A 54,886-nucleotide genomic window follows, 5' to 3' on the forward strand; every position below is an offset into this window, starting at 1 on the left:
GGGCAGAACTACAAGAGGCAGAATACGGCAGCGGTATGCGCCGGTAAGGATGGAAAGAAAAAGATGCGGAACTGGTTGGCTCCGCATCTTTTTTGCAGTTTATTTCCCCAACAAACCGTCTATCATAGACTGTAAATTTGCTATGTCGCAATACTGGTTACATCCCCCTCGGTAGTCCTTTCCATTTTGAGCTGTCCGTATCAGAAACGAATCGAGTTCAATTCTTACGCCGCTGCCCATTCGTGACAGACCGGAAGAGTGGCTGATGTAAACGAACTTGCCGTTGCGCTCAATGAAGCAGGAGGTGTCATAATGCCCTTTTGAATTGGAAGCCACCTTTGCACCAACGGCTGCGGCATATTTGGAAATCTCACGCACCAATGCTGTCTGGAAACTGCGGTACTCTTTTGAAACATAGTCTCCTGCATCTGCAAGTATAGCGTCCTGCCATTTGGTATAAAAATTCTGTGCCATATTGATATTTATTATTATTCGTTCCGCAAATAACTTTTCCATTTCTCGCCGTCAATGGTCAGTTTGCCCATTTCCCAATCGTATTCCACTTCCGGTATATTGGTATAAGGGAAATGAACGGTGTAGCCTATCTGTCCGTAAGAGCAATGCAGAGGGGTAACGCAAATCTCCCAACCGAAGTAAGATTGCGGCGTGCAGTATTTTCGCCAGTTGAAACGACCTGCGGCAATATTGCCGCAAAGTCGTTTGAGTATGTCGTTTGTTGTCATTCTGTACCTCCTTTGCTGAGTATGGTGAGTTGTTCGGGACGGTCTGGAAACCAATAAGCATCACTGTCGATATATACGCATCTATAGCCATTCCAAGGTTTTCTGAAAGCTAATACTTCTTTGGGGCCAAATACCACCCCGTAGTCGTTTGTAAACGCCACCATATCGCCTACAGCCAAATCACTGTCTGTTTCCATGACTTCGGACAACCGGCTGAAAAACTCCATGCCCTCGGCTTCACGCTCTTTCTTCCAGCGCATAAACTCCTCTTTGTGGCTTCTTGATGAGCCAATAGGTAATAACTCCGATGCCAAAACCTCTGTCTCGGAAGAGCTTGTTGAGATTAAGATGATGCTGTCACTATCCACTTTTTCGGGAGTTGAGATAATTCGACATTCTATATCATTATCGGCAGTGTGCCAAAAAAGGAGGTTGCCTTGCTTGATGAAATCGTACTTGCTCATTGTCTTTTGATTTATTGTTTTTTTTATTTCCCTTTTCTTGAAGCCTTTTGACTTCGCCCAAAGGGGTTGTTTTCATGTGCGTCACAAACGGGGGGATGCAAGAACGATGAGCAAGGAACCTGCAATGAAATTTTATGAAATACCGTCATCTCCGATTACGGAAAGTTGTCGTCAAATTTTATTTCAGGTAGCGATAGCGGTACTTGGGCAATGTTCGTCCACCGTACCTTTGCACACGAAAACAGACCTGCGGCGTATGTCGGGGCTGTGAAGGGATTATACCCTTAAAACAGGAATATACCGGCTGTGAAACCGGTGGCGGAAGCTCTGCAGAGCATATTTATAAAAGTAACCGGGGAGCCTGTGCAAAAAAGAGAGCAACCACCCACTTTTGAGGCGGGTGGTTGCCAATGTTTCGGACAAACATCAGAAGTGGTAATCAACAACTCCTCCGATGTAGAGTATCGTTCCCGGTTCAAGCCTACAAACAAACTCCATAAACGTAAAGGACTGTTCGGCAAAAGACTGCAGCCATCGCCATCCAAATAGAAATGATAGGCGACATCCAACGGATTTTCCACTGCCTGTTTGAGATAATAGGTCGAACCCCATTCCAACATATTATCTGCCGTAAGAGCATTCGCTCTTTTTTTGATATTGGCGACATACTCCTCTTTCCATTGCTCTATTCCACCATTATAGCGCATGGTGTCATCGGATATAAGCTCGAACATTCCTTTGGGCAAGGCATGATTGACCAAATTGGCAATATCCTCTTTACGGTCTTCCTCGTCTATTTCTGAACAATAGTCATAGAAGCTCCCGTCTCCTTGCTGGAGTGTGTCCTCATTCAGATAGTTTTCTTTGTCTATCGGCTCCGTTGAAATTTGAAAAATCCTGCTGTGCATAATTGTAAATTTTAGATTGTCAAATATTTTCTTTTTTTCCTTTTCTTGAAACTCTTTTGGCTTCTCGTCGGGGAATGATTTTTATGCAGGACTGACAGCGGGAAAAGGACGGATAAGGCAAGTAAACAGTGTACGGGATGAAACGGAATACCCAACCGCCCAATGTAAGAGCACAGTCAGGCTCGTCCGACTATGCCCTGCAACGAGGTGGGGAGTGAAAGTCAATCTTCGATTTGTGGAAGGCTGCCGTGAAGAATATCCGGGAACCGTTAGTGAAAGCGATACTTGACGACCAGACGCACGCTGTACCTTTGCATATAAAATCTCTCCGAAGAGAATTGCCGACGTGAGATGAAAAGAGACCATAATTGAGAAACGCTATTATTCATAAGGGGAAAAGACTATTCGTGGTTGTTATAAATGCTTGATTAACATGAAAATACAATTCGCGCCATAAAATAATCCTTTCTTGAAATAAAAATCACAGAAAAAGAAACAAGATTAAAAAATAACCATTAACTTTGCACCAGTCAAGTTTCCAATCGAAGCGTCGAACGGAATTAAAAGGGAATCCCGGTGAAAATCCGGAGCTGTACTCGCAGCTGTAAGTCCTATTAAAGTTTATCGCACTCTTTGCCACTGGTGAAAGCTGGGAAGGCGCGATAAGCGGGATGAGCCAGAAGACCTGCTTGATGAGATAGATTTAGTGACCACGGGATAATTGGCATTAGATTAAAATGAACAGAGGCTCGTCCACAGGCACCTATATTCTTTTTGATAACCGATTTCTCATTCGTTGCAAATCTGTCGCAATAAAAACGAATGTGTGTTTAAACTTTTTGTTTAACTTTTAATAATTAAGTTATGAAAAAGAATTTTAGATTCTTGGCAATGGCTGTTGTAGCAATGGCCGCCGCAGTGTTCACGGGATGTTCATCCGACGATGACTTCCTTGCTCCGTATGAGGAGAGTGCGATTCAAACCCGCGCGATAAGTTCTACCAATGCGCTTATCGATTTTGATAACGTACCTTCCAGCGTAATGGCTTCTGACCAGTATGGAAACAATCTCTATTCTGCCACGGCCAACGGCAAGCAGGTAACGACCGGCTACATCACTCAAATCGGGCAAACCGGTACGTACATTCAGTTCCCGATTAACTATTTGGAACAAGAATGGGTAAGCGGACAGCCTTGGGAATATGAATTTTGGAATGGTGGTTTTGCCATCTCTAATTTCCATAATCTGACACAGGGGGATTATCAAAACCAATGTAGCGTGTACTGGCCCAACGGCGGTCATAGCGGTAAAAATTTTGCTGTAGCTTTCGGTTATAGCGATTCATACAATGATTCACAAGCAACCTATGACAAATGTGCGAAGATTTACCTGACCGATGCAACCGGCTACAGAGTCGTTACCACAAACACTCCTGTCAAGGGTACACCGAAATATGGTAAATTCAACAGCGTATGGGTTTGTAATACGACTTATACCTACTTAGTCATGAAGGATGGCAACTCGTTTACACAAGGCTCTTTGTCGGCACAAAAAGGATGGTTTAAGGTGGTATTTGTTGCGTTGGATGCGACGGGTAAACCTACAGGTAAGGAAGTAGAATACTATTTGGCAAACTTCGATTCCAGTAAAGATGCAGAATCAGGTTTGACCAATAAAATCCGTACCGGATGGAATCAAGTGGATTTAAGCGGTTTAGGTGACAGCGTATGTACTGTAGCTATCAATTTCGAAGGAAGCGATTCAAGCGCATACGGATTGAACACTCCTGCTTACGTTGCTATAGACGATATTGATGTAACCGTAAACGAATAACATGAATTTGGGGCAAATGCTTTTTAACGGCAAGTGCAAAGTATTTGCCCCTTTTTATTATATCCCAATGGAGATTGGAATCAAATACTTTCTTCAAGGGAATTTCAGCATTAAAATTATAAATATAATGAAGAAGAATTTGCTTTTATTCTCCTTGACGATATTTCTATTTGCATGCAACAAAGACGAAGAAATATCGCAGGACGTGACCGTGCCTCCTGTCATTGAATTGGACAGCGAAGACGGAATCTATGTTGTAAAGATAGGAAAAGAGGTCGTTATTGAGCCGACCTATCAGAATGTCGATTACGCCGTTTATTCATGGAAATGCAACGGTCGTATCATTTCCGACGAGCCTCAATTGAAATACATTTTCAACGAATGCGGTTCGTATTACGTTACCCTGCGTGTGGATACGAGGGATGCCAGCACAGAGGAAGAAATTCGTGTGGATGTCAATGAATTGGCTCCGCCCGTTATTTCATTGGTAACCCCCTCTATAGGGCTTAAAGTTGTCGCAGGACGTGAGTATATCCTTACACCCGACATTCAAAATGCAGAAGGAGCTACTTATTTGTGGACTCTTAACGGAAACGAAGTCGGAACGGAAAATACTTATACATTCAAGCAAGATGAGTTGGGAACTTATGAACTGACCTTAACCGTAACAAATGAAGACGGACAATCAAAGAAGACAGTTTCTATTGAGGTTGTCGATAAACTTCCGATTGAAATCGTAGTTCCGTCATCTTTATATTTTACCGAGAATAATACCAAATACGTAGAATTAGGACGTACTTTGTTTGTCCGCCCCTTTGTATCAATAAGTGCCGAGCCTTCTTATCAATGGAGTTTGGACGGGCAACCGATTGAGGGAGCCAATTCTTTGGTTTACGGTTTCAAACCCGCTAAAACCGGAGAACACACGCTTACCTTTACTGTGAAATACGACAATCAAGATACAAAAGCAGTGCTCACCCGTAATATTTCGGTCTCCGGTGTCGATGAAGTCAGTGTCAATATTCCGGTGAAATGTTGTGAAGCGGCCGGAAAAAGACCTTTTGCTGCCGGAAATTCCATTTACAGCAATAAAGTATATGAATTTGTTCCGGCTCCGGGACAATTTGTAAACGAAACGAATACAGCAGGTTTCAATGGGGAAAACACGCACGAAGCAGCCTGTGCTTACGCACAAAAACGTCTTGATAATGAACAATATGTTTCTCTCGGAGGTTGGGGAGGATATATCGTAGTAGGATTCGACCACAGTATCGAAAACAAAGGCGGTTATGATTTTTCCATCAAAGGAAATGCCTTTGATTCGTCAAATGAACCGGGCATTGTATGGGTAATGCAAGATGTCAATGGAGACGGCTTGCCCAACGATGAATGGTATGAACTGAAGGGTTCTGAATATGGAAAACCCGAAACCATTCAGGACTATGCCGTAACTTATTTCCGTCCCGGTCCCAACATGGACACCCAATGGCAAGACAACAAGGGAAATAAAGGGGCGATTGACCGTCTCGGCAACTATCACCCGCAAGAGTTTTATTATCCTTTGTGGATTGAAGAGGATTCCTATACGTTATACGGCACATGCCTGAAAGCACGTACCGAACAAAGCCCGTCGACAGGCATGTGGTCCAATAATCCGTTCGGGTGGGGATATGCCGATAATATTGGTGATGATATGCCCAATAAAGACAATCCTAACGCGGGAGCACTTGGAAACTATTTTAAGATTTCCGATGCGCTCAATATCGACGGCACGTCTGCAAACCTTTCCCATATCGACTTTATCAAGGTGCAGACCGGAGTCAATGTAAAAGCCGGATGGTTAGGGGAAAATTCCACGGAAGTTTTCAAGTTCTGTGATGAAAACAACAATAACGACAAATAAAATTCATTATGAACAAAATATATCATTTCATCCTATTCTGTTTCGCTACGCTCTGCCTTGCTGCATGTAGTGATGACGACCCTGAAGTAAGCGGAATAGACGGCAAGGATCACTTCATCTCCGAGTTTGCTCTAACTGTAGATGGCATTACCTATCAAGCCATGATAGTCGGGGACAAGATTACAGTTGAGATACCTTATAATACCAGTCTGAAAGGGGCTACCGTAGAGTATGCCCTTTGCGAGGGAGCCTCTATTAACCCGAATCCATCGACCATAGAGGATTGGGAGAATGAATGGAAATTCGTAGTTACCTCCAAAATGCAGGATAGCAAAGTATATTCCTATACTTATCAATATACAGACATCGAACAGAGCGGCAGCGTAGTACTTGCCACGCAAGCCGAGGTTGATAATTTTGCAAAGACAGGAATAAACAAAATCGAAGGCAGCCTGACCATCGGAACGGCAGACGGAGAAGAAATCACCAATCTGGACGGACTTGCCAACCTGAAACAAATCAGTAACTCCCTTGTCATCAATCCGTCTTACAAAGGAACGGATTTGACCGGGTTGGATAATCTGGAACAACTCGGAAGTTTCAAATTAGGTTCGACAACTTCTGCCAGTAAAAACATAATGCTCAAAACGGTTAATCTGCCCTCTTTGCTTGGAGTGACCGGTGATTTTGTCGTTAACAGTTCTGTCATTGAAAAAATATCTATACCCAAAGTCGAGTTCATTGGTGAGGATATGTATATAACTTCCGATGCTTTACTTGATTTGGATGCAAATGCCGTTGAATCTGTCGGAGCTTCCTTAATTGTCAAAGGTTCGGTAGCGCAAAAAGAATCAGCGACAACCGAAGCCATTGTTTTCTCAGCACTAAAACAGATCGGGAATGAACTTACAATCCAATATTTTCCCAAACTGCAAGGAATTTATCTACCGGCATTGGAAAGCGTGGTCGGTACTGCTTCATTCTCCGATATGTCCTCCATCGGAAGTCTTGCAATGACCGAATTACATTCGGTTGGAGGACTGACTATAAAAAATTGCAAAGAGATTTCCATTGTTGAACTTCCCGGTCTTATTTCCTGCGGAGAGACCAGTGTGGATGCGAATAAAGTCAATAAACTCAATATAGCTTCTTTGAAAGATGTACTCGGTGATATGACATTAAGTAATCTGCTCATAGAAGAGCTGGATTTGTCCCAGATAAATTTTAACGGAAATACACTTACCCTACAATGTGCCCGACTAAATAAAATAGTAGGACCGGAAACATTTAACGGTAGCCTTCTTCTACTTCCTAAATCCTGTCGATTGACAGAATTTACGTTGGAAGGAATCTCAAATATACAGGGTGACTTCCAATGCAAAGATTATTCTTATGTAAAAGAATTTGTCATGCCATTTATTCGTGTGGCAGGAGATATGACTATTGCATTGAATTCGGGAAGTGTTAATACGGCGGCGGAAATCGAATTTCCTAAATTGCAGGAAATTGGAGGGACCTTAACCTTAGGAAGTAATTCAAATGCCAATAATATTGCATTCCCGTCATTGAAAAAGATTCTCGGTTCATGTTCAGTTACGACTACTTATCTTAAGAATGATATTGAGTTTACCAATCTGGAAAGCATTGGAACGGATGGAGCTGATGAACAAATTAAGTTTGAGATTGAGGCTACTAATATTCTATGTCCCAAATTAAAAACGATAAATGGGAAGTTTGATATTGCAACATCTTCTTTTATGTTTGGTATGGAAGTAGATAAAGTATCTTATCCTAACGTAGAATCAATATCCGAAAATCTTTCAATAACATGCCCGTATTCTGATTTTGGTTCTAATGGTATTTTGTCCATTGATTTTTCAGGTCTCAAATCAGTAAAAGGGATTAGTATAAGCGGGCAAGGAGATGTTAGCGATTTCAGTTCTTTCAAATACCTGTTTGAAAACAATGTTCTAACAGGAGAATCTCAATGGTCTGTCAAAGAATGTGGTTACAACCCCACTTTCCAAGAGATGAAAGACGGGAAGTACAAGCTTGCCGAATAGATAACGAAACAATAAATTTTCTGCCAATCCTCGGTATGCTTACCGTAAGGTAAGCTGCCGGGGATTAACTATAAAAATAACGGTATGACCTATCACCAATTGAAATATCTGCTATGGAGCGTAGTTGTCGGAGTGACACTATCCTTGACATCCTGCATGAAGTGGGACTACGGCGATGCCGTGGAAGATTTCAACGCCACGGGAGCCGGACTGTTCATCACCAACGAGGGCAACTTCCAGTACGGCAATGCTACCTTGTCCTATTACGACCCTGCGACCAAACAGGTACAGAACGAAATCTTCTTCCGTGCCAACGGCATGAAACTCGGCGACGTGGCGCAGTCGATGACCATCTACGACAACAAGGGCTGGGTCGTGGTGAACAACTCCCACGTGATTTTCGCCATCGACCTGAACACCTTCAAGGAGGTAGGACGCATCGAGAACCTGACCTCACCGCGCTACATTCATTTCCTAAGCGACGAAAAAGCCTACGTCACCCAACTGTGGGACAACCGCATCTTCATCATCAACCCGAAGAAATATGAAATTACCGGCTACATTCAAGTGCCGGACATGACGATGGAAAGCGGCTCGACGGAGCAGATGGTGCAGTACGGCAAATACGTCTATTGCAACTGCTGGTCGTATCAGAACCGCATCATCAAAATCGACACCGAAACCGACCAAGTGGTCGATGAACTGAAGGTCGGCATACAACCGACATCGCTGGTCATGGACAAGTACAACAAGATGTGGACGGTGACCGACGGCGGTTACGAAGGCAGCCCCTACGGTTACGAAGCCCCGTCGCTCTACCGCATCGACGCCGAGACATTCACGGTGGAGAAGCAGTTCAAGTTCAAGTTGGGCGACTGGCCCTCGGAGGTACAGCTCAATGGCGACAGGGACAAACTCTACTGGATCAACAAGGCCATTTGGAGCATGGACGTGACAGCCAGCCATGTGCCGGTGCGTCCGTTCCTCGAATACAGCGGCACGATTTATTACGGACTGACGGTAAACCCCGCCAACGGGGAAGTATACATCGCCGATGCCATCGACTACCAGCAGCAGGGCATGATTTACCGCTACTCGCCCGAAGGGAAATTGATAGATGAATTTTATGTCGGGATTATCCCCGGTGCATTTTGTTGGAAATGAAGAATAAATTGCGGCATATATACCATATTATTTTCATCACGAAAAGACAGGAGATGACGATTCCAATGACAACCAAAGGAATGATTCTCGATCAGATGGTACAAATTTTCACAAGGAAAGGCTGTCATGTCTATGCCTGCAATGCTTTTCTCAATCATGTTCATATACTTGTAGAGATACCATCTCCCACGGACTTCGCAAAGATTATCAATAAAGTAAAAAGTTCTACAGGCGTTGTCTATCGAAAATATCCGGAATATGCGGATTTTTCAGGATGGGCAGCCGGATTTGATTCGTTTAGCGTGTCATTCAATGATCTGAATCGGGTAAAACACCACATTGAGAAACAAGAGACGGTTCATCAGGAACTTTCATTCGAGGACGAATACGACCAACTGCTTGAAGAAAACGGATTCAATGCCTATCAAGATTTTATGCGGGCATCATTCTCTGCATATGCTGCGGTAAATAACCATATTAAAAACAAAAGGAAATGACATATACAAAATATTTACTTTTCTCAATATTGGTTGTCTGTCCATCCGTGCTGTCTGCGCAGGGAATCACCCGGCGTATTCACCAGATAGACGAGGTGACCGTATGGGGCAAACGGCCGATGAAGGAAATCGGCGTGCAGAAGACGAAGTTCGATTCACTCGCACTGAAAGAAAATATCGCCCTCTCGATGGCGGACATCCTGACGTTCAACTCGTCCGTGTTTGTCAAGAGCTACGGCCGCGCCACGCTCTCGACCGTCGCCTTCCGAGGCACGTCGCCCAGCCATACGCAGGTGACGTGGAACGGGATGCGCATCAACAACCCCATGCTCGGCATGACCGACTTCTCCACCATTCCGTCCTACTTCATCGACCAGGCATCGCTGCTGCACGGTACTTCATCGGTGAACGAAACGGGCGGTGGACTGGGCGGTCTGGTCAAACTCGGCACGGCTCCTGAAGTCGCTGAAGGGTTCAACGCCCAGTACGTGCAGGGCATCGGCTCGTTCAAGACCTTCGATGAGTTCGCCCGCTTCACCTACGGAAGTGAGCGGTGGCACGTCTCCACCCGTGCGGTCTATTCTTCCTCGCCTAACGATTACAAGTACACCAACCACGACAAAAAGATAAACATCTACGACGAGGATAAGAACATCGTCGGACAGTATCACCCGAAAGAGCGCAACCGCTCCGGGGCGTTCAAGGACCTGCATTTGCTTCAGGAAGTGTATTACAATACCGGGAAAGGCGACCGTTTCGGGCTGAACGCCTGGTATATCAACTCCAACCGGGAACTTCCGATGTTGACGACCGACTATGGAGATGCAACCGACTTCGAGAACCGCCAGCGAGAACAGACGTTCCGCAGCGTCTTGTCCTGGGATCACATGAAAAGCAACTGGAAACTCGGCGTGAAAGGCGGTTACATACACACATGGATGGCCTACGACTACAAGCGTGAGGTCGCACCTGACAACTGGGCGTCGATGACCCGCTCCCGCAGCAAGGTAAACACGTTTTACGGTCAGGCGGAGGGAGAGTATTCTTTGGATAAAAAATGGTTTTTCACCGCCAATGTATCGGCACACCAGCATTTGGTACGGAGCGAGGACAAGAACATCATCTTGCAGGACGGTGGCAAGGCCATCGTGGGCTATGACAAGGGGCGCGTGGAACTCTCCGGCTCCGTATCCGCCAAGTGGCAGCCGATAGACCGCTTGGGTATGTCGGTGGTACTGCGGGAAGAGATGTATGGTTCCGATTGGATTCCACTCATTCCGGCTTTCTTCATTGACGGTATCATTTCCCCGAAAGGAAATGTGATGCTGAAAGCATCCATATCGCGTAACTACCGTTTCCCAACTCTGAACGACCTATACTTTTTGCCGGGAGGTAATCCCAACCTGAAAAACGAACAAGGTTTCAGTTATGATGCCGGGGTGAGTTTCGATGTCGGCAAGAAAGGCATTTACAAGTTGAGCGGCGGTGCGAACTGGTTCGACTCCTACATCGACGACTGGATTATCTGGCTGCCCACCACCAAGGGCTTCTTCTCGCCCCGCAACGTAAAGAAGGTCCACGCCTACGGCGTCGAGGTCAAAGCGAACTTCGCCGTGCAGCCGGCGAAAGATTGGCTCATCGACTTGAACGGGTCCTATTCGTGGACACCCTCCATCAATGAAGGTGAGAAGATGTCGCCTGCTGACCAGTCAGTGGGCAAGCAGTTACCCTACGTGCCGAAGCACTCCGCATCGCTGACCGGACGGTTGTCGTGGCGGACTTGGGCGTTCCTTTACAAATGGGCGTTCTACTCGGAACGTTACACCATGTCGAGCAACGACTATACGCTGACAGGACACCTGCCCGAATATTTCATGAGCAATGTCTCGTTGGAGAAAAACCTGTTTTTCAAACCGGTGGACATCCAGTTAAAATTCGCCGTCAACAACCTCTTCAACGAGGACTACCTTTCGGTACTCTCGCGCCCCATGCCCGGCATCAACTTCGAGTTCTTCATCGGCATTACCCCGAAGTTCGGGAAAAACAAGAAAAAGTCCGAAAATACAAATATGTAACGATATGAAAGCATTAAAGAATTTAAGCCTGCTGTTGCTACTTGTATTGGCATTCACAGGCTGCCACAATAAAAGTTCAAAACTCGCCGATTTCAACCGAACGGTCTATACACCTGAATACGCTTCGGGGTTTGACATAAAAGGTGCAGACGGCAAAAAGAGCGTATTGGTTACCGTCACGAACCCTTGGCAGGGCGCCGACAGCATCACTACGAACCTGTTCATTGCCCGTGATGACGAAGAGGTTCCGGCGGATTTCACCGGTCAGATGCTCAAGGGGGATGCCGAGCGCATCGTCTGCATGTCCTCGACCCATATCGCCATGCTCGACGCAATCGGCGAAACGGGACGCGTAGTCGGCGTGTCAGGCATCGACTACATCTCCAATCCCGACATTCAGGCACGGCGGGACAGCGTTGGAGATGTGGGCTACGAAGGGAACATCAATTACGAACTGCTGCTCTCGCTTGACCCCGACCTCGTGTTGCTTTACGGCGTGAACGGGGCAAGCTCGATGGAGGGTAAGCTCAAAGAGTTGGATATCCCGTTCATGTATGTCGGCGATTACCTCGAAGAGTCTCCGCTGGGCAAAGCCGAATGGCTGGTGGCACTTTCGGAGGTTATCGGAAAACGGGCGGAGGGCGAAAAAGTATTCGCGGAAATCCCCGTCAGATACAATGTCCTGAAAAAGAAAGTAGCGGACAATATCCTCGACGCTCCGTCAGTCATGCTCAACACGCCTTACGGCGACAGCTGGTTCATGCCCTCGACCGAAAGCTATGTCGCCCGGTTAATCAAAGATGCCGGAGGCGATTACATCTACAAGAAGAACACAGGAAACGCTTCCGCGCCCATCGACCTCGAAGAGGCGTATCTGCTGGCCTCGCAAGCCGATATGTGGCTGCATGTGGGGATGGCGAACACGCTTGATGAACTGAAAGCCGCATGCCCGAAGTTCATCGACACCCGCTGTTTCCGTGGTGGACAGGTCTATAACAACAACGCCCGCACCAATGCTGCTGGCGGCAACGACTACTATGAGTCGGCGGTCGTAAATCCCGACCTCGTGCTGCGAGACCTCGTGAAGATATTCCACCCCGAACTGGTCGAGGAAGATTTCGTCTATTACAAGCAACTGAAATAGATGCGCTCCCGTTCCGCCATATTGTTTGCCATGCTGGCCGCCCTCACCCTTTTCCTGTTTCTGCTGGATTTGGCGGTGGGGGCAGTCGCCGTACCGCTCGGCGATGTATGGGCGGCTTTGACGGGCGGCGACTGCCCGCGGGCGACGGCGAAAATTATACTGAATATCCGACTGATTAAGGCGGTGGTCGCGTTGCTGGCCGGAGCAGCTCTGTCGGTCAGCGGTCTTCAGATGCAAACCCTCTTCCGCAATCCTCTTGCCGGCCCCTACGTGCTCGGCATCAGTTCGGGCGCGAGCCTCGGCGTGGCACTCGTCGTGCTTGCAGGCTTCGGTTCGTCGATAGGCATTGCCGGGGCGGCTTGGCTCGGAGCGGCGCTCGTGCTGGTCGTCATCGCCGCCGTCGGCCACCGCATCAAGGACATCATGGTGATTCTGATTCTCGGCATGATGTTCTCGTCGGGAGTCGGCGCGATTGTACAGATATTGCAATATCTCAGCAAGGAAGAATCCCTGAAAGCCTTTGTCATTTGGACGATGGGGTCGCTCGGCGACGTGACCTTCGACCAGCTTGCGGTACTCGTCCCGTCGATTATCGCCGGACTGTTGTTGGCGGTGGTGACGATCAAGCCGCTCAACTTACTGCTGTTCGGCGAGGAGTATGCCGTGACGATGGGGCTGAACATCCGACGCTCGCGCGGGCTGCTGTTCCTCTCCACGACGCTGCTTGCTGGTACGGTGACCGCCTTTTGCGGTCCGATAGGCTTCATCGGACTGGCCATGCCCCACGTCACGAGAATGCTGTTCCGCAACAGCGACCATCGGGTACTCGTACCGGGAACCGTTCTTTCGGGTGCGGCGGTGCTGCTTCTTTGCGACCTCGTTTCTAAAATGTTCACCCTGCCGATCAACGCCATCACCGCATTGCTGGGAATCCCCATCGTGGTGTGGGTGGTCTTGCGCAATAAATCCGTCACCGCATGATAAAGTTACACGATTTTTCCATAGGCTACGGCGAGCGCACCTTGCTCTGCGAGGTGGAAACCACCATAGAAAAGGGCAGGCTGACTGCCCTTATCGGGCGCAACGGCACGGGCAAATCGACACTGCTTCGAGCCATCGCCGGACTGAACCGCCGTTATACCGGCCGAATCCTGCTCGACGGGCATAACGCCGCCGATATGCGAGCAGCAGAAATGGCCAGAACGCTGGCATTCGTCACGACCGAGCGCACACGCATCGCCAATCTCAAATGCAAGGATGTCGTGGCTATCGGCCGCGCACCCTATACCAACTGGATTGGAAAGATGCAGGAGGTCGACAAGGAGATCGTCATGCGGTCGCTCGCCTCGGTGGGCATGGAGGCTTATGCGGAGCGCACGATGGACAAGATGTCGGACGGCGAGTGCCAGCGCATCATGATCGCACGGGCGTTGGCGCAGGATACGCCGATTATCCTGCTCGACGAACCCACCTCGTTTCTCGATATGCCCAACCGCTACGAATTGTGTACACTGCTGGCACGGCTGGCGCATGAAGAAAACAAGTGCATCCTTTTTTCCACGCACGAGCTGGATATCGCCCTCTCGCTTGCCGATGCGATAGCCCTTATCGACCCACCCCAGTTGTCGTATATGCCGACCGAAGAGATGCGCCGGAGCGGCTGCATCGAGCGGCTGTTCCGAAATAATTGTGTGACGTTCGATGCCACGACAGGATTCATAAAAGTGGGACAATGACTAAGGAATATATCATAGAGAATTTCACAGCAAATATCAGCGTGGACGAATATATTTCACGCTTCCGGGACGAAAAACGTTTTGTCGAATTTTGCAAACAATGCCCCAACTACGGTAATAGTTGGGGATGCCCGCCGTTCGATTTCGATACCGGAGAATTTCTGCGCCAATATGAATATGCCCACCTGATGGCCACGAAAATAATTCCGGTCGAGAAAAATATTCCGATAGACAGAACGCAGGAATTGATTAAACCGGAACGGCTCAGGATAGAAAGGGAATTGCTGGAAATGGAGCACAGATACGGAGGTCAGGCATTCGCCTATGTAGGAAAATGCCTATACTGTCCCGATTCCGAATGCGCCCGCAAATGCAACCGTCCTTGCCTGCATCCGGACAAAGTACGTCCCTCGCTTGAAGCATTCGGGTTCGATATGACACGAACACTCTCGGAACTTTTCGGGATAGAGCTGCTTTGGGGAAAGGATGGTATTCTACCGGAATATCTTGTGATTGTAAGCGGATTATTTCATAATTCGGCAGAAAATATTATCAGTCATACGAAGCGTAATCAGGATTCAGGAAACCTATAATCTTATTACCCTCATTGATAACAAAAGTCCCTGCAATCCGAATTATAGATTGAGGGACTCGATGAAAGTGAATGTAAAAACTAAAAGAACAACTCTACTTTCGTATGCCTGTTGACTTCGACCGGTACATGGTCGGCTATGCCGCCTCTGCTTACCTTGACGATGCGTTCGATCGGTATGCCACGCTTTTTCAATTCTGCAACGATATAATCCGCTCTCGATGTACTTAATGAACCATTAAGCACAGGAGTTCCAGTCGAACTGTCGGCCGCACCGGTTACTCTCAAGGATAATCCGTATTTCTTGGCCACGCGAGCCAGTTCATCAAGGTTAAGCATTTGGGAAGCATCCGTCAGGTGCGCCGTATTGAGGTTAAAAAAGAAATAGACAGGCGACCCGATGCAATTCCCGGCTTGTATGAGTTCCGTCCTTTCAGAGACGATTATGCCCGGTTTCTCGGCATCATCTCCGTTGTTGCCATATCCAATACTTGCAGAATCAAGCGGCGAGATTCCATCCCAATGCCGGTTTTTCAATCTTGCCCGTAGTGAGTTCAATCCGCTGTAATTATTTCTGGGATAACCTTGACGGCGGTCGGTCTCATCGTCATTAACCAGATGACCGTACTTGTCAAGCAATCCTTCTATTTCCAGAATTTTCTTCAATTCTGCGACCGTCCGTCGGTTGCGGTCGTACCAGTCTTTATAACGCTTGTTTTCTCCGGATAAGATATTGGCATGATCCACGAGCCACTCATTCTGACGAATGTAAGATGTCGCATCAACCGCGCGTTTCCAACCGACCTTTCCGAGATGAAACGTGAAACCGGCGGTCAGCGATACCATGTGGTCGCCGAGGCGGTTCGGGCGTCCGTAACCATCGAAGTCCTGAAAGGTGGTCGTGCCGGAGAGTTCCAACATGGCACTTACTCGTTTGGAAATCCGATATTCTCCCTGTACGCCATACGAAACAGTAAAGGGATTATTCCCGTTAGAGGCATTGTGCAACAGGCCGACACCGGCAAAGGGAGCAAGATTCCAGCGTACCTGTTCTTGCCGGGCATATCTGCAGCCAAGGACATTCCACAGCAGATCCGCATGGATATGGTGGTAGTCCTGATTGGACAATGTTCCATCTTTGAACTGCACACCGCTGTAATTGATACGTGCGCCGACGGACGGAGTGAACCATTTTCCGACTGCGAAACTGTACGAGGGTTTCAAGCGTCCGAAGAGGTCTTCGCAGCCGAGAGGTGTGCCGAGAAAGGCGGACGTACCCCCGGCAATACTGACAAACCAGTTGCCAGTCAGGGATGCCGGAAGTACCACTCCGTCAAGATAGACGGGCTGTATCGGTTGCAGTTCCTCCGAGACATTATAGTACGGTGTATGTTGTACAGTATCCACCTGTACGGGTTGTATACTTGCCTGTGCCTGCAACGTGCAAAGCACGGCCAATATAAAAAAGATTTGTTTCGTCATATTCCAATGATATTATTCGTTATACTTTTTGATTTGTCATGAGACGTATGCCACTTACCGTTTGGGTTTCTTGCCAATGGCCGGACGCATCATGCGGCTCGCCATCCTCATGCTGCGGAGTGCCCATGCACGGTTGTCCTCGTCCTCATCGCGCCCCCATTTCAGGTCGCTGCCGCCACCTCCGCCGCCACGAGTTTCGGCAAAAGTGGTGGCATCATCGACCATACCGAGAAACAGCATCGTCGCGCAGTGCATCACGTCTGTACCTTGTTCCGCTATGGACTGGACGAGCGAGCCGTCGAACAGTTGCCGTTCCGCCACGTCCATCTGTGCCGATACGTTCCTATACTCGCCGACCACATTTTCCAGCAGGACATCCTTGAGCAACGTGTCCACTTTGGAATGTATATCATGGGAGTATTTGTAGGCTTCCTCCTTGAGTTCCCCGGTACGTTCCTCAATGGCATCCATGTTCTCTTTCAGCTCGGCAAGCTGCCGGTCAGCCGTCTGTAACTTCTCCTGCTTGTCTGCCAGTTGCCTGTTGATGCCTGCCAGCTCTTTCTCCAGACTTTTAACTTGTGCGGCTAATTGTTCCGCATCGCCCTTGTTCGCTTTCAAATCCTGTTCGGCTGCCGATAGCAGAGCCTCTTTTTCGGCTTTCGACTTCTCAAGGTTATCGACCATTGTCGTAAGCCCCTTGACCCTGCGCTCTGCCAGACGGATGTCCGATTGAAGGGTTGCCAGCACCTTTTGGTGGCGGTCTATATTTTCCTCGATGGTCGTACATTCTTCCGATAGCATACGGCGGTATTCTTCGGTAGTCCTGTGCCGTGCGCCTGTTTCGGATATGCTTGTTCCTCTCGACATTCCCCACCTTGTATTGACTTCGGCGAAAAAGTCGGTATGAAGCTGTTTCATCCTTGCGCTGTATTCAAACTTGTCCTTTCCGGCGAATATTTCCTTGTACGCAAAGCGGCCGTCTTTGATTGGCAACAAAGTACAATGCACATGAGGGTTCAATTCGTCAAGGTGTACGATGAATGCGGCGATGTTCTGCTCGCCATATTTGCCACTCACGAATGAATAGACGTCTTTCGCCCAGCGTTCAATATCGCTCATTCTTTTGATACGGGTATTGTTCGCACCTTCATCAAAATCCACGTTCTGCGTGCCGAACGCGAGTTCGTGCATCCGCTTACGGGAACCGCCGAAAATGAAGTTCACCACCGTGCGGTACTTCGGTTCTGCCAGTCCTTCGTTGGGGTCTTTGATTCCACGCCTCTCCAATATGTCCGCCATCCGTTCGGGAATGTTGCGGCTCGTGTCAATGGGACGTACCTTGCCTCCGGGCGCAATCTCGAAGTTCAGGTGTTTGCGTGTGGGGTCGTAATTCCCCTTATTCATAGCGTACTTTTCCGCCCTTTCACTGCGGTCACGCAAATGTTCGTTGCTTTGGGCTGCGGTGATGCCTTTCGACACCTGCATATCAAGTACCTGTTTTTGATCTGCCATACTCTTTTCGTGTTGTTTGGACAATCCGTCCTGTCCCAGCTTGCTGCTTGCCCGGACAGCCTACCGACGGTCGGAGACCTATCGGGGTATTAGGCTCCCCCTTCCCTTTGTTTCGTGGCAGACGGGCAAGCCCGTGTGCCTCCTATAACCGGCAGGATAACCGTTAAGGGATGGAGGTGGATTGTTCGCGTTATACAATCTGTTTTCGACTCCCGGTTCAATCCACCATCGCCTGTGCCTTTGCCAGAAGCGATAAAAAAGGTTTGCGAAGCGATTTGAGGCGTTCTTGGTCTTCGTCCATGTCGAAGTCCGTCACTGATGCCTCGGTGTCGAGAATCAGCCCGGCGAGGTCTTTGGCGGACTCGATGAAAGCAGCCCATTCTTCACCGAGGTCAAACCGGAAGAAATCCACAAGCGGCGAACTGTCATCGAATCTCGACTTGTGCAGGATTTTTTGCAGGGCGGCGTGGGCGATGCAGCACAAGGCTGTTTCACGATGTTCCGTGACCAAAGTGCCGGAATGTGCGGAGGTCGTGTTGGAATGGGTGTCCAAACAGAGTCCGGTGTCACGGTCGGCAATTTCAGTCTTTGCCAGACTTACGAGTTGTCCACATATTACGCCAGTTTCGGCAGCGGTCGTTTTGCCGATTACCCAATCGGACAATACCTCACGGAGCTGTCTGGCAAAGTCCGGCTGCTCCTGTGCATTGCGGGGCTGTGCTGCCTGACCGGATTGTACGGTCATGGTAATGACCACGCTTTTGGGAAGCTGGATGCGGGTCAGCAAACCGAATGCCTCCATTGCACTCAAAAAAGAACGGACGGTAGCCCTGTGCCAATGCCACTCCGATGCGAGGTCGGAAACGGTCAGGTGGCACTGGTTGGGTTGCAGCACGTAGGCCTTCTTTCTTAAAAACGGAGAAACGAAACCTGCCAGTGATTTGTCCAACAGGTCACAGTACGCTTCGGTGCGTGTTTTGCGTTCATCCCCTTTCTCCTTGAGATATTCGAATACCTCCCTGTCTGCCAATATGGAAACAGGTATCTTTTGGTTATTTTTCATTTTCATTCGGTTTTAATGATTCATATTGTGCGGATATATCAGTGTTGCCGCTGTCCGCTTCATGCGGCAGATTTGCGTGATGATTCTCGTGATAGGATTCTGACAACATTCCGGGATGCTTTGCCCATCCGGAAAGTGTGTCCGTATCCTTGCATTCGGACATGACCCGAACGGAGGGATAGAACAGGGCTGCCAGAAGAAGATAGGCAATGGTTATCGCCAAGGTGTACAGATGCGGCACAAAGCCGATGACCAGTGCGCCCGATGCGAGTGTGACAAATGCACGGGGGCGGTCAAGCAACCTGCGTAACCAGTTGTCCGTCCGTCGGAACGAAAACATTGCGGCACAGACACCGGTAGAGAGTAGGATTCCAAACTCACCCATATGTCCACAGGCATATACATAATGGAAAAGAAGCAGGCATATCAGCCATACTTGCACATACAGTTTACGGGCGTTGCCGCTTCGTGCCATTGCCATGTAAAAGGGTGTCATGAACCGCTTGTTGTTCTTGTACAATGACATTGATACCCCGAAAGGTATCGCGCAGAAAATGAGTAGCAGGATATTCAGTAACATAAGTAATAGGGCTTTTCGGGTATGGGAGTGGGACGCACAATGAGTTCCAACTGGACAATACCGTATGTCGCCAGCCGGATAAGGGTTTCGGCATCCTTGGGCGAAAAGTACATGGCCGCTTTCTTGATGCGCTGCTTGAATGTAATGTCTTGCTTTCGGTAGATGGCCAAAGCCTTGTCCAGTTCGTGTTCGGGAATAGTCCATGTCGTACCCTCGGCGTGTATGCCGTTCGTCTTGAAGGCACGCAGTACCAATGTACGGGAAACGAGGTAGTCGGTGCGGTCGGTTCTTGAGATGATATGCTCCTTGTAGAGATTGTCATCGGCAACCTCTATCCACGTCCGGTAGGCATTGATGCAATAGACCATCTGTCGGTATAAGGTGTTTCTCATATAAAATTCATCAGCACGTCGGACTTGTCTTTCTTGTATTTCAGGAACCCGCTTTTGGAGTGTAGTTCCAAGTCGAGGCATAAGTCCCCGTACATCTGCTCCAAAGAATCATAGATGGTGACAAGGATGCTGTTTACATTGCCCTCCGTATCCGTCTTGGCGTTCATCTTGAACATCTGTCCGAAAGCGGGATTCGAGTATGCACAAGTGCTGTGACCGAATTTTTCCGTCCGCATCGGAATATGGTGGTAGAGCGTGATCAACTCCATGTCGTCCTCGAACATATCCATTACTTCGTCCAGTTCGTAAGGGGTGCGCAACGGAAACGTAAGCAGCACATAGTCGCCGTAGAACTGCGGTTCTTCCATCGTCGTCACATCGAGCAACTGCGGAAGTTGCAGGGGGACGAATGCCATGAAGTCATTATAAAAATGTCGTAACATATTCATATCTTTTTCTGTTGTTATATTTTACAGCGTGTGTATGAATGCCTCCATCAGCATTCCGGGCAGCTCGTCCAAGCGGTTGTCTCCGGGGTGCAGCATCCTGCCCAACTCCCTGAAAGCGTCGGGTGTCTGCGAGGCAAGCATATCGAGTTGCTCTCTTTCTTCGGCTGAAAGCAACGCCAGGCAGAAACCGTCCAACGACGAATAAGGCTGGAGAAGCATCCAGATGTAGGCTTGTGCCTGTGCCGGTGTCTTGACTTTTTTATTGCAGATGTCGTCGATACAGGTTCGGATATTCTGAATCAGCCTGCGGTTGGTGCGCATGGCCAGATAAATCATGGCATTGCGATAGGTGATGTCGTTCCGTTCGGCGGCAAGGAATATCTGTGCACAGCATCGTTCCGTGTCATGAGTGATGTCGGAAAGATTCTCGCCGTCGAAATCAGGCAGACGTGAAAGGAATGCCCGGTACACGGCATCCTCCTTTTCGATAAAGGTCGTCAGGTCTGCCATACAATGAATACCGTAATCAATCGTTTCAGCAAGGGTAGTTCGATAAGTGGCAAGAATGTGTTGTCGGTTTCTCTGACTGACGGGCCGGTTATCCAATGAGGCAAAGAACGGTCGGATTGTTTCAGCCGCACGATGCAACTCTTTGTCTTCAAGATGCGGTGAGATTTGTTCTTTTACCCACAGTATATCCTTATAAGTGCGTGTTTGAGACAGCACCATCCGTGAAAATTCCATGCGGATGGAATCATGTATCTGTTCACACTCTTCTCTTACAGTGGAATGAAGCCGGCCAAGCGTATCACATTCGAGATGCAGGAATACGGAATCCCTCAATGTTTGCCATTGCTTGAGGTGTCCGGCCAATTCTTTAATGGAGAGTTTTTTCTGCCTGCGTATGTCGGACAGGTATTCCCTGTATGTTCCGGCAGGGTCATTCTTGGCTTTCGCCAATCGTTTGCCATTGCCGTTGTCGCATGACGCGCATAGGAATATGGCAATCGAAACGGCAATTATTTTGGCAAAGATTATCGGCTGTTTTAAGTTCGATTTTAATGTTTTCATACTATATCATTTCGTACTATTTAGTGCAAAACTATATATTATTTTTGATACTTCGCATCCGAAAAACCGTATTTTGTGCATTTTTTAATATCGTACTTAATAGTATGATTACCAATGAAAACAAGTGAAGATAAAACACGTGGAAATGTACGATTTTCGTTTTTTAATATAGTATGATTCATATACTCGAATAAAACTTGTATATTTGCACTTGTTATCATGAATATTGTATATTGATATGGCAAAAGTCGGTTATATATTCGAGGCTAATTCCTACGATGCGTTTGATGCGGATAAGGAATGGATGCGCCAATATGGGTGTGTACAGGTGGTTGAAGAATCGGTCGGACACGAGACGCTTAGGCCGAGATGGAAACAACTGATGTCGAATCTTGAAAGAGGAGACGAATTGGTGATGTCAAAATTCAGCAATGCCGTTCGTGGTTTACGGGAACTATCGGCATTGATTGAGCTATGCCGCATCAAGGTCGTGCGTATTATCTCCATTCACGATAAAATTGACACCGACAACAAATTGTTTCCGGACACGACACCGGCGGAAGTATTGGCCATGTTCGGGGCATTACCGGAGGAAGTGGCTGTTTTGCGGAAGTCGTCGGATAAAATTATACGCCTGCAGCAGAGTATCAGTATTCCGATTTCCAAAAAAAGTATGAGTAAAACTGAACGGGACAAAAAAATCGTGGATATGTATAACAATGGGTATTCAATCCGTGATATTTGGAAAGAAAGCGGTGTCCAAAGTAAAAGCACCGTGTACAGCATTCTCAATAAATACAAGGTTCAGCTTAACCGAACACCGGGACGAGTGCCGGGCATCCGGAAATAGAACTTATAAATCAATATGGATATTGAAAATCAATAGATTGCTTGCGTAATTCATCGTTTTTTCGTATCTTTAAGTTGGATATAACTATATAAAAACAAGACCTATGGGAGATATTATAATTTTATTGCTGGTGTTCTTGGTAGTGGGCAGGCTTTTGAGGGGCGTGTTCGGAGGATTCAGCAAAAGCAGTTTTCGGGATGACAAATAACTCCGGATTGTTGTAACTGGCAGATATTTGTTAATTTTGCACCGTATTCATAAAAATCAAGAACAATATGACAAAAGCGGAAATTGTCGCTCAGATCTCACGGCAGAGCGGAATAGAGAAAACGGTGGTGATGACTGTGATAGAATCATTCATGGAAAATGTAAAAGAGTCGATGGTTGCGGGAAACGAGGTGTTCTTGCGCGGGTTCGGTAGCTTTATCATCAAACGGAGAGCTGAAAAGACGGCCCGGAACATTTCGAAGAATACGACAATTAAAATTCCCGCTCACAATATCCCTGCATTCAAACCTGCCAAAGCATTTCTGAATGCGGTAAAAGAGAACAAGTAGAGTATAAAAGTACAGATGGTGCAACAACACCGTAATGAGTAAAACAAAAGCGACCCGAAGGCCGCTTTTGTCGTGATAAGGCAAGGATTATTTCTTGCCTTTTTTCGCTGGTTTGGCCGGCTTTTCAGGAGTTTCCTCCTTCTCGACGGGCGGATAGAACTTGACGGCGACCATCACGATACGGTTGTGTTTCACACCGCTTTGGTCGCTCCATTCTTCGGGCTTGAAATACCCCTCGACGGTCAGCATCGTACCCTTGGTCAGTTGGTCGAACGACCCGGTGTTCTCGTTTTTACGCCACGCCTCAAAATTCATAAAGGCGGAAACGCGTTTGGATTCCTCGCCATTATTCTCCAATCGGCTTACTGCCAGAGGGAAACGTGCTACACTTGCGTTGGTGAACTGACGGATTTCTGCATCCTTTCCTACGAAACCGGTTACTACGAAATTGTTTTCAATCTTTTTCATAATGAATTGTTTTTAGAAGTTATTAAATCAATTTTACGCTGCCTCAAAAAGTAGGTGCAGTTAAGGGGATGCACCAAGGCCGGACGCATCAATACTCTTTATTTTTGTCCGTAGGCAAAACCGGAAGGCTCGATAAAGGAAGATTGTACGGCTGCGCCATTGGTCAAGACTTCCAAAGTCGTTCCCGTCTGCATACTATCTTTGCATCGGAAAATGATGATGACTTCGGCGGAAAACTATTCTGAAAATGAGCGGAAAACCGTAGTTGCAGGGGAAGTGAAAGTGCAATCCGTCCACCGGCACAATGGTGCGCGTTTCGGCTGTAAGTCCGCAGAATCGGCAGGTATTTTCGTGTAATTCGGTCGGACTGAATTGAGGTGGCTACAAACAGAACACTGAACTGACAACAGGTTGCGGTACCGCAGAAGGGAATATCAACGAAGTGGCGACAAAAGGCGGAACGGGATATCGGGGTACTGCCATGTTCCCGTCCGGCAGAAAGAAAAGGGGACAAAAGGGAAAAAGGAAAGAACCCTGCTTTTCGGAAAAGCGGACGGAGCTTTTCACGAATGGCTGTTTTTTACAAAAGGATATGGCGCAGCCAAAAGAGAGAGATAGATGTAAAAAAGGGAATGCGGCGTGGCAGGAATGGAAGATTATCCCGTTCCTGCCTGCCTGTATCATCAAAATTCTGCCATGATTACCCGATGCTCGAAAATCTTTTTTTGATTACTGGGACGTCTTTGGCAAACCCATAGGTGATGCTTGCCATAGCCGAAGACGAAATAATCATCAAGGCGTGTTTTTTCTTGTAGGCGTTCCATGCCGGTACGCAGTTCCGCTTCATCGGTTGAGAAAAGAATCGTGTTGATGATACGGAAGTAGAGTTCTGTTACCTCGTCACAATAAGGACAAAAGCTATGCTCAATCGTTGCTTTCATGTTTCTTTGATTTTAATTCTACTTCTACTATGTCTTCTATTCGACCATACAGGACAGAGCGCAACGCTGTTTTGTCAATGGCGTAATACTCGGCGATATGTCCGTGCTGTTTTACGAAATATCGTTTGAGAACATCGGAGAAATCAAAGAAGTAGCCCATCAATGCGATACCTCTTTTGAAATGGATGCACTCTTTCACGTTTCGGGTAATCCAGTTCTTGTCTTCACGGCTCAACTTGTCTCCGTTATCAAGTTGTTCCCGTAACTGGTAAACCCTGCTGTCTTTCAGCTTCTCTAATTCGGGTACGTCCCATTGGACGAATTTCATTGCTATCTGCTGCATCGCTCTTGTATTTAATCGTAAATAATCACTTCATCACGATACTCGACCACCTCTTTGCCACTACTAAGACGCACCACTATTTTATTGCCGAAGTCGCCGACAACTGTTCCCTCAGAGTAGCCTTTATAGGGGGTAAGCAAGGTGCAGTGCGCACCTATAATTTCGCTATTTTCTTCGTATTCGTACATAAGTCATGTCATTTTACGGTTACAACTTGATATCCCATTTCCCCTGTGAGAAGATTCTGAAGCTCACGTATTCGTCTGTAAATTCGTAGGACAGAATTTTGATATAAGTTTTGTCTTTGGCTTCCAACGAAGCTATCAGTCTGTCGATTTCTTCTTCCGGATAAACCCAACGAGAGGTAAACTCCGCATCCACGCTATCGCTGTGTCTATTGACAAAGCCGTCGAAAGTGTCATCCAAGAATGCCTCTATCTTGTCGAGGTCTGCTTTGTTTTCCGTCCTTGCGTAGAAAATGTTTGTTGCATAGTTTGCCATAATCCTAAGTTTTAAGTTTTTTATTTTCCCTCTTTTAGCATTTCAGCTACTTTCGGGCTTGATTGAAAATTATGTCGCCTCAAAAGGTGTTATGGCTCTTTATGCAGGGTTTCACGACCAAATACGACCTCTGCAAAGCGGAGCGTGGAGATTTTGTCGGGAACCGTCAGGCTGTGACCTTGAATACAAGAAAGACATGACAAGTACCTTTGCGACACAATTCTCATCAGGCAGACCGAAAGTTGGGATGCGAGGATAGAATGCCTATGGCAGAAGTTACGATAAAAGGAACTTCCGTAAAATTGGGATGCAGCGAAAAAAGAAAATATCGGTGCGATTATCTTCTCTTTTGACTGTGAATATAAAAGTAAGGGGGAGAACTTCGGTAAAGGTTTAGTTTAGTCTATTAGCTTATATATATGCTAAACTAAAGTAAACTAAATATAGGCAGATATATTGGACTGCCTGTATAGGTGTTTTGAGGGAAATGGTTACCTTTGCAAAAAACAATGTTCCTTGAAAGAAACAGAGATTTGTCCTTTTTTCTTTTGGCTGTGGTTATTCATCCATAGATGACTGCAACAATCACTCTTGGCGAGAGGATGAAAATCGTGTGAAAAGACTTGGAAAAATACTCAAAGTACGAACAAGTGAAGAGAAAGAAAGGTAGTGCAAACAAAAAAACAAGAAAATAAGATAATTCGTGTTTCTGTTCCTAATTTGTTTCTTGATAAAAACACATCACAATATAAACTATTAATTTACAAGATATTATGATGTGAAATTTTGAGATATAACTAAATTTACCAGATTCAGAGCAGACAAATACAATCGTTTATATACTCGATATGTCAAGAACGCATGCAATACGCTGTACCGCATAACAAAGGTAATCAATTTTCCGCAATCTTCAACTAACTGTCTGTATTGGGGCCGGGCCGCGGAGTCGATTGCCGAAAAACGGCTTTGGGGCGTGTGGTCGCCGTATGATCTTTGGTGTGTGTGCCCTATGATCTTCGGACCGTGTGTCTTGCGCTTCCGGGGTTCACAAAACAAGCGGCCTCCCGTCGGGGAAGCCGCTTGTCTTGTGTTGCCTATGGAACGCTTACTCGCTCAGGGGAGTTACGCTCACGTACGATTTGCCTGCGCCTTTCTTGCAGAATTCGACGGTGCCGTCTACAAGGGCGAAGAGCGTGTGATCTTTACCGATACCCACGTTTTCACCGGGGTTGTGAACCGTGCCGCGCTGACGAACGATAATGTTGCCCGCCTTTGCGAACTGGCCACCGAACAGTTTGACGCCGAGTCGCTTGCTTTCCGACTCACGTCCGTTCTTCGAACTACCTACACCTTTCTTGTGTGCCATTTCTCTTCCGTTTTAAAGGGTTATGCAACAATTTCCTCTACAAGGACCTGTGTCAGATACTGACGGTGGCCGTTGCATTTCTGATATCCTGTGCGGCGCTTTTTCTTGAACACCAGAACCTTGTCGTCCTTGAGGTGTTTCAGGATCTTGCACTTCACCGAGGCGCCTTTTACTACAGGTGCACCTACTTTGACCTGACCGTCGTTGTCTGTGAGCAGGACTTTGTCGAAACTTACGGACGAATTTTCTTCGCCCTGAAGACGGTGAACATAAAGTTTCCGACCTTTTTCAGCTTTAAATTGCTGACCTGCAATCTCTACTATAACGTACATTTATTCGATGGTTATGTATTTGAACATAATTCGGAGTGCAAATATACGCATATTTATCTTATAAACAACATATCCGGCAAATTTTTTTGGCCCCGTGCGGCTCTGGCATGGTTTTGGGCCGGGGCAGGGCACCGGCACACGCCGGACGGGGTTTTATGAACAGGATACTGATTGTTTCGGACGATATTTTTCTGCGCGACATGGTGCGTCTGTCGCTGATCGACATGCACACCGAGGTGCGTTGTGCGGCCGATGCGGACGAGATGGAAGGGCTTTGCCGCCGCGTATTGTTCGATCTGGTGATCGTGCTGCATGTGGCCCCTTTCTTGTGCGGCCGCGACGTCGTGCGCGGCGTGCGTCCCGCGGGACTGAGACGGCCGCTGTTTTACGTGGTTTCGTGGCTCCAGTCCGAACAGGCCGTCCTGAGCCTGCTGGAGTGCGGCGTGGACCAGTATATGGCTTTTCCGCTGAGCCTGCAGCGGCTGCGGGGCAAGGTGTCCAACGATTTGAACCGGCTTTTATGACCGAAACGCTTTTCATGATATATTCCGCGGCGGCCGCCGCCGTGACGCTCTGGCTGCTCGGCGGGATGGCGGTCGGGCGGCTGCGCCGCAGACGCAGGCGCGGCCGTGATGCCGTGCTGCAGCGCAAATACCTGCATATCGTCATGCTCGCCCTGTTTTCTGGCGGCGAAGAGGCGCCTCGCTTTCCGCTCCTGCGCCGTGCGGGCGCCCGCCGTCTGCTGATCGAAACCGTCGGCAGGCTGGTGGCGGCGACCTACGGGCTCGACCCGGCGCCGCTGCGCCGCATCGTCGTGCAATACGGGCTGGACGGATGGCTGCTGCGCCGGATACGCTTCGCGCAGGGGTACCGCCGTGCGCGCTACCTGATGCTGCTCTCCCGGCTGCCCGCCGGAGACGACATCGGCGCCGAAGCCGCCCGCTATATGCGCAGCCGCAACCGTTACGTGCGCTTCTACGCCCTGATGACGCAGCTGGCGGCCGAACCTGCGACCTCGCTGCGCCGGATGGCGGAGTACGACTATCCCTTTTCGGCCTGCGAAGTGTCGGAGATCATGGCCATGCTGCGCCGCGGTCTGCTGCCGATCGCCTACGAACCGCTCGTCGGCTCCCCGAACCGCAACCTGCGGATGGTGGGGCTGGGCATCGTGCGGCAGTTCGGCATCGAGGAGGCGGAGAGGCTTCTGCTGGCGATGGTGGCCCGCGAAAGGGAGCCGGAACTGGGCCGCGAAGCGCTCTACACGCTCTGCTCGATGCGCTGTTCGCTCAGGCGGCGCGAGGTGGCGGGCCGCATCGCCTCGATGAGCCGCGCCGAACGCAAGGCGCTGATGCGCTACATGGCGCGGGAGGGCTATGCGCCTGCCGTGCTGCGGCGGTTGTTCGGCGACCGGGAGCGTCCCTACTACGAATCGCTTATACATTCCTATAAACGGAGTCTGGTATGCTGATCGTGCTGTTACTGCTGCTTGCCGCTGTCGCCGCTGCGGCCCTCGCGCTGCTCTGGCTGGTCGTGCGGGGACATAACAAACGGCTGCTGCTGGCAGGTTCGCACGCCGTGGCGAGCGACACGCCCGGCGGCATCGGGATATCGGTGTTGTGCAGCGGCGTCCATGCGCAGGAGCAGGTCGAAAACCTGCTTTCGGCCGAATATGCACACTATGAGGTGATCGTGGTGCTCGATTCCCTGCGTTATCCCGTCGAGTTTGCGGCCTTTACGGCCCGCTACCGCATGATCCGCGTCGAATACGCGCTGTCGGAGGAGCTGCCCGTGACGGGCGTGCGTGCGCTGGGGCGTTCGCGCAAACGCCGTTTCCGCAGGCTGGTGCTGGTGGACCGTGCGCAGGATACTCCCGCCGGCGATTTCGATGCGGCGGCCGAAGTGGCGGCCTACGATTACGTGCTGCCGGTGCGGGAGGGACAGTTTCTGCTGCCGGACGCTGTCGTGCGGCTGGTGGCTGAAGTGGGGGCGCGGGGCGTCGGAGGGTGCGATTGCGTGCGTGCGCGGATCGGAGAGCCGGCCGTGTTGCTGAGCCGCGAAGCCGTCGTTGCGGCCGGCGGTTTTGCGCGCCGTCCGGGCAAAGCCGTTCCGTGGCGCCGGCGGCGGAGCCTTTGGGAGCCGGTTTTCTATACGCCCCAGTCTGCGCGCAGGCAGCGTATTGGTTTGCAGGAAGTTCTGCGTGTCGTGCCGGCTGCGGCGCTGGCCGCTGCGATCGTCGCCGCCGTATGGACGGGCCGGTGGCCGGCGGCTGCCGTGCTGCTCACCGCAGCCCTCGTGTGGTGCGTCGCCGGATGTGTTTCGCTGGCCCTTAGCGATATTGCCTGCGGGCGTACGGGCGGCGACGAGAAGGGGCTGCTGCGCCGCTGTAAAATAGGAGTGAAAAATTTTACCATATCATAAATTCTTGTTACCTTTACCATGGCAATCGAAATTACCGAACTCAAAAAACGAGCTACGATGATAAACGACAAGGTGAGGATGTATCTGCTGCCGCCGCTGTTCAATGCGGCAGTCAGGGCCGGAGCCTCGATAATGAATATTTACAAGAATTTAGACGATTACGATATAAGCCTCAAAGACGACAAGACGCCGATCACCCTCGCCGACCGCCTAGCACACAAAACCATCCGCGAATATCTGGGCCGCACGCGCATCCCGATCCTGAGTGAGGAGGGCCGCGAGATGCGCTACGACGAACGCCGTAACTGGGAGTTGTACTGGCTGGTCGATCCGCTCGACGGAACGGTCGAATTCATCAAGGGAAACAACGAATTTACCGTGAATATCGCCCTGATGGAGAACAACGTCTGCATGGGGGCGGTCATTTATGTCCCCTATTTCGAAAAGATGTACGTCGCCGGGCGCGATTCGGGTTCCTACGTCAAGGAGCATATCGCGCCGGATGCCGCCGCCGAATACACCTACGACCAGATCGTCACGGGCTGGCGGCAGCTGCCGCTCGAAGAGGGGGCGGAGCACCCCCGCCTGCGGGTGGCCGTGTCGCGGTCGCACCAGACGCCCGAAACGGCGGAGCATATCGCCCGCCTGCGCGAAGCGCATCCCGATCTGGAGATCGTCGAGCAGGGGAGTTCCTACAAATTCTGCCTGCTGGCCGAGGGGAAGGTCGATTATTATGTCCGCACGACGCATACGTACGAGTGGGACACTGCCGCGGGCGAGCTGATCCTCGCCGAAGCGGGCGGCCGCACCCGCACGCTGCCCGATGACCGGGAACTGCTCTACAACGAGGAGGACCTGCGCAATCCGTGGTTCGTCTGCCGGTCGAAACACTGCAAGATTTGACGGAAGCGGTTCCGAACCGTTTCCGAGATATACGAAAAAGAGGTCGTCCGATGCACGGACGACTTTTTTTATTGGTCAGTCAGTTGCGGGCCGCCCCGATTAGTCTCGGTCAACCCCGATTAGTCTCGGTCAACCCCGATTAGTCTCGGTCAACCCCGGTTAGTCTCGGTCAGCCCCGGTCAGCCCCGGTTAGCCCCGGCCAATTTCGGCCTGCCCTCGCCAGCTCGGCATCCTCCGGCCAGCTCCGGTCGGCATCAGCCGATCCCGGCCGGGCGTCAACCTGCTAGCCTGCCTGTTGCGGCCGCGTTACTCCGCCTGCGCCGCGCCAAGGAATCCCATGACGCTGAGCAGTACGATTATGGCCACAAGTACGATGGAGAGCACCGTGACGTATCTTTTTCCGGATTTGTGCCAGAAGGCGAGGATGCCCGCGAAGAGCGCGGTGTATAAAACGGCTTCGGGGATTCCGCCCAGATGATACTGCACGGGTAGGATCGTGTAGATGTAGCCGTCGAACGAGCCGGGCGTGGGACCTATGGTCGAGATGAAACTCAGGCCCAGAACCAGCCACGCCAGCTTGAGGAATCCGTTTTTGCCGTACAGGAATCCGCGTACGGGCAGCAGCGCCAGCGCGATCAGCACTCCTCGGAAAATCTGCAGTCCGGGGCCGAGCGCGACCCACGGCGAGCTTACGGGCCGCATCAGCAGAGCCAGCGACTCGGACGAGAAGTGGGTTCTGTAATCGAGGAAGAGCAGGGCGAAAACGCCGGCGGTGAAGTAGGCGATCACATGCGCCGAGCATATGCGCCAGACGAATGTCTTCGGGGATTCGGGTTGTCAGATCATGTTCGGCGGGTTTGCAGGGGTTTCAGTCCGTTCGCTCCGGGACTATTTCTTGTGCCCGGCCTCTTCGATGTCGCAGGCCGAGCAGTTGCCCGAACATCCCGCGGCCGTATGCGTGTCGGAGCAGCCGGCGCTGCCGTCCGCTTCGCGCGTTTCGTGTACGGCGCACTTGATGCCCAGCCGCTGCATGTTCTTGTTGGTCGAGATCTCGGAGTCGATGTTATGTCCCTTGATCATCAGCGTCAGCGACATGCCCACGACGAAAAGGGCCACGGCCCCCAGCGCGAACAGAAAAACGATTAACCATGTCGGCATATCAATAAGGTATTTTTACGTCCCGAAATTTTGGCTTTCGGTCACAAATGTATACATTTGTAAGATAAATTGCAAAAACGCTGCCCTCTCTTCGGCGGCGGATGCAAAAAGACAACGACGCAATACTATGAAAATCGTAATAGCGGGAGCGGGAGAGATGGGGAGCCATCTGGCGAAGATGCTGAGCGGCAACGGCCACGACATCACCATTATCGACAGCGACCAGAAACTGCTTTCCGACGTGGGGAGTCTGGCCGACGTGATTACCGTCGAGGGGGATTCGACGACCTTCGCCGTGCTCCGCAAGGCTTCGGTGCGCAAGTGCGACCTTTTCATCGCCGTGAACCACGAGGAGAACGACAACGTCGTGGCGGCGATGCTGGCCAAGAAGCTGGGCGCCCGGAAGTCCATCGCCCGCATCGACAACAACGAGTACCTCGAACCCAACAACAAGGAGATGTTCATCGACATGGGCATCGACTACCTGTTCTATCCCGAAAAGGTGGCGGCCCGCGAGGTCATCAACCTGCTGGGGCACACCTCGACTACGGAGTATGTCGATTTTTCGAGCGGCAAACTCTCGCTGGTGGTGTTCCGTCTGGAACCGGCCTCGCCGCTGGTGGGACGGCAGATCGAGGGCTTCGATGACGACGAGACGCCGCTGAGCTACCGCACGGTGGCCATCACGCGGGGCGGCGAGACGATCATCCCCCGGCAGGGCGAGATCTTCACCGAGGGCGACGTGATCTACGTCATCGCGCGTCAGGACGCCGTGAAGCAGGTCATGGAGTTCTCCGGACAGTCCAATATCGAGATCAAGAACATGATGATCCTCGGCGGTTCGCGCATCGGCATCCGCATCGCCACCGAATTGCAGGAGGAGGTGAATATCAAGCTGGTCGATTACAACGCCGAGAAGGCCTACCGGCTGGCGGAGCTGCTTGACAAGACGCTGATAATCAACGAAGACGGCCGCAATACCGAGGCCATGATGGAGGAGGGGCTTTCCAATATGGACGCCTTCGTGGCCGTGACGGGCCGCAGCGAGACCAACATCCTCGCGGCGATGCTCGCCAAGCGCATGGGTGTCAAGAAGGTGATCGCCGAGGTCGAGAACCTCAATTACATCAACCTCGCCGAGTCGATCGGCATCGACACGATCATCAACAAGAAGCTGGTGACGGCGTCGAACATCTTCCGCTTCACGATGTCCACCGACGTGCAGGCCATCAAGTGCCTGACGGGCAGCGATGCCGAGGTGCTGGAGTTCATCGTCAAGCCCAACGCTCCGGCCGTCAAGACCCGGATCAAGGATCTGGGGCTGCCCGAAGATACGATCATCGGCGGCATCGTGCGCGGCGACAAGGTGTTCATCGCTGTGGACAATATGGAAATCAACCCCTACGACCGCGTGGTGGTCTTCGCCATGCCCGCGTCCGTAGGCAAAGTAGGATACTTTTTTAACTGACGGCGCGTGCCGCGAGGCCCGGCGCACGGCGCGGGGCAGCGCACGCCGCCGGCAACGAAACCGAACAGACACGTGTCATTCAGAAGCATATTACTCAAAGCATGGTTTTCGCAGCGCGAGCGGGCCATCGACCGTTTCCGGCGCCGGCCGGCCGAGACGCAGGAACGCGTCTTCAGGCAGTTGCTGCGCCGCGGACGGCGGACCGAATTCGGCTGGCGTTACGACTTGGGGCATGTCCGCACGGTCGAGCAGTTCCAGACGATGGTCGAGACGTTCGATTACGAGACGTTCAAGCCCTACATCGAGAAGATGCTGGCCGGCGAGAAGAACGTCGCTTCGCCGGGCCGCGTGAAGCTCTTCGCCCGTTCGTCGGGCACCACGTCGGACCGGAGCAAATACATCCCGGTCACGGAGGAGTCGCTCTGGTGGAACCATACGCTGGGCATGCGCGACGTGGCGACGGTCTTTTCGGGCAACAATCCGAAGACCGGGGTTTTCGAAGGCAAGACGCTGACGCTGGGCGGGTCGTGCAGCCGCGAAGGGCGCAATCTGGTGGGCGACCTGTCGGCCATACTGATACACGAGACGACGTTCTGGAGCGGCTGGTTCCGTGCGCCGCGTATGGCTACGGCGCTCATTCCCGACTTCGACCGCAAGGTCGAGGCGATCTGCCGCGAGTGCGTCGGTGAAAACATCACGGCCTTTGCGGGCGTGCCGTCGTGGAATTTGGCGATGATGCGCCGCGTGCTGGAATATACGGGGCGGCAGAACCTGCTCGAAGTGTGGCCCAACCTCTGCATGTTCGCCCACGGGGGCGTGGAATTCGGTCCTTACCGCCGCTCGTTCGAGGCGCTGATACCCTCGGAGCGGATGCAGTACATGGAGACCTACAACGCTTCGGAGGGCTTTTTCGCGCTGGCCGACGATCCGTCGCGCGACGACATGCTGCTGATGCTCGACTACGGCAACTTCTTCGAGTTCCGCAGCGGCGGGACGATCGTGCCGCTGGAGGGCGTGGAGTGCGGCCGTGTGTACGCCATGCTGATCACCTCGAACAACGGTTTGTGGCGTTACGAAATCGGCGATACGGTGGAGTTCACCTCGACGAATCCCTACCGGATCCGGTTCGCGGGCCGCACACGGCAGTATATCAACGTCTTCGGCGAGGAGCTGATCGTCGATAACGCCGACCGTGCCCTGATCGCCGCCAGCAACGAGACCGGGGCCGTCATCGGGGAGTATACCGTGGCGCCGTGCTACATGTCGCTCCGGGAGCGGGGCGCCCACGAGTGGATCGTGGAGTTCGAACGCGAGCCCGACAGCCGCGAGCATTTCGCCGAGGCACTCGACCGGGAGCTGCGGGCCGTGAATTCGGATTACGACGCCAAGCGCCGGACCACGCTCGAACGGCAGCGGCTGACGGTCGTGGACCGCGGGCTTTTCCTCGCATGGCTGCGCGCCCGCGGCAAGAACAAGGTGCCGCGGCTGGTCAACGACCGCCATGTGGCCGAGGAGATTCTGGCGTTCGGCGGGGAGAAGAAGTGACGGCGGACGTTTTTGCGGCGCGACGCCATGATGACAGGGCGCCGGAATGCTCCGGCAGGACAAAAATGTAAAACAAATATCGTATAATATGTATATAGCAATTGCAGGCAACATCGGAAGCGGAAAGACGACGCTGACCCAGATTCTGACCAAGCGCTACAATGCCAAGTCGTATCTCGAAGAGTGCAACAACCCCTATATCGGCGACTTCTATGAAGATATGAACCGCTGGTCGTTCAATCTGCAGATGTACTTTCTGGGAAGCCGCATCCAGCAGACGATGGACATGCTCTCCGACGGCGGTTCGGGCGTGATTTTTCAGGACCGCACGGTTTACGAGGATGCGCATATCTTTGCCGGCAACCTCCATGAAATGGGGCTGATGCCTACGCGCGACATCGAAACCTACATGAAGATTTTCAGGCTGGTGACCGAGCTGATTCCCAAGCCCGACCTGCTGATTTATCTCAAGGCGAGCGTCCCGACGCTGATTTCGCAGATCCGCAAGCGCGGCCGCGAGTACGAGATGAATATCGACGAGCTGTACCTCAAGCGGCTGAACGACAAGTACAACAACTGGATAGACAACATATACGAAGGCGACGTGCTCGTGGTGGACAAGGACCATGAGGATTTCATTTCGGATCCTGCCGTGCTGGATAAAATCTGCGCGCGGCTGGATGCGCTTAATACCCGGAAGTAACGCATGACGCTGCCTGCGAAGTTTGCCGAGCGCGTTTTGCGCGATCTGGGCGATAGCGAGGGCCCGGCGCTCTGCGCGGCGCTCGACACCGAGCCGCCCGTGTCGGTGCGCCTGAACCCGGCCAAGTGCGGCGGTACGGAGAACGGCGGAGCCGGGCGGGAGGAGGACGCGGACAAGGTGGTCGTTCGTCCGGACGGAGTGCCGCCTGCCGTGCTGGCCGATGCCGACGGCCGGGTGCCGTGGTGCGGCGACGGATATTACCTCGCGGCGCGGCCGCAGTTCACCTTCGACAGCGATTTTCATGCGGGGGCCTACTATGTGCAGGAGGCCGCGTCGCAGTTCGTGGGACATTTGTTGCAGGGTGTCGAAGTCGCCGGCAGGCGGATTCTCGACCTTTGCGCTGCTCCGGGCGGCAAGACGACGCTCTATGCGTCGCTCGTGGGGCCTGACGGACTGGTCGTCGCCAACGAGATCGACCGCCGCCGCGCTCAGGTGCTGGCGGACAACGTCCGCAAGTGGGGCACGGGCAACGTTGCGGTGACGACGTGCGAAGCCCGGCAGCTGGGCGGTTTCGAAGCGTGGTTCGACGTGGTGGCGGTGGACGCTCCCTGCTCCGGCGAGGGGATGTTCCGCAAGGACCGCGACGCCCGCGGCGAATGGAGCGAAGGCAATGTAAAGCTTTGTGCCGCAAGGCAGGACGAGCTGTTGCGTGAAGCGTGGCGTGCGCTCAAACCCGGCGGAGTGCTGATATACAGCACCTGTACGTTCAACCGCGACGAGGACGAAGGCGTACTCGAACGGATGCTCGGCTGGGCGGAGGACGAAGCGGCGCAGGCCGGGGAGGTCGCCGTCGATGCGTCGTGGGGGATTGTCTGCGGACGCGTGGGCGCGTTCCGGACCTTCCGGTTTTATCCCCACCGGGCGCGCGGCGAGGGATTTTTCGCCGCCGTGGTCCGCAAGGCTTTCGATGCGGGCGGCCGCTGCCGCACGCCCAAGGCGCGGCGCACGGTCTTCGCTTCGGTGGACAGAGCCGCGGCAGCCGAGTTGCGCCGCTGGGTGAACAGCCCCGAACGGATGTGCTTCGCGACGGTCGCCGACACCTGTTACGGCTATTACGTCGCGCAGGCGGAAGCCGTAAAAGCGCTGGCCGAAGCGCTTCCGGTGATATATTCGGGCGTGGCGATGGGGCAGCTCTTCAAGGGCCGCCTGCGTCCCGATCCCGCGCTGGCGTTCTTCTGCGGACTGAACCGGGATGCGGTTCCCGCCGCGGAGCTGGACGAAGAGCAGACGCTCCGCTTCCTGCGCAGGCAGGAGATCGGGGCCGGACCTTTTGCCGAAGGGATCAATCTGGTGTGCGCGCGGGGCCGTGCGCTCGGATTCGCGAAGCGCATAGGAAACCGGGTAAACAACATGTACCCCAATTCATTGCGAATTATTAAACAATAGATATGGCCGAGAAACTTTTTTATTCGATGGGCGAAGTGGCCGAGATGTTCGACGTCAATGCGTCGCTGATCCGTCACTGGGAGTCGCAGTTCAGCGTCATCCGCCCCAAGCGCAACAAGAAAGGAAACCGTCTCTTCTCGCCGCAGGATGTCGAGAATCTCAAACTGATCTATCATCTGGTCAAGGAGCGGGGAATGACCCTCGAAGGGGCGAAGAAAGCACTCCGGCAGCAGCCTGCCGAGGGCGGAATGGAACGCGATGCGGAGCTGATGGAGCGTCTGCAGCGTATCCGCGCGCTGCTGGTCGAGGTACGTGAGGACCTGAAGGCCGGCGAGGGGGAAATCCTTGCCGACGCTGATAGTGACGCCGGTGCCGTGCCGGATGCGCCGGACGCCGAAGCCGCCGCACCCCGCCGCAGGGGCAAACCCGTGGTGAAGATCGCTGCGGAAGGTGAGGAAGCCGCCGATGCGGGACACTCGGTGGCGAAGCGTACCCGCAAACCCCGCCGCAAGAAGGAGGAGGTCGAGAACAAGGAGTTGTTCGCCTTTTACGAGCAGTCGCTGTTTTAGGGGATTTCCGCCGCTGCGCAGGGCGGAGTTTGCCCGGTATGCCGGCGGCCTTGTGTCGTAAACACTCCCCTCCGAGGAGGGGATTTCGGGGGGCAGACTTGTAAACGCGGCTCAGAGCCGCGACAACGTCCCGCCGGGATGTATTCTGGTTGGGAAAATGTATATATTAACGATATAAATTATGCTTATCCGGGAAATAACCGACGTCATCGAGCGTTTTGCGCCGCTGGCGTGGCAGGAGTCGTACGACAACGCCGGGCTGATCGTGGGCCGGCCCGACGACGAGGTGCGCAAGGCGCTGCTGGCCGTGGACGTCACCGACGAGGTGATGGCCGAAGCCGAGCGCGAGGGGTGCGATCTGATCATCACGCACCATCCGATCGTTTTCCATGCCCTCAAGCGGTTCAATTCGGCCGATCAGGTGCAGCGCTGCGTCGAGCGGGCCATCCGCAGCGGCATTGCGCTCTATGCCTGTCACACCAATCTCGACAGCGCGCCGGAGGGGATGAGCTGGCGGCTGGCCGAGATGCTGGGCGTGGCGGACCTGCGTGTGCTGCAGCCCTCCGCGGCCGACGCGAAGGTCGGGTTCGGCGTGGTGGGCGAACTGCCGGGAGCCGTGGCGACCGTGGAGTTCATGCGCCATATCCAGCGAACGCTCGGCGTGCGCGTCGTGCGTCATAGCGACATCGCTTCGCCGGAGGTGCGCCGCGTGGCGGTCTGCACGGGGGCCGGGGCTTCGATGATCGGCGAAGCCCGCCGCGCAGGGGCCGACATCTACATCACGGCGGACATGAAGTACAACGACTTCATGACGCCCGATAAAGCCCTCACCGTAGCAGATATAGGCCATTTTGAAAGCGAATATTGCGCAATTCAGATTTTATTTGATATTTTATCGAAAAATTTGATTACCTTTGCGGTTCGCAAGAGTGAGGACTCGCGCAATCCGGTGAACTATTTGGTTTAAGTCTAAACTATAGAAGACATTATATGGCAACACAAAAGAAAACTGCCGAAGTTGATTATTCGATGCAGGAGAAGATCATGGCGCTTTACGAGCTGCAGAAGATCGACAGCAAAATCGATGAAATCAACAAGGTAAAAGGTGAACTGCCTCTTGAGGTACAGGACCTCGAAGATGAGATGACCGGCCTGAGAACCCGTATCGACAACATCAATGCCGAAATCGAGGAGCTGAATACGCTCACCAAACAGCGCAAGCGCGAGGTGGATCAGGCCAAGATTCTTATCGGAAACTACAAGGAACAGCAGAACAACGTGCGCAACAACCGCGAGTTCGACGCCATCACCAAGGAGATCGAGTATCAGGAGCTGGAGATCGAGCTGGCCGAGAAGCGTCTCAAGGAGTACAGCGCCGGCGTGAAGGCCAAGAAGCTCCAGCTGGAGGAGGCCGAAGCCGTAGCCGACGGACGCGCCGCAGACCTTGCCGCCAAGAAGAGCGAGCTGGAGGGCATCGAGGCCGAGACCGCACCGCTGGTCGCCGAGTTCGAAGTGCAGGCCGACCGCGCCAAAGCCAAGATCGACGAGCGCCTGCTGGCGGCCTACAGCCGTATCCGCCAGAACGTCCGCAACGGACTGGCCGTGGTGACCGTCAAGCGCGACGCCTGCGGCGGCTGCTTCAACCGCATTCCCCCGCAGCGTCAGGTGGAAATCCGTCAGGGCAAGAAGATCATTATCTGCGAGTACTGCGGACGTATTCTCGTGACCGATCCCGAAGAGGTTCAGGAGTAGCGGATCATTCAGTAAACAAGAGGGCCGGAGTCATTCAACTCCGGCCCTCTTCGTTTTCGCGGGCGGCTACCACACGACCCCGACGTCGAGAATCACCCCGTCGTCGGCGTCGGACGATGCGAACGAATCGGCTTTGTACTGGACGCAGATCATAATCATCGGCTCCGCGCCGGTGTTGCGCAGCGCGCGTCGGCCGTCGGGGGAGACCCGGATTACGCTGCCCTCGCCGACGGCGAAGATTTTGCCGTCCACCTGAAACTCTCCGTCGCCCCTGACGATGATGTAGAGCTCCTCGTGCGTCTTGTGGGTGTGGAGGAACCCGACGCCTGCGCCCGGCTCGATGCGCTGGAACGACAACTCCGCGCCCGTGGCGCCGAGGGCGCTGCCCGCAAATACTTTTCCGGGGATCTCGACGCCCGGAGCCAAGATCAGCGTGTGCTGGTTCAACTCGTCCATCTTTCCTACTGTCACGGCGGCGAAATTCGCGCCGCCGGCTGTTTTTTCGACTTTTTTCATCTTTGCTGTACGTTTGGTTTGCTGATACGTTTGTATTCGGTCAGGGCAAAGATAAGGAGAACGTTCGCCGGCTGCAAGACGGTACGTGCGCGTATGTTACTTACATTGAGGAAACTAATGTTGGGCGTCAGGCGGAACGGAACGTGAAAAAACGGAACTTTTTTTTTCGCGCCGTGCGGAATCTCCGGCTGCCGGCGGCGGTGCGGCGAGTGTTAATTTATTAACATCAAAATCCTTCCGACTTTTATAAATATTCCTTAACTTTGCAAAGTCGTAATTTTCGGACTAAAATTACTAACAAATGAAGATAGCTATTGCCCAGTTGAACTACACGATCGGGGATATCGACGGCAACGCCTCGAAAATCATCGATTCCATCAACAAAGCGAAAGCGCAGCGCGCCGACCTTGTCATCTTTGCCGAACAGGCCGTGAGCGGGACACCGGCTTTCGATCTGCTGCGTAAGACGACCTTCCTCGAATTGTGCGAGGACGCGCTGGTCGAAATAGCTTCGTGCTGCGACGGCATCGCCGCGATCGTGGGACTGCCGATCCTCACGCGCGAGGGAACCATCAGCGCCGCGGCGCTGATTCAGGACCGCAAGGTGCTGCGCTACGTGGGCAAGAAATATATCACGGCCCGCCGCGAAATGGGCTTTCTCGTCCCTTCGAAAGGGTTCGAATATGCGACGATCAAAGGCCACAAGTGCGCCATCATCGTGGGCGACGACCTGAGCCGCGAGCACGATTTCGACAAGTCGGTCGAAACCGTCATCTCGATCAACGCCCGCAAATACGGCAAGGGCGCCATGACCTACCGTTACGATATGATGCGTCATCTGTCGTTCGTCGAAGCCAAGAACATCGTGCTGGTCAATCAGGTCGGAGGTGCGACGGACATCGTTTACGACGGCACGTCGGGCGCGTTCAACAACCGCGGCGAGCTGGTGCTGATGATGAAGCAGTTCGAGGAGGATTTCCAGATTTTCGACACCAAGGCCCAGAATCCTCCCGTCGGGGTTCCCTCGACCTACAACGACCGCACGCGGATGGTCTATCAGGCGGCGCGCTGCGGACTCCGCGACTTTTTCCTCAAGAACGGTTACAAGAAGGCCTGCATCGGCCTTTCGGGCGGTATCGACTCGGCCGTGGTGGCCTGTTTGGCCGCCGATGCGCTGGGCGCCGGGAATGTCCGCGCCCTGCTGCTGCCTTCGCAGTTCTCGTCGGACCATTCGGTCGAAGACGCCAAGAAGCTGGCCGAGAACCTCGGCATCGAATACAACGTAATTCCCATTACCGAAATATATACCAGTGTGGTGAATACCCTCAAGCCGGTCATCGGCGGGCGGGAGTTCGACGCCACGGAGGAGAATATCCAGACCCGTATCCGCACGGTGCTGCTGATGGCCGTGCAGAACAAGACGGATTACATTCTGCTCAACTCGTCGAACAAGAGCGAGAATGCGCTGGGCCTTTGTACGCTTTACGGCGATACGGCGGGTGCGTTCAGCCCCACGGGCGACCTCTACAAGAGCGAGATGTACGACGTGGCGCGTTATATCAACCGCACGTTCGGCAATGTGATTCCCGAAAACATTCTGGACAAGGAGCCGTCGTCGGAGCTGCATCCGGGACAGAAGGACAGCGATATTCTGCCGCCCTACGAGGTGGTGGACGCCATTCTGCTGCGCATGATCGAGGAGGGCCAGCACCGCGAGGAGATCGTCAATGCGGGGTTCGATTCGGAAGTCGTGGAGAAGATCCACTGCATGATCATGCGCAACGAGAAGAAGCGTTACCAGTTTCCGCCCGTGCTGCGCCTGTCGATGTGCTCGTTCGGGCACGAACGGCTGATGCCCCTGACCAATAAATACGGCGACTGAGGCGTGGCATCCGGAATCATCGAACACGAAGGGATCGTGTCGCGCGTCGAAGGCGACCGGGTCTATGTGAAGATTACCTCACAGAGCGCCTGCGGCACCTGCAAGGCGCGCGAGGCGTGCGGCTTGGCCGAAGCGCGGGAAAAGATCGTCGAGGTGACGACCCCCGGAGCGCAGCAACACTACACCGCAGGCGAAAGCGTTACGGTCGGCGTCCGCCGCAGTGCGGGCGCTGTCGCCGTTATATTGGCCTATGTCGGCGCGCTGGCGGTGCTGTTGGCGGTGCTGGCCGCGGCGGTCGCCGCGCTGGGATGGAGCGAAGGCCGCAGCGCCTTGGCGGCATTGGCCGCAGTAGGCGTCTATTACTGCGTGTTATGGCTCTTCAGACATAAAATCGAACACACAATTCATTTCTCAATAACCAAAAACTACTGATGGAAGTATTACTTTACACAATCCTGACGCTGTGTGCGCTGGGAGTGCTTTCCGCGGTGATCCTCTATTTCGTGGCCCAGAAATTCCGGGTCGAGGAGGACCCCAGAATCGACGAGGTGGAGAAGATGCTGCCGGGCGCGAACTGCGGCGGCTGCGGTTTCGCCGGCTGCCGCGGCATGGCCGATGCGCTCGTGAAGCAGGACGACATTTCGTCGCTCTTCTGTCCCGTGGGCGGCGGCGACTGCATGAAGGCCGTCGCGGCTTACCTCGGCAAGTCCGCTCCCGAAAAGGAACCGCAGGTCGCTACCGTGCGCTGCGGCGGAACCTGCGAGAAGCGTCCCCGCACCAACGATTTCAACGGCGCCAAGTCGTGTGCCGTGGCTTCGTCGCTCTATGTGGGCGAAACGGGCTGTGCGTTCGGCTGTCTGGGATTCGGGGACTGCGTCGTCTCCTGTGCTTTCGACGCGATCCGCATGAATCCCGAAACGGGGCTTCCCGAAGTCGATCCCGATAAGTGTACAGCTTGCGGCGCCTGCGTGAAGGCATGTCCCAAAATGATTATCGAGCTGCGCAAGAAGTGGCCCAAGAACCGTGCGGTATACGTGTCGTGCGTGTCGAAGGACAAGGGCGCGGTGGTGATGAAAGCCTGCAAGGCCGGATGTATCGGCTGCGGCAAGTGCCAGAAGGTGTGCGCGTTCGACGCGATTACGATTGCGAACAACCTTGCCTATATCGACCCGCAGAAGTGTAAGCTCTGCCGCAAGTGCGTGAACGAGTGCCCGACGGGCGCGATCCGGCTGGTCGGCATGGAACCGCTGCCCAAGGCGCCGAAGACTCCGGCGGCTCCCGCTGCGCCGAAGGCGGCGCCGGTCGCTGAGAAAACGGCACCGGCCGCAGAGAAGGCTGTTGAATCCGCCAAGCCGGCCGCGGAGAAGGCCGCGCTTGCATCCGGGCAGGCCGCTCCGGCCGACGCTTCTAAGGCGGCCGCAGTCGAAAAGCCTGCCGGGAGTGCCGCTGCGCCTGAGAAGGCCGCGCCCAACGCTGAGAAGGCCGCTCCGGCGGAAACCGCTTCCAAAGCCGAATAAACGGATTTTTCCGCAGAGCCGGGGCGGGCGTGGACCTGCCGGGGCGGCGGAAGACGAAGGAAAGAATCCAACCGAAAAAACAGAGAAATTAAGATATGAAGACATTTCCAATAGGCGGAGTCCATCCGTCGGAAAATAAACTGAGCGGCGCCAAACCGATCGAGGTGCTTCCGCTGCCCGATGCGGTGGCGATTCCCCTCGCACAGCATATCGGCGCGCCCGCCGCGGCCAAGGTCGCCAAGGGCGACAAGGTGCTGACGGGACAGCTCATCGCAGAGGCGTCAAGCTTTATGTCGGCCAATATCCACTCCCCGATTTCGGGAACGGTGACGGCTGTCGATGCCGTTCCCAACGGTCAGGGGCTGCGTCAGGTGATGATTACGATCAAACGCGAGGGCGACGAGTGGGCCGAAGGCATCGACCGTTCGGAGACGCTCGTCCGCGAGTGCGCGCTTTCGTCCGCGGAGATCATCGCCCGGATCAAGGACGCCGGTATCGTCGGTATGGGCGGTGCGACGTTCCCCACGCATGTGAAACTCTCGGTTCCTCCCGGAAGAAAGGCCGAAGCCTTGATTATCAACGGCGTGGAGTGCGAGCCTTACCTGACCTCCGACCACCGTACGATGCTCGAACACGGCGAGGAACTGCTCGTGGGCGTGACGATCCTGATGAAGGCGATCGCCGTGGAGAAGGCTTACATCGGCATCGAAAACAACAAACCCGACGCCATAGCGCACCTGCGCAAACTGGCCGAAGGGTATAAGGGGATCGAAGTGGTGCCCCTCAAGGTGAAATATCCGCAGGGCGGTGAGAAACAGCTGATCGCCGCCGTGACGGGGCGCGAGGTGCCGCCTCCGCCCGCGCTTCCGATCGACGTGGGCGCCGTGGTGTGCAACGCTTCGACGACCTATGCCGTCTATCAGGCCGTGCAGAAGAACAAGCCGCTCATTGAGCGCGTGGTGACCGTCACGGGCAAGGGCGTGAAGGAGCCGAAGAACCTGCTGACCCGCATGGGCACGCCGATTTCGGCATTGCTCGAAGCGGCCGGAGGGCTTCCCGCCGATGCGGGTAAGGTGATCAACGGCGGTCCGATGATGGGCCGGGCGATGGTCAACCTCGATTCGCCCGTGACCAAGGGGTGTTCGGGCATTACGGTGATGAGCGGCCGCGACGCCGTGCGCCGCGAGGCTTCGCAGTGCATCAAGTGCGCCAAGTGCGTGGCCGCCTGCCCGATGGGGCTCGAACCCTATTACCTCTCGAAAATGACGCAGAAGAAGGGCTGGGACGCGCTCGAAGAGCAGATGATCACCTCGTGTATCGAGTGCGGTTGCTGTCAGGCTTCGTGTCCCTCGTACCTGCCGCTGCTGGACTGGGTGCGTCTGGGCAAGCAGACCGTGATGGGAATTATCCGTGCGCGCGCCGCGGCTCCCAAGAAGTAAATCTCCGAACGTAAAAAATACCAAATATTTATGGCAAACAAACTTGTAGTTGCTCCCGCACCGCACGTACAGACCTCGCAGTCTACGGCCCGGATCATGCGCGACGTCGTGATCGCGCTGATGCCTGCGCTGGCGGTCTCGGCCGTGGTGTTCGGAGTGGACGTACTGCGTGTCACGGCGCTTTCGGTCGCGGCCTGCGTACTGTTCGAATATCTGATTCAGAAGTTTCTGGTCCGCGGCGCTTCGACCATCGGCAACTGGTCGGCGGTGGTGACCGGCGTGTTGCTGGCCTTCAACCTGCCCGCGTCGATTCCTTGGTGGATCGTGCTGATCGGCGCTTTCGTCGCCATCGCCATCGCTAAGATGACCTTCGGCGGACTGGGCAAGAATCCGTTTAACCCCGCGCTGGTGGGCCGTGTGTTCCTGCTGATCGCCTATCCGGTGCAGATGACTTCGTTCCCCGTACCGGTGAACGGCTCGTTCGACGCGCTGTCGGGCGCGACGCCGCTGGCGGCCGTGAAGCACGGCGCCGCCGCCGACGTGCTCGGCGTGCAGGAACTGCTGTTGGGCAACATGCCGGGTTCGCTGGGCGAGGTGGCTGCACTGGCATTGATCTGCGGCTTTGTCTACCTGCTGTGGCGGCGCGTCATCACGTGGCAGATTCCCGTGACGATCCTCGGCACGATGGCGCTGTTCGCGTTTGTCGTCGCGGCGGCGAATGGCGGACTGTCGGCCGGTCCGGTGCTGTGGCAGTTCCCGTTGTTCCATGTGTTGGCCGGCGGCGCGCTGCTGGGTGCGATCTTCATGGCGACGGACTATTCGACCTCGCCGATGACCGTCCGGGGTGGCGTGATCTTCGGCGTCGGCATCGGCGCGATTACGATGTGTATCCGTCTCTGGGGCGCCTATCCCGAAGGCATGTCGTTCGCGATCCTGATCATGAACGCCGTGGTGCCGCTGATCAACAAATATGTCAAACCCAAGCGCTTCGGCGTAAAATAGGAGTGACGCAGATATGAAAAGTACACTTTTGAATATGACGGCCGTGCTCTTCGGCATCACCCTCGTCGCTTCGGCCGGGGTGGGCGCCGTGAACATGATCACGGCGGAACCGATCGCTCAGGCCGAGCAGGCGGCCAAAACCGCCGCGCTGAACGGCGTGCTCCCGGCGTTCGATGAGACGGCGGCCGAGACGCTGACCATCGACGAGATGCCGATCACGGTCTACACCGCGACCAAGGGCGGCCAGCTGGCCGGATATGCCGTGGAGTCGATGACCAAGAACGGTTTCGGCGGCGCGATCAACATGATGGTGGGCTTCACGCCCGACGGCGAGGTGATCAACGTCAATGTCCTGAAGCAGGCGGAGACGCCCGGACTGGGAACCAAGATGGCCGACGCCGACAACGTGCTGCTGCGCAGCGTCAAGGGGCAGAAACTCGAAGAGAAGAAGCTCGTGAACGGCAAACTGGCCGTCGCCAAGGACGGCGGCGACGTCGATGCGCTGACGGCGGCGACCATTTCGTCGCGCGCCTATGTGGATGCGATCAACCGTGCATGGATGGCTTACAAGAGCGTTGCGACGGGGTCAACCCCGACCGACGTGTCGTCCGGCGCGACTTCCGCGGCCGGAGATACGGCGGAGGAACAAACCAGCGGGCCTGAGGCTCAGGAAGGAGGACAAAATGAATAAGCTGAATATCATCGTAAGCGGCATCGTCAAAAACAACCCGACGTTCGTGCTGGTGCTGGGCATGTGCCCCACGCTGGGTACGACGACCTCGGCCGAAAACGGCATGGGCATGGGACTGGCGACGATGGCCGTGCTGATCATGTCGAATCTGGTGATCTCGCTCATCAAGAACATCATTCCGGACAAGGTCCGCATCCCGGCGTTCATCGTCGTGATCGCTTCGTTCGTGACCGTTATCCAGATGCTGATGCAGGCATACGTGCCGGCGTTGTACGCTTCGCTGGGCGTATTTATCCCGCTGATCGTGGTGAACTGCATCATCCTCGGCCGCGCCGAGGCGTTCGCTTCGAAGAACTCGCCGCTGGATTCGATCCTCGACGGCGTGGGCATCGGTCTGGGCTTTACGCTGGCCCTGACGGCCGTGGGCGCCGTGCGCGAAATACTGGGCAGCGGCGCGATTTTCGGCGTCAGCCTCGGTACGGCGGATTTCATGCCGCTGATCTTCGTACTCGCACCGGGCGCGTTCCTCGTGCTGGGATACCTCATGGTTTTGTTTAATAAATTAGCCAAGAAATAGTTATGGAGCTTTCCTATTTTGCAATCATCATCGGCGCCATCTTCGTAAACAACGTCGTGCTGGCGCAGTTCCTCGGCATCTGCCCCTTCTTGGGCGTGTCGTCGAAAGTCGAGACCTCGATGGGCATGGGGGCTGCCGTAACGTTCGTCATGGCGATCGCCGCCGTGGTGGCATGGCTGATCCAGACCTATGTGCTCGTCCCGCTGGACATCGTCTACATGCAGACCATCGTCTTCATTCTCGTGATCGCGGCGTTGGTGCAGATGGTCGAGATCATGCTGAAGAAACTTTCTCCCTCGCTCTATCAGGCGCTGGGTATCTTCCTGCCCCTCATCACGACCAACTGCGCCGTGCTGGGCGTGGCGATCCTGATGATCCAGAAGGAGTTTAACCTGCTGCAGAGCGTCACCTATTCGGTGGCTACGGCGCTGGGCTTCGCCCTCGCGCTGGTGCTCTTCGCCGGTATCCGCGAGCGTCTCGATTTCGAGGACGTTCCCAAAGCCTTCAAGGGGGTGCCCATCGCGCTGATTACGGCCGGTATCCTCGCCATGGCCTTCATGGGATTTTCGGGGCTGGTGTAAGTGCCGAACCGGTAGCGGCTGTCGGGAAGAAAACAGTCGCCGGGAGCATGGCGGGGAAGGTTACGCCGCCGCTCTGGACACGAAAAAGGGAAGTTGCTTCGGCAACTTCCCTTTCTTATTTCGCCTGCAGGCTGTCGGCCTGTTCGGCGGGCGGCACGAACCGCTGGCGGATCGCCTCTTTGGCCGTGCGGGAGATGTAGGCCCAGCGCGTGGCGATCATGACGAGCAGCATCGCCACGACGGCGATCATCATCAGCTCCTGCCCGGACCGGGCTTTGAACCATTCGGAAAGTTTCATGTTTTTGCGATTATTTTCGGTTGAAACGTTCGTTTCTTGCGTGCAATTAATTAATTTTGCAAAAATAACAATAAAAACCCGGATTCGAAATGAAGGATATCATAAAACTTCACGACAGAAAGTTCAAAATCATGATTCCCGCCGAGAAAATCGACGAGGCTGTGTCGGCTGTTGCCCAGCGCATAAACGAGGATTACGGCGACAAGGAGACGCCGCTGTTCGTCGGCGTATTGAACGGTTCGTTCATGTTCATGAGCGATCTGATCAAGAAAATCGAGTTCAACAACGAGCTGTCGTTCGTGAAGCTGGCCTCGTACGAGGGAACCTGTTCGTCGGGCTGCGTCAAGAGCCTGATCGGGCTGAACGGCAGCATCGAAGGCCGCCACGTGATCGTGGTCGAGGATATCGTCGATACGGGCGAGAGCATCGAGTACATGATTTGCGACCTCAAGGCGCAGAAACCCGCGAGTCTCGAAGTCTGCACGCTCTTTTTCAAACCGGGGTCCTACCGCAAGCAGATTCCGATCAAGTACCGCGCGATGGAGATCGGCAATGAATTCATCGTTGGCTACGGACTGGATTACGACCAGCTGGGCCGCAGTCTGAAAGATATTTACGTGGTCACCGAATAATGGCTTTCACCACAGATACCGAACTGCTGGACGGAGGACGCCTGCTGCCCCTCGTCGAGGATTTCTATACCATTCAGGGCGAAGGTTTCCATGCGGGGAAACCCGCCTATTTTATCCGTTTGGGCGGGTGCGACGTGGGGTGCCGCTGGTGCGACGCCAAGTATACGTGGAATCCGAAACTCTATCCGCCGACCGACGTGCGGACGGTCATCGACCGCGCGCTGGCATGTCCGGCGCAGGCGATCGTCATTACGGGCGGCGAGCCGCTGCTCTATCCGTTGGGCGTATTGACCGAAACCCTGCACGAGAAGGGGTTGCAGATCTTTCTGGAGACTTCGGGGACGCACCCTTTCAGCGGTTACTTCGACTGGGTATGTCTGTCGCCCAAACGGCAGCAGCCTCCGCTGGACGAAGCGCTGGAGCGGGCGCACGAGCTGAAGGTGATCGTCGAGAGCGAAAGCGACTTCGAATGGGCCGAGCGGAACGCCGCACGGGTGCGGCCGGAGTGCATGCTCTACCTGCAGCCCGAATGGAGCGTCGCCGAACGGGTGATGCCCGCGATGGTCGAGTACGCCAAGGCGCATCCGAAGTGGAATATCTCCATACAGACGCATAAATACATGCACATACCCTGATGAGTTTCGAGGTGGGCCGGAAGTTCTGGATCGCCGCCACGGCGGTCATTGTCGTCGTCACGCTGTTCGTGGTGGGGCGCAATTCGCTGCATGCCGTGAAAATCAAGCGTCAGATCAATGCGATGACCCGCGAGAAGGAGTATTACCGGACGAAGATCGAGCAGGACAGCACGCTGCTGGAGCGGTTGCAGTATGACGATTATCTGGAGGAGTACGCCCGCGAAAATTACCACATGCAGCGGAGGGGCGAACACGTCTATATTATCAAGGAATAAGTCTTATGCCGGGAGGCGGCTCCCGGAGTCAGTGAAATGCGGCGGCCTTCGGGCCGCTGTTTTTTGTTATGGCTGCCGAGGGGCGATATGGCTGCCGAGGGACGATATGCCTGCCGAGAGGTGATATGCCGGGCGGTGCGATGGGGAGGGGTTTGTTCGGGTGCCGTTTTTTTTGTTGCGGCCTGCTGAGGGACGAAATGTTGTCGAAGGGCGAAACGTTGGCTGAGAGGTGATATGCCGGGCGGTTTGTTTGGCCGGGCGGTCGGTGCGATTCCCGGTCGGTTTGGTTGCCGGTTTGTTCGGTCGCCGATTCTCCGCCGCCGGCTTTTGGTGGCCGGTTCGTACGGTTGCCGATTCGTTCGGGGAGTATTTTTTGTCGGGGCGGTTGGCCGGTTTTTGGGTTTGCTGGTTTTCCGGGGCGATTTTCCCGTCGGCGGTTGCGGAAATGTCAGTAATGCGTGAAGCCGTGCCAGTCGAGGGGGCGGAGCGTTCCGTTTTCGAACCACTCCAGCTCTCTGCCGTCCGTGATCCGGCCGACGGGGTGGAGCGGGGCGCCGAACCGGGCGAGGAAGTCGGCGGCGAGACGTTCCGCGTCTGCGCACTCGGCCGTAAGCAGAAGGACGTAGTCCTCGCCGGCGCAGGCGGCGGTCCGGATGTCCGCATCTGCGGCGGCCGGAATCCGCTCGGTGTCGATGGCGGCGCCGACGCCTGAACGCTCCATGATGTGGCGGATGTCCGACGCCAGCCCGTCCGAAATATCCATCATGGCATGTACTTCGTGCCGCCGGCCGAGCCAGAGGCCTTCGGCGACCTGCGGCCGGGGATTGCGGTGTATGGCAGCGGCGGGGGTGTCGTAACGGCCCGCGAGAATGTCGCGCAGGCCCGCCCCGGAGGCTCCGAGCGCTCCCGCCGTGAAAATCACGTCGCCGGGACGCGCTCCGCTGCGGCGTTTGATATGCGTGTCGGCGGCGCGGCCGATGGCGGTGACGTTGATCGTGATGCCTGCCGCCGAACGGGTGGTGTCGCCCCCGGCGAGCGTTACGCCGAATTCTTGGGACAGCTCCCGGTAACCCTGCATGAACTCTTCGGCCCACGCTCCGGTCGCATCGTCGGGCAGCGAGAGTGACAGCAGGGTGGCGATGGGACGGGCGCCCATCGAGGCCACGTCGCTCAGGTTTACGGCGAGGGATTTGCGCCCCAGCCCCCGTGCGGAGGTGGCGGTGCGCAGGAAATGCACCCCTTCGGCGAGCATGTCCGTAGTGAAGACGAGCGATTCGCCGCCGCCGACGGGCAGCACGGCGCAGTCGTCGCCGATACCTTCGAACCCGTTGTCGGGGAGCGTTGCGAAAAGGTCTTTTATGCGGTCGATGAATCCGAATTCGGTCATGGTTTTCCGGGCGGTTTGACGTATATTGCGCCGTTACGGTCGCTTTATATTGGGTGATATTAAACAAAGATATTAAAAAATTCTTTAAAATCACTATCTTTGTCTGCGAATCGCGGCGGGCGGAGTCCGTGTGCGGCTAACAGTCGGAACTATGAAAATATTGATTCTCAACGGCCCGAACCTCAATCTGCAGGGGCGGCGCGACACCGGAGTTTACGGTACGCAGACCTTCGAAACCTTCTTCGAACGGCTCCGGTCGCTCTATCCCGCCGTCGGATTCGGCTACTTCCAGTCCAATATCGAAGGCGAGTTGATCGACGCCGTACAGCAGGCCGATGGCGTTTACGACGGTGTGGTGCTCAACGCCGGGGGATATACCCATACCTCGGTGGCGCTGCGCGACGCGGTGTCGGCGGTGTCGGTTCCCGTCGTCGAGGTGCATATCTCGTCGATCCTCGCGCGCGAGGAGTTCCGCCACGTCTCGCTGCTGGCCCCCGTGGCCAAAGGCTCGATCATGGGATTCGGGCTGGATTCCTACCGGTTGGGAGTCGAAGCGCTGCTGCTTGGCGGCGAAAAGTAGAAAGCCGCTTCCGGCTGCATGCCGTTTGCATAGGAGCAGGTGCGGGCTGCCGCTTTCGGGGATTCCGGAGCGTTTCCTGTCGGAGCGGGAGAGGCCGGCGCTTCTGCCGCGCAGGCGGCAGCGGGTTTCCTCGGAGAAGGGGAGTCGGGGCGGACCGGAATTACCGAGACGGCTCAAGGCTGCCGCGGAATATGTCGATCACACAATAATGTTCAAATTATAAGCATCATACGTTTATGTACAGAATGAAAAAAACCAAGATCGTTGCGACGATGTCGGACTTCCGCTGCACCGAGGAGTTCGTGAAGAACCTTTACGATGCCGGTATGGACGTCGTGCGCGTCAATTCGGCACACGTGACGGAGGACGGAGCCACGCATATCGTCGAGACCGTACACCGAGTGAATCCGGCCATTCCGATCATGATAGATACCAAAGGGCCTGAAATCCGCGTGACGACGATCGCCGACGAATACGGCAACAGCATCAATTTCCGGGTGGGCGACCGCGTCGCCGTACGGGGTTCGGACGGCAGCGACATGACCACCCGCAAGGTGGTTTATATGAACGTGCCGACCATTGTGCGCGACATTCCGGTCGGGGCGCGCATGCTGATCGCCGACGGCGAGCTGGAAATTCGTGTGGTGGAGAAGACCGACGAGGAGCTGATCTGCGAGTTCGTCGTGGGCGGCGCGATGCGTTCGCGCAAGAGCGTCAACGTGCCTGCGGTGTCGATCGACCTGCCTTCGGTGACGGAGAAGGACCGCCGCTTCATCGAGTGGGCCGTGAAGAACGACGTCGATTTCATCGCACACTCGTTCGTGCGCAGCGCCAAGGACATAAAGGCCGTGCAGGAGATTCTCGATGCCCACGGCAGCAAAATCAAGATCATTTCGAAGATCGAAAATCAGGAGGGACTCGACAACATCGACGAGATCATCGAGGCGTCGTACGGCATTATGGTGGCGCGCGGCGACTTGGGCGTGGAGCTTCCGGCCGAAGCGATTCCCAACACCCAGCGGCGCATCGTCGAGAAGTGCATTTGCGCGAAGCGCCCGGTGATTATCGCCACGCAGATGCTCTATTCGATGGTCAAGAGTCCGCGTCCGACGCGCGCCGAGGTGAGCGACGTGGCGAGCGCCATTTACGAGCGCGTGGACGCCGTGATGCTGAGCGACGAGACCGCCATGGGCGACTATCCCGTGGAGTCGGTCGAGACGATGGCCCGCGTGGCCCGCGAGATCGAGCGCGACGAAACGCATTTCAAGCCGATGATCGACATGGACATGGTCTCGGTGAACCACGAGATCACGGCCCAGCTGGCCCGCTCGGCGGTGCGCGCTTCGACAAACCTGCCGATCAAATACGTGGTCCTCGACACCAAGACCGGCCGTACGGGCCGTTATCTCGCTGCGTTCCGCGGCCGGAAGACCGTGATGGCCGTCTGCTACCAACTTCACGCGCAGCGTATTCTGGCGCTGTCGTACGGCGTGGTGCCTATTCTGCGCAATCAGGAGCTGCACGACAAGTATCATTTCTTGGTCGATGCGCTCGAATTCCTCGATCAGTACCGCAAACTCAAGGGCGAGGATCTGCTGGCCATCGTGGGCGGCAGCTTCGGACCCGACGGAGGTGCGTCGTATGTCGAGATCGCCAATGTGGACAACATCCGCCGGCGCAACGAGGAGATCGTTGCGGCGCAAAAGTGTTAGCCGTTGAAAGGGGAGCTGAAGGATAAGGTCGCCCGCGGCGTGGCGTGGAGCATGGCCGAGAAGATCGGTACGATGCTCCTCCAGATGGCCGTGAGCCTTATTATCCTGCGCCTGCTGACCCGCGACATCCTCGGCGTCATGGCGATTCCGACGGCCGTGGTGGCCGTGGCGCTGGTGCTCGTGGACAGCGGTTTTTCGCAGGCGCTGATCCGCAAGGCGGCCCCTTCGGCGGACGATTACAAATCGGTTTTCGCCTTCAATATCGGGGTTTCGCTGGTGATGTACGCGCTTTTCACGGCGCTGGCGTTTCCGGCGTCGCGGTTCTACGACATGCCCCAGATCGCGCAGATCGCACCCGTGTTTTTCCTGCAGCTGCCCATCGGGGCGCTGTGCGCCATTCAGAATACGATCTGCGTCAGGAAGTTCCGTTTCGCGCTGTTGTCGAAGGTGACTTTCGCCTCGTCGCTCGCGGGCGGACTGGCGGCGATCGGTCTCGCGCTCGCCGGGTTCGGGATCTGGTGTATCGTGGCCCAGCGCGTGCTGCAGGCGGCGGTGCGGACTCTGCTGCTGTGGTGGCTGAGCGACTGGCGGCCCTGCGGGGCGTGCAGCCGCGGACCGCTGCGCGAAATGGCTCCCTTCAGTTTCAGCCTGATCGCCACGGACCTGATTTCGACGTTCTACAATAAGATTCCGCAGTTTTTCCTCGGACGGCTCTATCCGGCCGATACGCTCGGCTCGTTCGATCAGGCGATCAAGCTCAAGGATCAGCCGACGATTTCGGCGATGCAGGCCGTGCAGAGCGTCACTTTCCCTGCGCTGGCCAAGATCAAGGACGACGCTCCGAAGTTCGCCGAGAGCTACCGGCAGGTCGTGATGGTGGTCTCCTACGTTCTTTTCCCGGTCATGCTGGGCATGTCGGCCGTGGCGCACGATATGTTCGCCGTCCTGCTGGGCGAGGAGTGGATGCCTACGGTGCCCTATTTCGAGACGGTATGTCTGGTGGGACTTTTCTATCCGATGTCGATAATCGCCTACAACGTATTGAAAGTCAAGAGCGGCGGTGCATTGATCGTGAAGCTGGAGATCGTCAAGAAGGTGATTATGACGCTGGTGTTCGCCGTGACGATTCCGATCAGCGTGCAGGCCGTGGTATGGGGACTCGTGGTGATCGCATTCTGCGAAATGTCCGTCAATTTCCTCGCCACGACCAAGTTTACGTCGTTGTCGCCGGGGCGTTTCGTGCGGACGCTGCTGCCTCCGCTGCTGGCGGCCGCCGCGATGTACGGCGCGGTGCGGCTGACGGCCCGCGCGATTCCGGAGCATGCCCTGCTGCGGCTGATGGCCGAAGTGACGGCCGGTGCGGTCTCTTATGTCCTGCTGTCGGCCCTGTTCCGGCTCGAAGCCTTCCGCGAGGTAGCGGCTATTGTCCGGAAGCAGTTTTTGCACCGTTGATTCGCGCTGCTTGCGTCGGGGGCCGATTCACGGAGCGTCGGTAAAAATAACCGCCGGTTATACCTTGGGGTGTAACCGGCGGTTTTTTGTCGGGGTGGAAGACCCTCCCCGGCCGTCAGGCGTAGACCTTCGGGGTGATGACGCCCCGCAGGACGACCAGCGCGTTGGTGACGAGCGATTCGAGTTCGTTCTCGCCGGGGTAGACCGCGATGGGGGCGATGAACGAGCAGAATTCCGAAATGTACTCCACGACGGATTTGTTGTGGGCGATGCCGCCTGTCAGGATGACGGCGTCAACCCGTCCGCCGAGGGCGGCGGCCATGGCGCCGATCTGCTTCACGATACCGTAGCACATGGCGTCCTTCACCACGCGGGCTTTTTCGTCGCCCTGACCGATGCGCTCCATGACCTGTATCATGGAGTTGGTCCCCAGATGCGCCACGAGACCGCCTTTGCCGGCCAGCATCTGCTGGATGTCGTGCCGCGTGTAGCGGCCCGAAAAGCAGAGATCGACCAGTTCGCCGGCGGGAAGGGTTCCGGCGCGCTCCGGTGCGAACGGTCCGTCGCCGTCGAGGGCGTTGTTCACGTCGACGACGCGGCCCTGCTTGTGGGCCGCGACCGAGATGCCGCCGCCGAGGTGGGCGACCACGAGGTTCGCCTTCTCGTAGACGATGCCGATGCGGTCGCAGTGCAGGCGGGCCGTGGCTTTCTGGTTGAGT

General features: G+C 54.3%; 61 protein-coding genes, 1 pseudogene and 1 riboswitch (2 of these 63 cut by a window edge). Of the genes and pseudogenes, 38 read left to right on the forward strand and 24 right to left on the reverse strand.

The features are described from left to right. On the forward strand, nt 1–47 hold the 3' end of the coding sequence (locus HMPREF9720_RS13045) for a zincin-like metallopeptidase domain-containing protein (RefSeq protein WP_005680013.1). The gene continues 1,642 nt to the left of window position 1, outside the view; the window shows 47 of its 1,689 coding nt (coding positions 1,643–1,689); its start codon lies off the left edge, out of view; the stop codon is at nt 45–47. A 52-nt stretch (nt 48–99) separates the two neighbouring features. Here the strand turns inward: HMPREF9720_RS13045 and HMPREF9720_RS13050 are convergent, their stop codons facing one another. From HMPREF9720_RS13050 to HMPREF9720_RS13060, 4 genes and pseudogenes are all read right to left on the reverse strand, one after another. Further along, nucleotides 100–474 carry a hypothetical protein gene (locus HMPREF9720_RS13050; protein ID WP_004320558.1) on the reverse strand — a complete coding sequence of 125 codons (375 nt, stop codon included), beginning with the start codon at nt 472–474 and terminating at the stop codon, nt 100–102. A gap of 14 nt (nt 475–488) precedes the next feature. Continuing rightward, entirely contained in the window at nt 489–743 is a 255-nt protein-coding gene (locus HMPREF9720_RS15260; RefSeq protein WP_004320560.1) for a hypothetical protein, read from the reverse strand. Continuing rightward, nucleotides 740–1,207: a hypothetical protein gene (locus HMPREF9720_RS13055; RefSeq protein ID WP_004320562.1), complete on the reverse strand. Its 468-nt coding sequence runs from the start codon at nt 1,205–1,207 to the stop codon at nt 740–742. Before HMPREF9720_RS13055 ends, HMPREF9720_RS15260 begins: the two co-directional genes overlap by 4 nt. Before the next feature lie 426 nt (nt 1,208–1,633). Further along, a pseudogene (locus HMPREF9720_RS13060) lies at nt 1,634–2,115 on the reverse strand (hypothetical protein). A gap of 515 nt (nt 2,116–2,630) precedes the next feature. Further along, a riboswitch (cobalamin riboswitch) is annotated at nt 2,631–2,822 on the forward strand. Nucleotides 2,823–2,979: 157 nt separating this feature from the next. On the opposite strand from HMPREF9720_RS13060, the gene HMPREF9720_RS13065 reads away from it, so the two are divergent. The 10 genes from HMPREF9720_RS13065 to HMPREF9720_RS13110 all read left to right on the forward strand — a co-directional run bounded on the left by HMPREF9720_RS13065 (nt 2,980) and on the right by HMPREF9720_RS13110 (nt 15,123). Then, a complete protein-coding gene (locus tag HMPREF9720_RS13065) occupies nt 2,980–3,948 on the forward strand; it encodes a DUF4465 domain-containing protein (protein ID WP_004320565.1) in 969 nt (322 codons plus the stop codon). Between the two features lies 1 nt (nt 3,949). Continuing rightward, nucleotides 3,950–5,851, forward strand: coding sequence for a PKD-like domain-containing protein (locus HMPREF9720_RS13070; RefSeq protein ID WP_083817627.1), 1,902 nt, complete (start codon nt 3,950–3,952; stop codon nt 5,849–5,851). An 8-nt stretch (nt 5,852–5,859) separates the two neighbouring features. Beyond that, entirely contained in the window at nt 5,860–7,914 is a 2,055-nt protein-coding gene (locus tag HMPREF9720_RS13075) for a DUF4971 domain-containing protein (protein WP_009598905.1), read from the forward strand. An 84-nt stretch (nt 7,915–7,998) separates the two neighbouring features. Beyond that, complete coding sequence (locus tag HMPREF9720_RS13080) at nt 7,999–9,078, forward strand: glutaminyl-peptide cyclotransferase (protein ID WP_004320571.1); 1,080 nt, start codon at nt 7,999–8,001, stop codon at nt 9,076–9,078. Further along, complete coding sequence (locus HMPREF9720_RS13085) at nt 9,075–9,575, forward strand: transposase (protein ID WP_004320573.1); 501 nt, start codon at nt 9,075–9,077, stop codon at nt 9,573–9,575. Before HMPREF9720_RS13080 ends, HMPREF9720_RS13085 begins: the two co-directional genes overlap by 4 nt. Beyond that, nucleotides 9,572–11,650 (forward strand): TonB-dependent receptor, encoded by a 2,079-nt coding sequence (locus tag HMPREF9720_RS13090; protein ID WP_004320575.1) that lies wholly within the window; start codon nt 9,572–9,574, stop codon nt 11,648–11,650. The genes HMPREF9720_RS13085 and HMPREF9720_RS13090 overlap by 4 nt, the downstream gene beginning before the upstream one ends. 4 nt (nt 11,651–11,654) lie before the next feature. Continuing rightward, complete coding sequence (locus HMPREF9720_RS13095) at nt 11,655–12,794, forward strand: ABC transporter substrate-binding protein (RefSeq protein WP_004320576.1); 1,140 nt, start codon at nt 11,655–11,657, stop codon at nt 12,792–12,794. After that, complete coding sequence (locus HMPREF9720_RS13100; RefSeq protein WP_004320577.1) at nt 12,795–13,775, forward strand: FecCD family ABC transporter permease; 981 nt, start codon at nt 12,795–12,797, stop codon at nt 13,773–13,775. After that, nucleotides 13,772–14,530 (forward strand): ABC transporter ATP-binding protein, encoded by a 759-nt coding sequence (locus HMPREF9720_RS13105; protein WP_004320578.1) that lies wholly within the window; start codon nt 13,772–13,774, stop codon nt 14,528–14,530. The genes HMPREF9720_RS13100 and HMPREF9720_RS13105 overlap by 4 nt, the downstream gene beginning before the upstream one ends. After that, nucleotides 14,527–15,123, forward strand: a complete 597-nt coding sequence (locus HMPREF9720_RS13110; RefSeq protein WP_008765501.1) for a DUF2284 domain-containing protein — start codon at nt 14,527–14,529, stop codon at nt 15,121–15,123. Before HMPREF9720_RS13105 ends, HMPREF9720_RS13110 begins: the two co-directional genes overlap by 4 nt. Nucleotides 15,124–15,203: 80 nt before the next feature. On the opposite strand, the gene HMPREF9720_RS13115 is transcribed toward HMPREF9720_RS13110, so the two are convergent. The 7 genes from HMPREF9720_RS13115 to HMPREF9720_RS13145 form a co-directional block, all read right to left on the reverse strand. Next, on the reverse strand, nt 15,204–16,604 hold the full coding sequence (locus tag HMPREF9720_RS13115; RefSeq protein WP_005680020.1) for an OmpA family protein: 1,401 nt from the start codon (nt 16,602–16,604) through the stop codon (nt 15,204–15,206). Between the two features lie 54 nt (nt 16,605–16,658). Beyond that, nucleotides 16,659–18,116 (reverse strand): MobV family relaxase, encoded by a 1,458-nt coding sequence (gene mobV / locus HMPREF9720_RS13120; RefSeq protein WP_007482776.1) that lies wholly within the window; start codon nt 18,114–18,116, stop codon nt 16,659–16,661. Between the two features lie 217 nt (nt 18,117–18,333). Further along, on the reverse strand, nt 18,334–19,179 hold the full coding sequence (locus HMPREF9720_RS13125) for a hypothetical protein (RefSeq protein ID WP_005680022.1): 846 nt from the start codon (nt 19,177–19,179) through the stop codon (nt 18,334–18,336). Then, entirely contained in the window at nt 19,169–19,759 is a 591-nt protein-coding gene (locus HMPREF9720_RS13130; protein WP_005680023.1) for a hypothetical protein, read from the reverse strand. The genes HMPREF9720_RS13125 and HMPREF9720_RS13130 overlap by 11 nt, the downstream gene beginning before the upstream one ends. After that, nucleotides 19,750–20,151 carry a hypothetical protein gene (locus tag HMPREF9720_RS13135; protein WP_005680024.1) on the reverse strand — a complete coding sequence of 134 codons (402 nt, stop codon included), beginning with the start codon at nt 20,149–20,151 and terminating at the stop codon, nt 19,750–19,752. The genes HMPREF9720_RS13130 and HMPREF9720_RS13135 overlap by 10 nt, the downstream gene beginning before the upstream one ends. Next, nucleotides 20,148–20,594, reverse strand: a complete 447-nt coding sequence (locus tag HMPREF9720_RS13140) for a hypothetical protein (RefSeq protein ID WP_005680025.1) — start codon at nt 20,592–20,594, stop codon at nt 20,148–20,150. The genes HMPREF9720_RS13135 and HMPREF9720_RS13140 overlap by 4 nt, the downstream gene beginning before the upstream one ends. 27 nt (nt 20,595–20,621) lie before the next feature. Continuing rightward, nucleotides 20,622–21,671, reverse strand: a complete 1,050-nt coding sequence (locus tag HMPREF9720_RS13145; RefSeq protein WP_005680026.1) for a hypothetical protein — start codon at nt 21,669–21,671, stop codon at nt 20,622–20,624. Nucleotides 21,672–21,909: 238 nt separating this feature from the next. Between HMPREF9720_RS13145 and HMPREF9720_RS13150 the strand changes: the two genes are divergently transcribed. Together HMPREF9720_RS13150 and HMPREF9720_RS13155 are read left to right on the forward strand one after the other, a co-directional pair. Further along, a complete protein-coding gene (locus HMPREF9720_RS13150) occupies nt 21,910–22,521 on the forward strand; it encodes a recombinase family protein (protein WP_005680028.1) in 612 nt (203 codons plus the stop codon). A 263-nt stretch (nt 22,522–22,784) separates the two neighbouring features. Further along, nucleotides 22,785–23,078, forward strand: a complete 294-nt coding sequence (locus HMPREF9720_RS13155) for an HU family DNA-binding protein (protein ID WP_255204174.1) — start codon at nt 22,785–22,787, stop codon at nt 23,076–23,078. 87 nt (nt 23,079–23,165) lie between these two features. On the opposite strand, the gene HMPREF9720_RS13160 is transcribed toward HMPREF9720_RS13155, so the two are convergent. The 7 genes from HMPREF9720_RS13160 to rplU all read right to left on the reverse strand — a co-directional run bounded on the left by HMPREF9720_RS13160 (nt 23,166) and on the right by rplU (nt 27,029). Next, nucleotides 23,166–23,546: a single-stranded DNA-binding protein gene (locus HMPREF9720_RS13160; protein ID WP_005680031.1), complete on the reverse strand. Its 381-nt coding sequence runs from the start codon at nt 23,544–23,546 to the stop codon at nt 23,166–23,168. Nucleotides 23,547–24,229: 683 nt separating this feature from the next. Then, complete coding sequence (locus tag HMPREF9720_RS15270) at nt 24,230–24,487, reverse strand: hypothetical protein (RefSeq protein WP_005680032.1); 258 nt, start codon at nt 24,485–24,487, stop codon at nt 24,230–24,232. Then, nucleotides 24,471–24,830 (reverse strand): hypothetical protein, encoded by a 360-nt coding sequence (locus HMPREF9720_RS13170; RefSeq protein ID WP_005680034.1) that lies wholly within the window; start codon nt 24,828–24,830, stop codon nt 24,471–24,473. The genes HMPREF9720_RS15270 and HMPREF9720_RS13170 overlap by 17 nt, the downstream gene beginning before the upstream one ends. An 11-nt stretch (nt 24,831–24,841) precedes the next feature. After that, complete coding sequence (locus HMPREF9720_RS13175; protein WP_005680036.1) at nt 24,842–25,018, reverse strand: hypothetical protein; 177 nt, start codon at nt 25,016–25,018, stop codon at nt 24,842–24,844. A gap of 19 nt (nt 25,019–25,037) precedes the next feature. Continuing rightward, a complete protein-coding gene (locus HMPREF9720_RS13180; protein WP_005680037.1) occupies nt 25,038–25,331 on the reverse strand; it encodes a hypothetical protein in 294 nt (97 codons plus the stop codon). Between the two features lie 1,105 nt (nt 25,332–26,436). After that, nucleotides 26,437–26,697 carry a 50S ribosomal protein L27 gene (rpmA, locus tag HMPREF9720_RS13185; RefSeq protein WP_009598768.1) on the reverse strand — a complete coding sequence of 87 codons (261 nt, stop codon included), beginning with the start codon at nt 26,695–26,697 and terminating at the stop codon, nt 26,437–26,439. Between the two features lie 20 nt (nt 26,698–26,717). Next, entirely contained in the window at nt 26,718–27,029 is a 312-nt protein-coding gene (gene rplU, locus HMPREF9720_RS13190) for a 50S ribosomal protein L21 (protein WP_009598864.1), read from the reverse strand. 155 nt (nt 27,030–27,184) lie between these two features. Between rplU and HMPREF9720_RS13195 the strand changes: the two genes are divergently transcribed. Genes HMPREF9720_RS13195 through HMPREF9720_RS13210 form a run of 4 tightly spaced genes read left to right on the forward strand, consistent with a single transcriptional unit; the run spans nt 27,185 to nt 30,350 of the window. Then, nucleotides 27,185–27,553 (forward strand): response regulator transcription factor, encoded by a 369-nt coding sequence (locus HMPREF9720_RS13195; protein ID WP_039940758.1) that lies wholly within the window; start codon nt 27,185–27,187, stop codon nt 27,551–27,553. Beyond that, complete coding sequence (locus HMPREF9720_RS13200; RefSeq protein WP_009598893.1) at nt 27,550–28,497, forward strand: hypothetical protein; 948 nt, start codon at nt 27,550–27,552, stop codon at nt 28,495–28,497. Before HMPREF9720_RS13195 ends, HMPREF9720_RS13200 begins: the two co-directional genes overlap by 4 nt. Then, nucleotides 28,491–29,447, forward strand: a complete 957-nt coding sequence (locus HMPREF9720_RS13205; RefSeq protein ID WP_009598833.1) for a hypothetical protein — start codon at nt 28,491–28,493, stop codon at nt 29,445–29,447. Before HMPREF9720_RS13200 ends, HMPREF9720_RS13205 begins: the two co-directional genes overlap by 7 nt. 57 nt (nt 29,448–29,504) lie before the next feature. After that, nucleotides 29,505–30,350, forward strand: coding sequence for a 3'(2'),5'-bisphosphate nucleotidase CysQ family protein (locus HMPREF9720_RS13210; protein ID WP_014774377.1), 846 nt, complete (start codon nt 29,505–29,507; stop codon nt 30,348–30,350). 306 nt (nt 30,351–30,656) lie between these two features. Here HMPREF9720_RS13210 and HMPREF9720_RS13215 read toward each other — a convergent pair whose 3' ends face one another. Both HMPREF9720_RS13215 and HMPREF9720_RS13220 read right to left on the reverse strand, forming a co-directional pair. Then, nucleotides 30,657–31,139, reverse strand: a complete 483-nt coding sequence (locus tag HMPREF9720_RS13215) for a hypothetical protein (RefSeq protein ID WP_009598816.1) — start codon at nt 31,137–31,139, stop codon at nt 30,657–30,659. A gap of 99 nt (nt 31,140–31,238) precedes the next feature. Continuing rightward, on the reverse strand, nt 31,239–31,508 hold the full coding sequence (locus HMPREF9720_RS13220; protein WP_009598904.1) for a hypothetical protein: 270 nt from the start codon (nt 31,506–31,508) through the stop codon (nt 31,239–31,241). A gap of 127 nt (nt 31,509–31,635) precedes the next feature. Here HMPREF9720_RS13220 and trkA point away from each other — a divergent pair, with 127 nt between their 5' ends. The 7 genes from trkA (at nt 31,636) to HMPREF9720_RS13255 (ending at nt 38,991) form a co-directional block, all read left to right on the forward strand. Beyond that, nucleotides 31,636–32,976, forward strand: a complete 1,341-nt coding sequence (gene trkA / locus HMPREF9720_RS13225; RefSeq protein WP_009598888.1) for a Trk system potassium transporter TrkA — start codon at nt 31,636–31,638, stop codon at nt 32,974–32,976. A gap of 72 nt (nt 32,977–33,048) precedes the next feature. After that, on the forward strand, nt 33,049–34,521 hold the full coding sequence (locus tag HMPREF9720_RS13230; RefSeq protein WP_009598787.1) for a GH3 auxin-responsive promoter family protein: 1,473 nt from the start codon (nt 33,049–33,051) through the stop codon (nt 34,519–34,521). 88 nt (nt 34,522–34,609) lie between these two features. Beyond that, nucleotides 34,610–35,224, forward strand: coding sequence for a deoxynucleoside kinase (locus HMPREF9720_RS13235; RefSeq protein WP_014774372.1), 615 nt, complete (start codon nt 34,610–34,612; stop codon nt 35,222–35,224). Between the two features lie 3 nt (nt 35,225–35,227). Next, complete coding sequence (locus tag HMPREF9720_RS13240; protein ID WP_009598786.1) at nt 35,228–36,670, forward strand: methyltransferase RsmF C-terminal domain-like protein; 1,443 nt, start codon at nt 35,228–35,230, stop codon at nt 36,668–36,670. A gap of 2 nt (nt 36,671–36,672) precedes the next feature. Further along, nucleotides 36,673–37,239, forward strand: coding sequence for a MerR family transcriptional regulator (locus tag HMPREF9720_RS13245; RefSeq protein WP_009598898.1), 567 nt, complete (start codon nt 36,673–36,675; stop codon nt 37,237–37,239). Between the two features lie 181 nt (nt 37,240–37,420). Further along, nucleotides 37,421–38,206, forward strand: a complete 786-nt coding sequence (locus HMPREF9720_RS13250; RefSeq protein WP_009598822.1) for a Nif3-like dinuclear metal center hexameric protein — start codon at nt 37,421–37,423, stop codon at nt 38,204–38,206. Between the two features lie 23 nt (nt 38,207–38,229). Then, nucleotides 38,230–38,991: a zinc ribbon domain-containing protein gene (locus HMPREF9720_RS13255; protein ID WP_009598809.1), complete on the forward strand. Its 762-nt coding sequence runs from the start codon at nt 38,230–38,232 to the stop codon at nt 38,989–38,991. Nucleotides 38,992–39,057: 66 nt separating this feature from the next. Here the strand turns inward: HMPREF9720_RS13255 and HMPREF9720_RS13260 are convergent, their stop codons facing one another. Further along, nucleotides 39,058–39,507 (reverse strand): cupin domain-containing protein, encoded by a 450-nt coding sequence (locus tag HMPREF9720_RS13260; RefSeq protein WP_009598868.1) that lies wholly within the window; start codon nt 39,505–39,507, stop codon nt 39,058–39,060. 301 nt (nt 39,508–39,808) lie between these two features. Here HMPREF9720_RS13260 and HMPREF9720_RS13270 point away from each other — a divergent pair, with 301 nt between their 5' ends. The 8 genes from HMPREF9720_RS13270 (at nt 39,809) to rsxA (ending at nt 47,196) form a co-directional block, all read left to right on the forward strand. Further along, complete coding sequence (locus HMPREF9720_RS13270) at nt 39,809–41,389, forward strand: NAD+ synthase (RefSeq protein ID WP_009598788.1); 1,581 nt, start codon at nt 39,809–39,811, stop codon at nt 41,387–41,389. 3 nt (nt 41,390–41,392) lie between these two features. Beyond that, nucleotides 41,393–41,821, forward strand: a complete 429-nt coding sequence (locus HMPREF9720_RS13275) for a SoxR reducing system RseC family protein (RefSeq protein WP_009598875.1) — start codon at nt 41,393–41,395, stop codon at nt 41,819–41,821. Further along, nucleotides 41,821–42,906: an RnfABCDGE type electron transport complex subunit B gene (locus HMPREF9720_RS13280; RefSeq protein WP_009598803.1), complete on the forward strand. Its 1,086-nt coding sequence runs from the start codon at nt 41,821–41,823 to the stop codon at nt 42,904–42,906. Before HMPREF9720_RS13275 ends, HMPREF9720_RS13280 begins: the two co-directional genes overlap by 1 nt. A 95-nt stretch (nt 42,907–43,001) precedes the next feature. Then, nucleotides 43,002–44,345, forward strand: a complete 1,344-nt coding sequence (rsxC, locus tag HMPREF9720_RS13285; RefSeq protein ID WP_009598806.1) for an electron transport complex subunit RsxC — start codon at nt 43,002–43,004, stop codon at nt 44,343–44,345. 30 nt (nt 44,346–44,375) lie between these two features. After that, complete coding sequence (locus HMPREF9720_RS13290) at nt 44,376–45,347, forward strand: RnfABCDGE type electron transport complex subunit D (protein ID WP_009598914.1); 972 nt, start codon at nt 44,376–44,378, stop codon at nt 45,345–45,347. Between the two features lie 13 nt (nt 45,348–45,360). Next, nucleotides 45,361–46,038 (forward strand): RnfABCDGE type electron transport complex subunit G, encoded by a 678-nt coding sequence (locus HMPREF9720_RS13295; protein ID WP_009598832.1) that lies wholly within the window; start codon nt 45,361–45,363, stop codon nt 46,036–46,038. Then, nucleotides 46,031–46,615, forward strand: a complete 585-nt coding sequence (locus HMPREF9720_RS13300; protein WP_009598807.1) for an RnfABCDGE type electron transport complex subunit E — start codon at nt 46,031–46,033, stop codon at nt 46,613–46,615. The genes HMPREF9720_RS13295 and HMPREF9720_RS13300 overlap by 8 nt, the downstream gene beginning before the upstream one ends. 2 nt (nt 46,616–46,617) lie before the next feature. Next, nucleotides 46,618–47,196, forward strand: coding sequence for an electron transport complex subunit RsxA (rsxA, locus tag HMPREF9720_RS13305; protein WP_009598921.1), 579 nt, complete (start codon nt 46,618–46,620; stop codon nt 47,194–47,196). Between the two features lie 115 nt (nt 47,197–47,311). On the opposite strand, the gene HMPREF9720_RS13310 is transcribed toward rsxA, so the two are convergent. Continuing rightward, complete coding sequence (locus HMPREF9720_RS13310; RefSeq protein WP_022043759.1) at nt 47,312–47,494, reverse strand: hypothetical protein; 183 nt, start codon at nt 47,492–47,494, stop codon at nt 47,312–47,314. Nucleotides 47,495–47,583: 89 nt separating this feature from the next. Here HMPREF9720_RS13310 and hpt point away from each other — a divergent pair, with 89 nt between their 5' ends. Genes hpt through HMPREF9720_RS13325 form a run of 3 tightly spaced genes read left to right on the forward strand, consistent with a single transcriptional unit; the run spans nt 47,584 to nt 49,036 of the window. Beyond that, a complete protein-coding gene (gene hpt, locus HMPREF9720_RS13315) occupies nt 47,584–48,126 on the forward strand; it encodes a hypoxanthine phosphoribosyltransferase (protein ID WP_009598865.1) in 543 nt (180 codons plus the stop codon). After that, a complete protein-coding gene (locus HMPREF9720_RS13320) occupies nt 48,126–48,761 on the forward strand; it encodes a 7-carboxy-7-deazaguanine synthase QueE (RefSeq protein ID WP_009598834.1) in 636 nt (211 codons plus the stop codon). The genes hpt and HMPREF9720_RS13320 overlap by 1 nt, the downstream gene beginning before the upstream one ends. Continuing rightward, on the forward strand, nt 48,761–49,036 hold the full coding sequence (locus HMPREF9720_RS13325; RefSeq protein WP_009598852.1) for an FtsB family cell division protein: 276 nt from the start codon (nt 48,761–48,763) through the stop codon (nt 49,034–49,036). The genes HMPREF9720_RS13320 and HMPREF9720_RS13325 overlap by 1 nt, the downstream gene beginning before the upstream one ends. 448 nt (nt 49,037–49,484) lie before the next feature. On the opposite strand, the gene thiL is transcribed toward HMPREF9720_RS13325, so the two are convergent. Further along, the gene (gene thiL, locus HMPREF9720_RS13330) at nt 49,485–50,423 is read right to left on the reverse strand and encodes a thiamine-phosphate kinase (RefSeq protein WP_009598785.1); all 939 of its coding nucleotides are present in this window, start codon (nt 50,421–50,423) and stop codon (nt 49,485–49,487) included. A 151-nt stretch (nt 50,424–50,574) separates the two neighbouring features. Between thiL and aroQ the strand changes: the two genes are divergently transcribed. From aroQ to HMPREF9720_RS13345, 3 genes are all read left to right on the forward strand, one after another. Then, complete coding sequence (gene aroQ, locus HMPREF9720_RS13335; protein WP_009598850.1) at nt 50,575–51,003, forward strand: type II 3-dehydroquinate dehydratase; 429 nt, start codon at nt 50,575–50,577, stop codon at nt 51,001–51,003. A 236-nt stretch (nt 51,004–51,239) separates the two neighbouring features. Further along, nucleotides 51,240–52,715, forward strand: a complete 1,476-nt coding sequence (gene pyk / locus HMPREF9720_RS13340; protein ID WP_009598842.1) for a pyruvate kinase — start codon at nt 51,240–51,242, stop codon at nt 52,713–52,715. Between the two features lie 3 nt (nt 52,716–52,718). After that, nucleotides 52,719–54,167, forward strand: a complete 1,449-nt coding sequence (locus tag HMPREF9720_RS13345; protein WP_009598906.1) for a lipopolysaccharide biosynthesis protein — start codon at nt 52,719–52,721, stop codon at nt 54,165–54,167. Nucleotides 54,168–54,282: 115 nt separating this feature from the next. Here HMPREF9720_RS13345 and buk read toward each other — a convergent pair whose 3' ends face one another. Then, nucleotides 54,283–54,886: the 3' portion of a butyrate kinase gene (gene buk / locus HMPREF9720_RS13350; RefSeq protein WP_009598780.1), read on the reverse strand. 464 nt of this gene lie beyond the right edge of the window; 604 of the gene's 1,068 nt are visible here — the last part of the coding sequence; the start codon falls outside the window, past its right edge — the gene reads right to left on this strand; the stop codon is at nt 54,283–54,285.

The sequence above is a fragment of the Alistipes sp. HGB5 genome, assembly GCF_000183485.2.
GTDB lineage: Bacteria > Bacteroidota > Bacteroidia > Bacteroidales > Rikenellaceae > Alistipes > Alistipes finegoldii.

What these genes read in the sequence shown, in the direction of transcription:
- HMPREF9720_RS13195 (WP_039940758.1), top strand. Translation starts at nt 27,185, where the DNA reads ATGAACAGGATACTGATTGTTTCGGACGATATTTTTCTGCGCGACATG.
- rplU (WP_009598864.1), bottom strand. Translation starts at nt 27,029, where the DNA reads ATGTACGTTATAGTAGAGATTGCAGGTCAGCAATTTAAAGCTGAAAAA.
- HMPREF9720_RS15260 (WP_004320560.1), bottom strand. Translation starts at nt 743, where the DNA reads ATGACAACAAACGACATACTCAAACGACTTTGCGGCAATATTGCCGCA.
- HMPREF9720_RS13255 (WP_009598809.1), top strand. Translation starts at nt 38,230, where the DNA reads ATGGCAACACAAAAGAAAACTGCCGAAGTTGATTATTCGATGCAGGAG.
- HMPREF9720_RS13235 (WP_014774372.1), top strand. Translation starts at nt 34,610, where the DNA reads ATGTATATAGCAATTGCAGGCAACATCGGAAGCGGAAAGACGACGCTG.
- HMPREF9720_RS13095 (WP_004320576.1), top strand. Translation starts at nt 11,655, where the DNA reads ATGAAAGCATTAAAGAATTTAAGCCTGCTGTTGCTACTTGTATTGGCA.
- aroQ (WP_009598850.1), top strand. Translation starts at nt 50,575, where the DNA reads ATGAAAATATTGATTCTCAACGGCCCGAACCTCAATCTGCAGGGGCGG.
- HMPREF9720_RS13175 (WP_005680036.1), bottom strand. Translation starts at nt 25,018, where the DNA reads ATGTACGAATACGAAGAAAATAGCGAAATTATAGGTGCGCACTGCACC.
- HMPREF9720_RS13105 (WP_004320578.1), top strand. Translation starts at nt 13,772, where the DNA reads ATGATAAAGTTACACGATTTTTCCATAGGCTACGGCGAGCGCACCTTG.
- HMPREF9720_RS13115 (WP_005680020.1), bottom strand. Translation starts at nt 16,604, where the DNA reads ATGACGAAACAAATCTTTTTTATATTGGCCGTGCTTTGCACGTTGCAG.
- HMPREF9720_RS13100 (WP_004320577.1), top strand. Translation starts at nt 12,795, where the DNA reads ATGCGCTCCCGTTCCGCCATATTGTTTGCCATGCTGGCCGCCCTCACC.
- HMPREF9720_RS13210 (WP_014774377.1), top strand. Translation starts at nt 29,505, where the DNA reads ATGATAAACGACAAGGTGAGGATGTATCTGCTGCCGCCGCTGTTCAAT.
- HMPREF9720_RS13080 (WP_004320571.1), top strand. Translation starts at nt 7,999, where the DNA reads ATGACCTATCACCAATTGAAATATCTGCTATGGAGCGTAGTTGTCGGA.
- HMPREF9720_RS15270 (WP_005680032.1), bottom strand. Translation starts at nt 24,487, where the DNA reads ATGAAAGCAACGATTGAGCATAGCTTTTGTCCTTATTGTGACGAGGTA.
- HMPREF9720_RS13205 (WP_009598833.1), top strand. Translation starts at nt 28,491, where the DNA reads ATGCTGATCGTGCTGTTACTGCTGCTTGCCGCTGTCGCCGCTGCGGCC.
- hpt (WP_009598865.1), top strand. Translation starts at nt 47,584, where the DNA reads ATGAAGGATATCATAAAACTTCACGACAGAAAGTTCAAAATCATGATT.
- HMPREF9720_RS13300 (WP_009598807.1), top strand. Translation starts at nt 46,031, where the DNA reads ATGAATAAGCTGAATATCATCGTAAGCGGCATCGTCAAAAACAACCCG.
- HMPREF9720_RS13125 (WP_005680022.1), bottom strand. Translation starts at nt 19,179, where the DNA reads ATGAAAAATAACCAAAAGATACCTGTTTCCATATTGGCAGACAGGGAG.
- HMPREF9720_RS13270 (WP_009598788.1), top strand. Translation starts at nt 39,809, where the DNA reads ATGAAGATAGCTATTGCCCAGTTGAACTACACGATCGGGGATATCGAC.
- HMPREF9720_RS13050 (WP_004320558.1), bottom strand. Translation starts at nt 474, where the DNA reads ATGGCACAGAATTTTTATACCAAATGGCAGGACGCTATACTTGCAGAT.
- HMPREF9720_RS13150 (WP_005680028.1), top strand. Translation starts at nt 21,910, where the DNA reads ATGGCAAAAGTCGGTTATATATTCGAGGCTAATTCCTACGATGCGTTT.
- mobV (WP_007482776.1), bottom strand. Translation starts at nt 18,116, where the DNA reads ATGGCAGATCAAAAACAGGTACTTGATATGCAGGTGTCGAAAGGCATC.
- HMPREF9720_RS13145 (WP_005680026.1), bottom strand. Translation starts at nt 21,671, where the DNA reads ATGAAAACATTAAAATCGAACTTAAAACAGCCGATAATCTTTGCCAAA.
- HMPREF9720_RS13250 (WP_009598822.1), top strand. Translation starts at nt 37,421, where the DNA reads ATGCTTATCCGGGAAATAACCGACGTCATCGAGCGTTTTGCGCCGCTG.
- HMPREF9720_RS13130 (WP_005680023.1), bottom strand. Translation starts at nt 19,759, where the DNA reads ATGTTACTGAATATCCTGCTACTCATTTTCTGCGCGATACCTTTCGGG.
- thiL (WP_009598785.1), bottom strand. Translation starts at nt 50,423, where the DNA reads ATGACCGAATTCGGATTCATCGACCGCATAAAAGACCTTTTCGCAACG.
- pyk (WP_009598842.1), top strand. Translation starts at nt 51,240, where the DNA reads ATGTACAGAATGAAAAAAACCAAGATCGTTGCGACGATGTCGGACTTC.
- HMPREF9720_RS13085 (WP_004320573.1), top strand. Translation starts at nt 9,075, where the DNA reads ATGAAGAATAAATTGCGGCATATATACCATATTATTTTCATCACGAAA.
- HMPREF9720_RS13325 (WP_009598852.1), top strand. Translation starts at nt 48,761, where the DNA reads ATGAGTTTCGAGGTGGGCCGGAAGTTCTGGATCGCCGCCACGGCGGTC.
- HMPREF9720_RS13055 (WP_004320562.1), bottom strand. Translation starts at nt 1,207, where the DNA reads ATGAGCAAGTACGATTTCATCAAGCAAGGCAACCTCCTTTTTTGGCAC.
- HMPREF9720_RS13220 (WP_009598904.1), bottom strand. Translation starts at nt 31,508, where the DNA reads ATGCCGACATGGTTAATCGTTTTTCTGTTCGCGCTGGGGGCCGTGGCC.
- HMPREF9720_RS13310 (WP_022043759.1), bottom strand. Translation starts at nt 47,494, where the DNA reads ATGAAACTTTCCGAATGGTTCAAAGCCCGGTCCGGGCAGGAGCTGATG.
- HMPREF9720_RS13290 (WP_009598914.1), top strand. Translation starts at nt 44,376, where the DNA reads ATGGCAAACAAACTTGTAGTTGCTCCCGCACCGCACGTACAGACCTCG.
- HMPREF9720_RS13170 (WP_005680034.1), bottom strand. Translation starts at nt 24,830, where the DNA reads ATGCAGCAGATAGCAATGAAATTCGTCCAATGGGACGTACCCGAATTA.
- rsxC (WP_009598806.1), top strand. Translation starts at nt 43,002, where the DNA reads ATGAAGACATTTCCAATAGGCGGAGTCCATCCGTCGGAAAATAAACTG.
- HMPREF9720_RS13090 (WP_004320575.1), top strand. Translation starts at nt 9,572, where the DNA reads ATGACATATACAAAATATTTACTTTTCTCAATATTGGTTGTCTGTCCA.
- HMPREF9720_RS13295 (WP_009598832.1), top strand. Translation starts at nt 45,361, where the DNA reads ATGAAAAGTACACTTTTGAATATGACGGCCGTGCTCTTCGGCATCACC.
- HMPREF9720_RS13280 (WP_009598803.1), top strand. Translation starts at nt 41,821, where the DNA reads ATGGAAGTATTACTTTACACAATCCTGACGCTGTGTGCGCTGGGAGTG.
- HMPREF9720_RS13065 (WP_004320565.1), top strand. Translation starts at nt 2,980, where the DNA reads ATGAAAAAGAATTTTAGATTCTTGGCAATGGCTGTTGTAGCAATGGCC.
- HMPREF9720_RS13320 (WP_009598834.1), top strand. Translation starts at nt 48,126, where the DNA reads ATGGCTTTCACCACAGATACCGAACTGCTGGACGGAGGACGCCTGCTG.
- rsxA (WP_009598921.1), top strand. Translation starts at nt 46,618, where the DNA reads ATGGAGCTTTCCTATTTTGCAATCATCATCGGCGCCATCTTCGTAAAC.
- HMPREF9720_RS13075 (WP_009598905.1), top strand. Translation starts at nt 5,860, where the DNA reads ATGAACAAAATATATCATTTCATCCTATTCTGTTTCGCTACGCTCTGC.
- HMPREF9720_RS13140 (WP_005680025.1), bottom strand. Translation starts at nt 20,594, where the DNA reads ATGTTACGACATTTTTATAATGACTTCATGGCATTCGTCCCCCTGCAA.
- rpmA (WP_009598768.1), bottom strand. Translation starts at nt 26,697, where the DNA reads ATGGCACACAAGAAAGGTGTAGGTAGTTCGAAGAACGGACGTGAGTCG.
- HMPREF9720_RS13070 (WP_083817627.1), top strand. Translation starts at nt 3,950, where the DNA reads ATGAATTTGGGGCAAATGCTTTTTAACGGCAAGTGCAAAGTATTTGCC.
- trkA (WP_009598888.1), top strand. Translation starts at nt 31,636, where the DNA reads ATGAAAATCGTAATAGCGGGAGCGGGAGAGATGGGGAGCCATCTGGCG.
- HMPREF9720_RS13135 (WP_005680024.1), bottom strand. Translation starts at nt 20,151, where the DNA reads ATGAGAAACACCTTATACCGACAGATGGTCTATTGCATCAATGCCTAC.
- HMPREF9720_RS13245 (WP_009598898.1), top strand. Translation starts at nt 36,673, where the DNA reads ATGGCCGAGAAACTTTTTTATTCGATGGGCGAAGTGGCCGAGATGTTC.
- HMPREF9720_RS13160 (WP_005680031.1), bottom strand. Translation starts at nt 23,546, where the DNA reads ATGAAAAAGATTGAAAACAATTTCGTAGTAACCGGTTTCGTAGGAAAG.
- HMPREF9720_RS13240 (WP_009598786.1), top strand. Translation starts at nt 35,228, where the DNA reads ATGACGCTGCCTGCGAAGTTTGCCGAGCGCGTTTTGCGCGATCTGGGC.
- HMPREF9720_RS13110 (WP_008765501.1), top strand. Translation starts at nt 14,527, where the DNA reads ATGACTAAGGAATATATCATAGAGAATTTCACAGCAAATATCAGCGTG.
- HMPREF9720_RS13180 (WP_005680037.1), bottom strand. Translation starts at nt 25,331, where the DNA reads ATGGCAAACTATGCAACAAACATTTTCTACGCAAGGACGGAAAACAAA.
- HMPREF9720_RS13200 (WP_009598893.1), top strand. Translation starts at nt 27,550, where the DNA reads ATGACCGAAACGCTTTTCATGATATATTCCGCGGCGGCCGCCGCCGTG.
- HMPREF9720_RS13260 (WP_009598868.1), bottom strand. Translation starts at nt 39,507, where the DNA reads ATGAAAAAAGTCGAAAAAACAGCCGGCGGCGCGAATTTCGCCGCCGTG.